The organism is Agrococcus sp. ProA11 (genome assembly GCF_039880525.1).
Taxonomy (GTDB): Bacteria; Actinomycetota; Actinomycetes; order Actinomycetales; family Microbacteriaceae; genus Agrococcus; species Agrococcus chionoecetis.
This window is the reverse complement of sequence record NZ_CP156989.1, coordinates 2598818-2653620: the sequence shown is the minus strand read 5'-3', so window position 1 is coordinate 2653620 and position 54803 is coordinate 2598818. Positions and strand designations below refer to the sequence as shown.

Here is a 54803-nt window from a genome sequence, read left to right as displayed (position 1 = left end):
GCCGACCCAAGATCAATGCCCGCAGGGATCAGTGAAACGGACACATCTAGAGCCGGTGACGCCTGCGAACGTGCAGCCGATGCCGCACCGAACAGCTCCGACTCAAGCATCGACGCCGTCGAAGCTGCGCCGGCTCGCAACTGCACCTCGAGTTCGAGTTGCGCGGTTGCCGGGTCAACGACGGCGACCGCATCCGTCACGTCGGCGCGCTGTAGAACCTCGGTGTAGAGCTCGGCCTGCTGTGCAACCGCTTCTCGCTGCGAGAGCAACGCATCTCCGCGGAGCTCCACAGAGAGGGCGGTCCCACTGACCAGGTCGATCGCCTGCTGCGGCACTGCACCGACGAAGCTGATCGAGCCGGCAGCGCCCTCGACGTCGCCCCATCTGGACGCGGCGTAGCTGCCCGGGAAGCGACTCTCGATCTCGGCGACGAGGGCCACGAAGTCGGCCTGGCCGACCATCGCGGCAGCAACCTCGTCGACGCCCCGTCCTGTCGATGCCGCCAGCTGGGCTGCATCCTCGCGCTCGGCCGCATCGAGGCCGCTGGCTCGGGCTGTCCCGTCGACCACGACCGCGCTCGGATCGTTGCTCGCGAGAGGCACGATCGCCGAGGCGGCGGCTAGGACGGAGGCGGAGAGTGCGATGACCTTCAGAACGGGACCCATAGTGTGCTCCTCAGTGCGAGGCCCCATTGGCCTTGATCCGGATGCTAAGCCCGTCTTCAGATTCGGTCAATGCTGCAGATTCGGCAAATCAACGGCATCATCGAACTCCACCGCCGCCTCGCCCGCGGCTTCCGAACCGCGACAACTACCGCCTCCGCATGCTCCTCGCCGCCGGCGGCCTCACCGCGTGACCCCCACCGAATGTCCGAAGAGCCGGTAGACGCGGTGGTTGTGCACGGACAGTGGGACGGTCGTGCGAGCGCCGCAGACGATCAGGAGTCGGTGGGCCCGTCGACGACGGCGGTGCCGCCCCCATTGCCACGGCCGCGGAACTTGCCGACCACGATGTCGACCGTGGAGCGGAAGTCGGGGTTGTGCGTCAGGTAGAGGATGCCGAAGTAGATGACGCCCATCACGGCACCGGCGGCGACCGACGTGGTGGCGGCTCCGATGATGTTCTGGGTGCCGAAGCCTCCCTCGCGGTAGCCGCCGAGCGCCCAGACCGTGGCGGCGCCCGCGGCCGCGGCGAGCAGCGCGTAGGCCAGGTACTGCACGTGCCGCAGCGCGATGAGCTTGAACCCGAAGGGACCGATCTTCCGGCGCACGAGCACGAGCCAGATCGAGGCCGAGATGAGGTTCGCGGCGGAGACGGCCAGCGCGGTGCCGACGATGATCCACTCGCCGGGCAGCGTCGACGCCGCCCAGAGCAGGCCGAAGGTCACGAACATGCCGAAGACGGCATAGAAGAAGGGCGTGCGGGTGTCACCGAGCGCGAAGAAGACGCGCTGGATGACGTACTCGGCGCTGAAGGCGACCAGGCAGATGAGGAACGCCCAGATCACCTGGGCCATCGCGAGCATGAGCTCGAACTCCGGATCCAGCAGGCGCGCGAACGGCACCGCGATGACCGCGATCACGAACGCGGAGATGGTCGTGAGCATGCCGACCCCGCGCAGCGCCGACGACAGGTCGGCGCGGATGCCCGCCATGTTCGATTCGCTCGCGTGATGCGACATCCGCGTGAAGTAGGCGATCGCGATCGACACGGCGATGATCGAGTGGGGGAGCGAGAAGACGTACCAGGAGTTCTGCATCGTGGCGATGTTCGCCACCTCGCCCATCGACGCCACGCGCGACTGCACGACACCCTTGATCTGCCCGATGATGACGATGCCGAACAGCCACAGAGCGGCCTTGCCGGTGGCGCGCAGCCCGACGCCGCGCCAGCCGAAGTCGAGCCGGAACCGCAGCCCCGTCTTGCGGAAGAAGAGCACCAGCACGAGTGCCTGCACGGCGACGCCGCCGGTGGTGACGAGCCCCAGGACGGTGATGCGGTCGGCATCCCACACATCGACCGCGCGGTTCACCTGCTCGCCGCCGAACAGCAGCATGAAGCCGGCCAGGCCGGCGATCGAGACGATGTTGTTGACCACGGGCGCCCAGGTGTAGGGGCCGAACTGGCTGCGCGCGTTGTAGATCTCGCCCAGCAGGGTGTAGATCGCGTAGAACAGGATCTGCGGCATGCACCAGTAGGCGAGTGCCACGGCGAGCGCCATCTGCTCTCCGGTGAAGCCGCGCCCGTCCGCGCCGGCGCTGACGGCATAGACGTCGACGAGCCACGGCGCGGCGACCGTCGCGATGGCGGCGAGCAGCAGGAAGACCGTGCCACCGAGGGTCAGGATCTTGGAGACGTAGGACTCCCCGCCGTCGGCGGCCTTCGACGCCTTCACGATCTGCGGCACCAGCACCGCGCTCATGACGCCGCCGGCGACGAGCGCGTAGACGTTGTTCGGCAGCTGATTGGCGAGCCCGAAGGTCTTGGCCGCGGCGGAGCCCGATTGGCCGATCGCTGCCGCGAGCATCATCATCTTCGCGAAGCCGAGGATGCGCGACACCATCGTTCCGGACGCGATGATCGCGCTCGCTCTGCCTGCGTTCACGCGGTGCCCTCCGTGGTGCCCGTGGCGCCCGTGGTGCCCGTGGTGCCCGTGGTGCTCTGGGTCTGGTCGTGGCTGCGGGCGGCGAGGTCGATGTCGCCTCGCGCGTCGCCGCGTCGCCGCTTCTGGATCGAGCGGAAGATGCCGAAGCCCAGCAGCAGCACGATCGCCGCGCCGATGGTCCACGCGACGGCGACCTCGATCGTCGGCTGCGCGGAGATGCGCAGCCGCTGCATCTCGCCGAGCGGCACGCCGTCGGGCGTGTGCAGCTGCACGATCATCCACAGGGTCCCGGTGCCGACCACATCGATGGGCACCTGCACGCGCTGCTGACTCTCCGGCGCCACCGTGACCTCGACGCGGGGCTGGTCGACACTGACGAGCGCGTTCGTGGGCCGCAGCGTCAGCACGACGTTGGCGGGCACCTCGAGGCGATTCGTGATGGTGATGGGCAGCCCCACGCTCTCACCGACGGCGTGGATGTCGCTGCCGCCGACGATCTGCACGGCGGTGCGCACCTCGTTCAGGCTGTCGGCGAGGCTAGCGGTCGCGAGCCGGTCGGCATCGGTGACGGGGCGGCCGGCGCTCGGGAGCGCCGCGAGCAGCGCGAGCCGCAGCTCGGCGAGCAGCGTGGTGGGCTCATCGACGATCGAGACGATGCTGGCGACTGCTGCCTCCTGCTCGAGCGCGGCACTGACGAGCTCGGCGCCCGCGCCTCGTTCCGGATCGTCGATCGTTGCGAGCGAGGCCTCGCGCTGCGGCACGAGCAATGCTGCGTCGAGGCCTGCCGTCTCCACGAACCTTGCCTCGGCGAGGTCGGCGAGCAGCGCGGCGGTGTCGCCGCTGCTCGTCGCCGGCAGCACGGCCGCGAGCGTACGAGGATCGCTCGGCCGCTCGCGGGTGATCGTCGCCAGCAGCGCGACGATCTGCGCGCGCACCGCGGAGGACTCCAGCGTGTCGGCCGCACCGGCGGCGTGGACGAGCTCCTGCAGCTCTGCATCGGCGGCGAGCACATCGACGCCGTCGACGCTCACGTGGGCGCTGGGCGTCGCGCCCTGCAGCGTGTCATCGAGCATCGCGGTCGAGAGCACGACCGTGCCGAAGTCAGCCAGTGTCGCGAGCTCCTCCTGCTGCACGATCGCCTTGGTGGCGTCGATCACGGGCTGCCGCTGACCGATGGAGCCGAAGCTCGCCGGGAGGGGGTCGCCATCCTCGCGCGGGATGCCCCTCGGCTCCAGCGGGAACGTGCCTGCGCGCACCTGCGCCAGCGGATCGGCATTGCCATAGAGGAGCGGGTAGGTCGCCGCGGTGTCGGCACGATCGAGCCAGTCGACCGCAGACTCGGGGGCATCGCTCTCGAGCGCCTCGATGCTGGTGCCGAAGGCGGGGTCGATGCCGACGGTCGCGCCGGCGCCCAGTGCCGCATCGAGCGCGCGGCGGGGGTCGCCGCCGAGCCCGGTCGCAGCCTCCAGCTGCTCGGCGCCCAGCAGCCCGGTCTCGTCGATGCCGGCATCGATCGGCGCGGCGAGCGCGACGGTGGTCGGCTGCGCTTCGCCCGGCGCATCGCGCACGATGATCGTGTTCGCATCGCCGAGATCCCCGGCCGACGCGGCGACGCCGTAGGCGCCCCACGTCCGCCCCTCCAGCCCGAGCTCCTCGGCGCCGACCGTCGCCTGCACGCGCAGTCGCTCGAGGCCCGGGATCGCCGGCACCTCGACAGAGGTGACGACCGAGCTCGCCAGGAACGCCTCACCGGCGAACCAGCGGCTGAGGCTGTATCGCGTGCCGATCGGTGCCGATGTCAGCAGCACCTCGATCGTGGTGGGCGCGGTCGCCTCGGTTGCCTGGTTCTCGATCTCGATCTCGAGCGCCAGGCCCTCGCCGTCCTGCAGCAGCGGATCGAGGGGCGCCACGCGCATGGTCGGTGCCACCGCCACCACCTCGTCGGGCTGACCGGTCGCCAGCGCCGCGTGCGGGGCCAGCAGCGGTGCTGCCACGACGGCGGTCGCGAGCGCGACGGCGGCGCAAGCGGTCGCGCGCCGCGGCGCAAGGCGACCTGCCGACAGCATGGTCGCAAGTCTAGGCGGTGGAGACGATCACCGACCCGGGCAGAGAACCTGCCAGAATGGTGGGTCGTGACCGACATGGCTGAGGCGACCGCGCGACTGCACGCGCTGGTCGCCGCCGCGCCCACGAAGCAGCTGGCCGCAGCCTTCACCGCGGCGGGTCACGAGCTCTCGCTCGTCGGAGGGCCGGTGCGCGACGCGTTCCTCGACCGGCCGGTGACCGATCTCGACTTCGCCTCCAGCGCCGCGCCCGACGAGATCCTCGCGATCATCGAGCCGCTCGCCGACGCCACCTGGGATGTGGGCCGCGAGTTCGGCACCATCGCGGCGCGCATCGGCGACGACACCGTGGAGATCACCACCTACCGAGCGGACACGTACGACGGTGTCTCGCGCAAGCCGCAGGTCGCATTCGGCGACACGCTCGAGGGCGACCTGTCGCGGCGCGACTTCACGGTGAACGCCATGGCGCTGCGGGTCACGCCGCTGCGCGCTGCCGACGCGCAGCAGGAGGCGATGGACGCCGCGCCGCAGCTGGTCGACGTCGGCGGCGGGCTGGAGCACCTGCTCCAGGGCGTGCTCGACACCCCGCAGGCGGCGGAGCGCTCGTTCGACGACGACCCGCTCCGGATGATGCGCGCCGCGCGCTTCGCCGCGCAGCTCGGCTTCGAGGTGGCGCCGCGCGTGGTGGAGGCCATGACGTCACTGGCCGACCGCATCCGCGACATCTCTGCCGAGCGCGTGCGCGACGAGCTCACGAAGCTGCTCCTCACGGGCGATCCCGTGCCAGGGATCAGGCTGCTGACCGACACGGGCATCCTGCAGATCGTGCTGCCGGAGGTGCCGGCGCTGCGGCTGGAGACCGACGAGCACGCACACCACAAGGACGTCTACGAGCACTCGCTCACCGTGCTGCAGCAGGGCATCGACCTTGAGCGGCGGCGGCACCCGAATGCGCGGCCCGACCTGGTCTCGCGGCTCGCGGGCCTGCTGCACGACATCGGCAAGCCCGCCACGCGGCAGATCGAGGGCCGCACCGTCACCTTCCACCAGCACGATCTCGTCGGCGCGCGGATGGCGAAGAAGCGGCTGAAGGAGCTGCGCTTCGACAACGACACGGTGAAGGCGGTCGCCCGGCTGATCGAGCTGCACCTGCGCTTCTACGGCTACGGCGAGCAGGCGTGGACCGACTCGGCCGTGCGCCGCTACGTGCGCGACGCCGGCCCTCAGCTGGAGCGCCTGCACATCCTGACGCGCTCGGATGTCACCACCCGCAACCGCCGCAAGGCCGAGCGGCTCGAGTTCGCCTATGACGACCTCGAGCAGCGCATCGCCGAGCTGCGCGAGCAGGAGGAGATGGACGCGGTGCGTCCCGACCTGGACGGCGAGCAGATCATGGCGATCCTCGGCATCCGCCCAGGCCGTGAGGTCGGCGAGGCCTATCGGATGCTGCTGGAGCAGCGCCTCGAGCACGGGCCGCTGGGCGCCGAGCATGCCGAGACGGTGCTGCGCGACTGGTGGGCGGCGCGCGCCTGAAGCGTGCCCGCTCGCACGCGCTGATCCACTCTGGCGCCGGGAGAGCGCAGTGCGCTACCATCGACAGGTTGCGCTGGGCTCTGCCCGCGCTCCATGCATACCCTCCTGCTGCAGACCGTCTGCAGCCGTTCTAGTCCGAAGGAGGTGGGTGAAGCATGCAGGAATACGAACTGATGGTGATTCTCGACCCCGAGATCGATGAGCGCACTGTCGCTCCGTCGCTCGACAAGTTCCTCAACGTCGTCCGCAATGATGGCGGCACGATCGACAAGGTCGACATCTGGGGCCGACGCCGTCTGGCATACGAGATCGACAAGAAGGTCGAGGGCATCTACGCCGTCGTCAACTTCTCTGCCGAGTCGAAGACCACGACCGAGCTCGAGCGTCAGCTGGGCCTGTCGGAGGCCGTCATGCGCACGAAGGTGCTCCGCACCGAGACCGCCGTCTCGCAGACGGGCGTCTCGAAGCGCGTTGCCGAGGCGAAGGCTGCGAAGGCCGCCGCCGCTCCGGCTGCGGACGCCCCGGCGCCGACCACCGACGCCAAGCCGGCGGACACGAAGCCCGCGGCTCCGGCCGAGGCATCGGAGACCACCGAGGCAGAGGCCAAGTAGCAATGGCTGGCGAGACGATCATCACGGTGGTCGGCAACCTGACTGCCGACCCGGAGCTGCGCTACACGCAGAACGGCCTCGCCGTCGCGAACTTCACGATCGCGTCGACCCCTCGCACGTTCGACCGCCAGGCCAACGAGTGGAAGGACGGCGAAGCGCTGTTCCTCCGCGCGTCGGTGTGGCGCGAGTTCGCTGAGCACGTCTCGCAGAGCCTGCAGAAGGGCAGCCGTGTCATCGCACAGGGCCGTCTGAAGCAGCGCTCGTTCGAGACGCAGCAGGGCGAGAAGCGCACGGTCATCGAGCTCGAGGTCGACGAGATCGGCCCCTCGCTCCGCTACGCGACCGCGCAGGTCACGCGCACGACGGGCGGCGGCGCAGGCCGCAGCTCCGGCGGCAACCAGGGCGGCGGCCAGGGCGGCGGCTTCGGTCAGTCGCAGCAGATCGCCGAGGAGCCCTGGGGTCAGTCGCAGCCGAAGTCGCAGCCGCAGCAGGGCGGCGGCGACGTCTGGGGCGCGCCCGGCACCTCGTACAACGACGAGACGCCCTTCTAAGGCTTCTCGCTCCCATCACAGTTTCCGGGACGGCAGTCCCGAGCAGGAAAGAAGGACACATGGCTGGCAAGCCGCAGAACCGCAAGCCGCGGGGCCCGAAGGGCGGCAAGAACGTCGCTCCGGCAAAGGCAATCAGGGTCGGCATCATCGACTGGAAGGATGTCGCGACGCTGAAGAGGTTCATCTCGGAGCGCGGCAAGATCCGCGCCCGTCGTATCACTGGCGTGTCGGTGCAGGAGCAGCGTCTGATCGCCAAGGCGATCAAGAACGCACGCGAGATGGCGCTCCTGCCCTACTCCGGCGCCGGACGCTGAAGGGGCTGAACAATGGCAAAGGTCATTCTCAAGAACGAGGTCTCCGGCCTCGGTTCCGCTGGTGACGTCGTCGAGGTCAAGAACGGCTTCGCACGCAACTACCTCGTGCCCCAGGGCCTGGCTGTCGCGTGGACGCGCGGCGGCGAGAAGCAGGTCGAGGCGATCAAGGCTGGCCGCGTCGCACGCGAGCACGCCACGATCGAAGAGGCGCAGGATCTGCGCGCTCGCCTCGAGGCGAACCCGGTGACGCTGACGGCCAAGGCCGGCGCAGAGGGCCGACTCTTCGGCTCGATCCAGACGAAGGACATCGCTGACGCCGTCGAGGCAGCCGGTCACGGCTCGCTCGACAAGCGCGTCATCGAGATCCCGTCGCCGATCCGCTCGGTGGGCGACCACCAGGCGACGGCGCGCCTGCGCGACGAGATCGTCGCCACGATCACCCTCAAGGTGGTCGCAGCGAAGTAGTTCGCAGCGCACGACGGAGGGCCCGCATCCAGCACGGATGCGGGCCCTCTGCGCATGCTGGGACGAGGGGCAGCAGCTGTCACATCGTTACGGCACGAGCCAACCTTCAACGTGTACTTCAGGCCCGCTCGCTCTCATCATCTGTGGAATTGAAAAGTACCGGTCAGAACCGGTATTCGGGAGTTTCACGATCCTGAGTGCACAGGTCTATGCACAGGCCATCGGCGCGTCGCAGGCACGCACGCGCGGCGTTGTCCACAGTTGTCCACAGCGTCCTCCACAGGGCGATTTCTTGGGCGCCTCTGTGGCTCCTAGCCTGTGCGAGGCTCCCTCTCCGGTTCGCGGTACCGCGCGGTCGATGTGGGCGGAGCACGGCATCGTCGAGGCGAAGGGAGCTGCGCAATGACGGATCTTGCAGAGGTCGGCCTCGACCAGGGTCGCTACAGCGAGCGCACGCCGCCGTTCGACATGCTGGCCGAGCAGTCGGCGATCGGCGGCATGCTGCTGTCGAAGGACGCCGTCGCCGACTGCCTGGAGACGGTGCGCGGCCCCGACTTCTATCAGCCGAAGCACGAGATCGTCTACGAGGCGATCCTCTCGCTCTACTCGCGCGGCGAGCCGACCGACGTCATCACCGTCTCTGACGAGCTGACCAAGACGGCGATGCTCTCGCGTGCCGGCGGCGTGGAGTACCTCCACTCGCTCACCTCGATGGTGCCGACGGCCGCGAACGCCGGCTTCTACGCGGAGATCGTCGCGGAGAAGGCCGTGCTCCGTCGCCTGGTCGAGGCCGGCACCCGCATCGTGCAGATGGGCTACGCCTCCGAGGGCGAGGTCACCGACCTCGTCAACCACGCGCAGGCCGAGATCTACGCGGTGATGGGCGAGGACCAGTCCGAGGATTACGTGCCGCTCAGCACCGCCGTCGAGATGGCCATCGAGGAGATCGAGGCCGCGAAGGGCCTCGACGGCGTCATGACGGGCGTGCCCACCGGCTTCCGCGAGCTCGACGAGCTGACCAACGGCCTGCATCCCGGCCAGCTGATCGTCATCGCCGCCCGTCCGGGTCTCGGCAAGTCGACGCTCGCGATGGACCTGGTGCGCTCCGCATCGATCAAGAACGACATGCCGTCGTGCTTCTTCTCGCTCGAGATGGGCCGCACCGAGATCGCGATGAAGCTGCTCTCGGCCGAGTCGAGCATCCTGCTGCAGAAGCTGCGCAAGGGCGCCATCGAGGGTCGCGACTGGACGACCCTCGCGCAGGTGCGCGGCCGCATCAACGACGCACCGCTCTACATCGACGACAGCCCCAACCTGACGCTCGTCGAGATCCGCGCGAAGTGCCGCAGGCTCAAGCAGCAGGCCGGGCTCAAGATGGTCGTGGTCGACTACCTGCAGCTCATGACGAGCGGCAAGAAGGTCGAGTCGCGTCAACAGGAGGTCTCCGAGTTCTCCCGCTCGCTGAAGCTGCTGGCGAAGGAGCTGCAGGTGCCGGTGATCGCGCTGTCGCAGCTGAACCGTGGCCCCGAGCAGCGCGGCGACAAGAAGCCGGCGATCAGCGACCTGCGCGAGTCGGGCTCGATCGAGCAGGACGCCGACATCGTGATGCTGCTGCACCGCGAGGATGCCTACGACCGCGACATCCGCCCGGGCGAGGCCGACATCATCGTCGCCAAGCACCGTGGTGGCCCCACCAAGACGATCCCGGTGGCGTTCCACGGCCATCTGGCGCGCTTCGCCGACATCGCGCCGGGCGCCGGTCCCGGCGACGGCATGCACGGGGCGCCCCCGCTGCCGCCGGGCGGCACGCCTTTCGGCGGCTCGCCTTACGGCGCGCCGTCGGAGCCGCCGCCCGACCACGACTGACGCGAGCGCGAGGGTCCCGGGCTGCCGCAGCCGTGCAAGAACGACAGAAGGCGGGCACCGGCATTGCCGGGCCCGCCTTCGTCGAGTGTGGTCAGTCCTGCTGACCGATGGCGAAGTCGACGCGGCCGTCTGGCTGCGCAGCGGCGTCGAGCACCTTGTCGTCCAGCGCGACCGCGGCCTGCGGGTCGAGGAAGACCTTCGCGCCTGCCGACTCGACCACCTGGTCCTCAGCCTCGGGCTGGTTGGCGACGGCGACGTTCAGGCCGGAGCCCTCGAGGTCCTGGGAGATGCGGATGCCGCCGGTCTGCGGCGCCTGCGCGCCGTCGACGATGCCGGTGATGACAGTCTGGGCGTTCTCGGTGAGGGTGAGCATGGCGCTCCTTCCGATCGGTGAGCCCGCCACGATGCCGTGTGCGGCCCCGGTGCGCAACCCGCGTTCGCCCTCAGCGAGCCGATCCGCGTGCGCGTGCCTAGCGGCCCGAGACCGCGTCTGCCAGGCGCGCGAACGTCGAGGTGCGCGTGCCGCCGCGCGATTCGAGCCGATCGGCGAGCCCGTAGGCACCGTAGATGCCCTGCACCGCGAGCCATCGCAGCGGCTCCGGCTCCCAGCGCTTGGCACGGTGGCCCACCCACGGCAGCCGCACGAGCTCGGTGTCGTTGCCGAGCACCAGGTCGGCGAGCGTGCGGCCGGCGAGGTTGGTGGCCGTCACGCCGGTGCCGACATAGCCGCCGGCCCAGCCGAGCCCGGTCGAGCGGTCGAGGCCGACGCTCGCCGACCAGTCGCGCGGCACGCCGAGCACGCCGGACCACGCGTGCGCGATCGGCACGCCGGCCGCACCGGGGAAGAGTCGGTGCAGCGCCGCCGTCAGGCTGCGCACGGTGCGCTCGTGCGTGCGACCCTCGTCGTCGATGCGCGAGCCGTAGCGGTAGGGCACGCCCCGACCGCCGAGTGCGATGCGGCCGTCGGCGGTGCGCTGCGCGTAGAGGTAGACGTGCGCGAGGTCGCCGAGCGTCGCGGCATCCTGCCAGCCGACCGCGTCCCAGAACGAGGCGGGCAGCGGCTCGGTGACGATCATCGACGAGTTCATCGGCAGCCAGGTGCGGTGCTCGCCCGCGAGGTCGGCGGTGAAGCCCTCGGTGGCGCGCAGCACGAACTCGGCCCGCACGGTGCCGCGGTCGGTCACCGCACGTCCCGGTCGGATCTCGCGCACGGTCGTGCCCTCGACGATGCGCACGCCGAGCCGCTCGACCTCGGCCGCGAGACCGCGCACGAGCTTCGCGGGGTGCACACGTGCGCAGTGCGGGTGCCAGAGGCCGCCGACCGCGCCGTCGATGCGGATGCGGTCCCGCAGCTGCGCGGCATCCAGCAGCTCGACGTCCGTGTGCGGCCAGGCCGCCTCTGCGGCGTGCGCAGCGCGCAACCGCGCCAGCTGCGCGGCACTTCGCGCGACGCCCAGCTCGCCACCGGCGACGATGTCGGCGTCCACCCCGGCGCTCGCGGCCCAGCGGATCACCTCGTCGACCGCGGCGTTCATGGCGCGCTGCTGCGCATTCGCCCCCGCGCGGCCATGAGTGCGCACGTACTGCTCGCGGCCGCCGGTGACGGAATTCGTCAGCCAGCCGCCGTTGCGCCCCGAGGCACCGAAGCCGGCGAATCGCCGCTCGAGCACCGTGATCCGCAGATCGGGCTGCTGGCTGGCGAGCGCGAGCGCTGTCCACAGCCCCGTGTAGCCGGCGCCGACGATCGCGACGTCGACATCCGCGTCGCCCTCCAGCGCCGGACGCTGCCGCGGCGCTCCGATCTGCTGCCACCAGAACGAGACATCGCCGTTGACGGTCATGCCAGGAAGACCTTGCGCAGGGTCTCGTGCACCGTCCATCGCGTGCGCATGCCCGCGCGCAGTCGCATGATCGAGCCCGGGCGCAGCTCGACATCGGGCAGCGCCGGCTCGTCGAAGGCGACGGTCGCGGAGCCCGCGAGCACGATGAGCACCTCGTCCTCCTCGACGTCGCGCATGCTGCCGGGCGTCATCTCCCACACCCCGACCCGCGCGTCGAGCATGGTCCAGCCGGTGCTCGGCGAGCCCGCCAGCACCTGCTCGTCGGGCACGGGCTCGAGCTCGACCGGCAGCGCGAGCGCGTCGGCCGCCGCGCCCGCGGACAGCGCCGTCACGAGTCGAACCCGAGGCCGAGCGCGTCGAGCCCGCGCAGCAGCAGGTTGCGCTTGCCCTCGCGGTGGTCGGCGCGGTCGAGCGACCAGCGGGTGGCGTTGATGCCGACCGCGGCGAGCGGCTCCGGCGGGAACGGCAGCGGGCGACGCCGCACCATCTCGAGCTGGGTGCGCTCGGTCTCCTCACCCGCCAGCAGGTCGAGCATGACCTGGGCCGCGAATCGTGTGGAGGCGACGCCGAGCCCCGTGAAGCCTGCCGCATACGCGACCCGCCGTGCCCGCGCGTGCCCGAAGAAGGCGGAGAACTGCGTCGACGTGTCGATGGCGCCGGCCCAGCGGTGCGAGAAGCGCACGCCCTCCAGCTGCGGAAAGGTCGTCAGCAGGTGGCCCGCAAGCCGCTCCCACGCCTCGGGGCGATGCTCGTACCGGCCGTCGACGCGCCTGCCGTAGTGGTAGATCGCGTCGTAGCCGCCGAACAGCAGCCGATTGTCGCGCGTGAGCCGGTAGTAGTGGAACTGGTTCGCCAGATCGCTCAGGCCCTGCCGGTCGCGCCACCCGATCGACGCGAGCTGCTCGGGCGTCAGCGGCTCGGTCATGAGCACGTAGTCGTAGACCGGCACCGTCATCAGTCGATTGCGACGCAGCAGTGAGGGGAAGACGTTCGTCGCCAGGGCGACGTGCTTCGCGCGGATGCTGCCGGTGTCGGTCGAGACCGTCACGTCGCCCGTCGGCGGGGTGTCGATGCCGGTCGCCTGCGTGCGCTCGAAGATCTCGACACCGCGCTCCTCGGCCGCCCGCGCGAGCTCGGCAGCGAACAGCGCCGGATGCAGCATGCCGCACGTGCGCTGCTCCCACAGCCCCGCGAGATAGGTCGGGGAGCCGATGGAGGCCTGCAGCTCGGCGCGGTCGAGCAGCACGGTGTCGGCGTCCGCCTCCGCCGCCGCCTCCTCGAGCCACGCCACCTGATGCGGCTCGACTGCGACCGAGAGCTGCCCGGTGCGCTCGAACTGGAAGTCGATGCCGTAGCGCGCCTGGGCCGCCTCGATCGCGTCGAGGTTCTCCATGCCGAGTCGGCGCAGCTGCGGCATCTCCGCCGGCCAGCGGCGCTCGCCGTTCTCGTCGCCGTGCGTGAGGCTCGCCTCGCAGAAGCCGCCGTTGCGGCTCGAGGCCGCCCAGCCCACGCGATGCGCCTCGACGAGCACCACCCGCCGGTCGGGATCGCGCTCCTTCGCCAGCAGCGCGGTCCAGAGCCCCGCGTAGCCGCCCCCGACGACGACGAGGTCGGCCGTCGTCTCGCCGCGCAGCGAGGGCCGCCGCGGGCGCAGCCGCTCGGGCACATCCTCGGTCCAGAACACCGCCGAGCGGGTGTGCTCGAGGCTGTGGGCGACCGTGCGGGGATCCGGCGCCTGCCGCTCGAAGATCGTGCTGCCCATGGGTCCCGTCGCTCTCGTCGTCATCATGCGTCGTCGGCTGCGAACACGCGCGCACCGTCGACGAAGGTCTGCAGGACGCGGGTCGACCCGATCTCGCCAGCGGGGCCCGCGAAGGGGTCGCGGTCGAGCACCGCGAGGTCGGCGAGCGCGCCGACGCGGATCGTGCCCGTGTCGCCGTCCAGGTGGTTGACCCACGCCGATCCTGCCGTGTAGGCGGCGAGCGAGGTCGCGAGGTCGATCGACTGCTCGGGCAGGAAGGGCTCGTAGTCGCCCTCCTCGAAGCCGGGGGCCGCCTGCCGGTTGACGGCGGTGTGGATGGCCGCCATCGGGTTGGGGGAGGAGACCGACCAGTCGCTGCCGGCGGCGAGCGTCGCCCCCGTGCGCAGCAGATCGCCGAAGGGGTACTGCCATGCCGACCGCTCCTCGCCGAGGAAGGGCAGCGTGAGGTCGACCATCTGCGGCTCCAACGTCGCCCAGAGCGACTGCATGTTGGCCGCTACCCCCAGCTCGCGGAACCGCGGCACGTCCTCGGGGTGGATCACCTGGATGTGCGCGATGTGGTGGCGGCCGTCGCCGTGGCCGTTGCGCCCGATCGCGTGCTCGACGGCATCGAGGCACTCCCGCACCGCCCGGTCGCCGATGGCGTGGAAGTGCACCTGGAACCCGTGCCCGTCGAGCTGCGCGACCGCCTCCCGCAGCAGCTCCGGCGGCACGAACGAGATCCCCGCGTTGTCGGTCGCGTGCCCGTGCCCGTCGCAGTAGGGCTCGAGCATCGCCGCGGTGAAGTTCTCGGCGACCCCGTCCTGCATCACCTTGATGGTGGTCGCCTGGAATCTGCCGGCGCTGAGCCGCTCGCGCCGCTCGAGCAGCGACGGGATCTGCTCGAGACCCGCCGTGCGATCCCACCAGAGCGCGCCGACCACGCGCGCGGTGAGCGATCCGTCCGCGGCGGCGCGCCGGTACGTCTCACCGGGATCGCCCAGGTCGCTGTAGTCGCCCACGATCGCGTCCTGCCACGCGGTGATGCCGAAGGAGTGCAGGTAGCGCTGGCCGGCCAGCAGCGCCTCGTGCAGCAGCTCGCCGCTCGCCGCCGGCACCAGCCGGTTGGCGAGCGACATCGCGCCCTCGTGCAGCGTGCCGGTGGGATTCCCATCGGCGTCGCGCTCGATGCGACCGTCGGCCGGATCAGGGGTGTGCCGGTCGATGCCGGCGAGGCGCATCGCGGCCGAGTTCACCCACGCGCCGTGCCCGTCGCGGTTCGGCAGGAATGCCGGCCGGTCGGGCAGCACCCGGTCGAGCGTCGCGGCGGTCGGCGTGCCGCCCGGGAACGCTGACATCGACCAGCCGCCGCCGAGGATCCATTCGGCATCCGGGTGCTCGGACGCGTAGCGAGCGATCGTGTCGAGGTACTCGGTCTCGGACGTGCCCTCGGCGAGGTCGCAGCGCAGCAGGTCGAGCCCGCCGGAGACCGGGTGCACGTGCGCGTCCTGGAAGCCGGGCACGAGCATCCGACCGCGCAGGTCGACGAGCTCGGTGCGCGGGCCGACGAGCTCGCGCACGGCGTCGCCGCCGACCGCGACGATGCGGCCGTCCGCGACGGCGACTGCGCTGGCGCGGCTGCGGGCGGCGTCGGCCGTGAACACGGGACCGCCGGCGAGGACCAGGTCGGCGTGGGGCATGGGGATTCCTTCTCTGGCGGCTCAGCCGCCGGTCATGGTGCGCGCGATCTGGGTCGCCGAGTCGCCCGCGCGGCGCAGCACCATGGCGACGATCCCGAGGGCGACGAGCGTGAGGAGGAGCATGATCGTCGACACGGCCGCGATCTCGGGCCGCAGGCCGGAGCGCACGGCCGAGAGCACGTACACAGGCCACGGCGTCGTGCCCGAGACCTGCACGAACGCGGCGATGATGGTGTTGTCGAGGCTGAGCGTGAAGGCGAGCAGGAAGCCGGCGAGCACGGCCGGCATCGCGCGCTTGAGGGTGACGCGGCGGAAGGTCGTGAACGGCGTCGCGTAGAGATCGCCGGATGCCTCCTCCAGGTTGCCCTCCTGGCCGACGAGGCGAGCGCGCACGATGTAGGAGACGATCGCCATCGCGAACAGCGACGAGCCGATCGACAGGCGCACGTAGCCGTTGTCGAACAGCGGCATCCCCGCATCCTGGCCGAGGAAGACGAACCACGGCAGCAGCGCGATCGCGTCGACGATCTCGGGCGTGACCGACACCAGCAGCAGCATGCCGAGGAACCACCACGCCCACCGACCGGGGTGCCGCGCCATCGCAATGCCGGCGAGCGTGCCGAGCGCCGTCGCGATGATGGCGGAGATCGCTGCGGTGATGACCGAGACGCGCACCGCATCCTGCACGATCGGGTTGTCGACGATCGCGCGGAAGGCGGTGAAGCCGAAGCTGTCGAACGACACCAGCAGTCGCCCGTCGTTGAACGAGTGCACGACGATGACGATGATCGGCGCGAACAGGAACAGCAGCACCAGCACGCCCCAGATCGTGAGCGCCAGGTCGCTCGCCGATCGGTGCGGGCGGCGTGCGCGCGGCGCGGTGCGGGGCGCGGGGGCGGTCATCGGGCACTCCTGTCGGCGGTCTCCGGCCCCAGCACGAGCCGCCCGCGCCAGCGCAGCGGCAGAGCGAGCAGCCAGAGCGCCAGACCGCAGACGGCGATCGTGAGGGTGATGACCAGCATGAGCACGACCGCCATCGCGGAGCCGAGCGCCCAGTTCTGCGCGCTCTGGAACTGGCTCGCGACCAGCTGACCGACCATGTTGCCCTGCGCGCCGCCGAGCACGGTCGCGGTGATGTAGTCGCCCATCAGGGGGATGAAGACCAGCAGCACGCCGGCGATGATGCCCGGCTTCGACAGCGGCAGCGTCACCCGCACGATGGTCGCGAGCGACCCGGCGCCCAGATCCCGTGACGCCTCCCGCACCTGCGGCCCGACCCGGTCGAAGGCGACGTAGAGCGGCAGGATCATGAGCGGCAGGTAGTTGTAGACGACGCCGAGCAGCACCGCGGCGCGCGTGTAGAGGATGTCGATCGGCCCGAGCCCCACGGCCTCCAGCGCCTGCGACGCCCATCCCTCGGGAGCCAGGATCACCTGCCAGCCGATCGTGCGGATGAGGAAGTTGGTCCAGAACGGGATGAGCACCAGCGCGAGCATGATGCCGCGCCGCTCCGGTCGCACCTTGAAGGCCAGCCAGTAGGCGACCGGAGCTCCGATGAGGAAGCACAGCAGGGTGCCGAGCATGCCCACCCACAGGGTGTTCTGGAACGTCATGGCGAACGTGGGCGAGAGCGCCTCGGCGTAGCGGTCGAAGGAGAGGATGTCGTTCGCGTGCGTGCCGAACACGCCGGGCTTGTAGCCGAAGCTGAACCAGATCACCATCGCCACGGGGGCGACGAAGAAGGTGGCCAGCCAGAACCACGCCGGCAGTGCCAGCAGCGCGCCGAACGACCTCCTACGCACCCGCGGCGGCCTTCATCTCGTTCCAGATCTCGACGCGACGACCCTGCGACTCGTTGAGCTCGCCCTCGTGCATGGTCGAGAGCTGCTCGTCGGTGAAGAAGAGCAGATCGGTCATCTCCAGGCCCGCGTCGGCGGCGACCTGCTCGAGGTCTTTGCCGCCCACGTGATAGCCGATGTAGTCGAGGTTGGAGAGCATGGCGTCGGGCGTCATCGACCAGTTGATGAACGCGTGGGCGGCCTCGGGGTGCGGCGCACCGGCGGCGATCGCCCAGTTGTCCATCCACAGCTCCGTGGCCGGCCCGGGGAGCACCCAGGTCCAGCGATCGGGATCCGGCGACTCCATGATGCCCAGGCGCGCGTCGCCGTTCCACGACTGCATGAGCACGTGCGTGCCCTGCGGGATCGCGCTGCCGCCGGGGTAGGAGTCGAACGCGACGATGTGCGAGGCCAGCTCGTTCACGAGGAAGTCGCGGCAGGCGCTGAGCTGCGCCTCGTCGGTGGTGTTCCAATCGATCTCGTCGCGCCAGAAGTACGGGCCGAGCACGCCGGCCGGGTCGTCGAGCAGCGTGGTCTTGCCGCTCGCCTCGGTCATCGCGGCGTCCAGGAAGTCGCCCCAGGTCGACAGCTCTCGCGTGATCACGGTGTTGTCGTAGACGAAGCCGGTCGTGCCCCACGCCTTGCACACGGAGTACTGGTTCTCGGGATCCCAGTCCCTGCCGAGGTACTGCGGGTCGAGATTGGTGAGGTTCGGCAGCAGCTCCTTGTTGAAGGGCAGCAGCAGCTCGTTCTCGATCATCTGCGGGATGAACGAGCCGGTCGGCACGATCACGTCGTAGCCCGAGGTGCCGCGGGCGGCGACGAGCTTGGCGATCATCTCCTCGTTGGAGCTGAACGAGTCGAGCCTGATCGTCGGGCCCAGCTCGTCGCTGAAGCCGGAGAGCACGTCCGGGGCGTCGTAGTCGCCCCAGGTGTACATCGACAGCTCCCGCTCGAGCGTGCCGCCGGTGGCGCCGGGGGATCCGGCGGGGCTGCCGCCCCCGCTGGGGGTGCAGGCCGCGAGCAGCGCAGACCCGCCCGTGATGGCGGCGATGCTCAGGAAGCGTCGCCGGGAGACCTCCCGCTCGATGAGCGGCACGGCCTCTGCGCTCGCGAGGATGCGGATCGGGTTCTTTCCAGCGGTCATCGGTGCCTCCTGCTTGGCGTGGGCGGGGATCAGTCCGTGGGGGGATCGATGCGGCCGCCTGCGGCAGCCGCATCCGTGGCGGGGAAGAGGTGCACATCGCTTGCGAGCCATGAGCAGCGCACCCTGTCGCCCGTGCTCATCTCGAGCGACTGGGCGGTCGGCTGGCGCACGACGATGCTCTGGTCGTCGCCGAGGCGCACGAGGAACTGCTTGGTCTCGCCGAGATGCGAGACCCCCAGCAGGGTGCCGCGCACCGCGTTCGCATCCGGGAGCGCTCCGCCGTCATCGGGCTCGACCCGCACATGCTCGGGGCGCACCGCAGCCATGCCAGGGCCGGCGGCCAGGCGGTCGTCGGTCGATCGCAGTCGCACGTGGTCGCCGTCGATCCCGCGACCGGCGTCGACGAGCTGGCCCTCGAAGAAGTTCTGCTGGCCGACGAAGGCGGCCACGTAGGCGGACGCGGGCCGGGCGTAGACGCTGTCGGGGTCGCCGAGCTGCTCGATCCGGCCATCGCGCATGATCGCGATCCGGTCGCTCATCGAGAGCGCCTCGGCCTGATCGTGCGTCACGAAGACGAAGGTGATGCCGAGGCGGGACTGCAGCAGCTTGAGCTCGAGCTGCATCTCTTCGCGCAGCTTGCGGTCGAGCGCGCCGAGCGGCTCGTCGAGCAGCAGCACCGCCGGGCGGTTGACGAGGGCGCGCGCGAGCGCGACGCGCTGCTGCTGGCCACCGGAGAGCATCGTCGGCCTGCGATCGGCGAAGCTGCGCATCTGCACCATCTCGAGCGCCTCGGTGACCTTGCTGCGGATCTCGGCGCGCGGCGTGCGCCGCTGCTGCAGCCCGTACGCCACGTTCTCGGCCACCGACATGTGTGGGAAGAGCGCGTAGGCCTGGAAGACGGTGTTGACGTCGCGGCGGTGCGGCGGGCGGCCGAGCACGCTGGCACCGGAGATGCGGATGTCGCCAGCGTCGGGGTGCTCGAACCCCGCGATCATCCGCAGCGTCGTCGTCTTCCCGCAGCCGGAGGGCCCCAGCAGCGACAGGAACTCGCCCGGCTGGATGTCGAGCACCAGGTCGTCGACCGCGACGTGGTCGCCGTAGCGCTTCGTGACGTGGGCGAGCTGGATGCTCCCGCGGGCCGTCTCGAGGTCGGCGGGGGCAGCGGTCGCGTCCGGTGCATTCGACAAAGGTCGGCCCTTCCCGTCAGGTGCGCCTCGTTGTGCACGTGGACAACACCATAGGCACAAGAGGGTGCTCCGCGCACGCGATCCGAGGAATCCACGGCGCGACTGTCACACTGGACCCATGCCAACAGACCTCGAGGCGCGTGTCGCCGTCTACATCGACTTCGACAACATCCTCATCTCCCGCTACGACCAGCTGCATGGCCGGGGCGCCTTCCACGCCGACAAGGTGCGCACGCTGCCGGCCGACGGCCGCGAGTCGAAGGCACGCACGCGCTTCCAGCAGGCAACCGTCGACCTCGGCGCGATCATCGACTACGCCTCCAGCTTCGGCTCGATCGTGCTGAGCCGTGCCTACGCCGACTGGTCGGTGCCGGCGCACGCCGCCTACCGCGACCAGCTGCTGGCGCGCGCGGTCGACCTGGTGCAGATGTTCCCCACCACCAGAGCGCTCAAGAACGGCGCCGACATCCGCCTCGCGGTCGACGTGGTCGAAGACCTCTTCCGGCTCGAGGACATCACGCACGTGGTGATCGTCGCCGGCGACAGCGACTACATCGCCCTCGCGCAGCGCGCGAAGCGGCTGGGCAGCTACGTGGTGGGCATCGGCGTCGCCGGCAGCACCTCGAAGTCGCTCGCCGCCGCCTGCGACGAGTTCGCCGACTACGACGCGCTGCCGGGCATCGAGCCGGTGCGCATCGAGGAACTCGAGCCCGAGCCCCAGCCGGAGCCCGAGGCGGCCCCGGCGCGCAGGCAGACGCGCGGCAAGGGTGCGAAGTCGCAGGAGGCCAAGGGCAAGGCCGAGGACGGTGCCGCCGACACCGCTGCAGCGGCCGAGCCCGAGGCAGAGGCAGAGCCCGAGGCGGAGCAGAAGCCGGCCCGCCGCCGCCGTCGCGCGACGAGCGAGTCGGTCGCGGCCGAGCAGGACGAGGTCGCGATGTCGCGCGACGAGCGCGGCGACGCCGCGACCGGCCTGCTGGAGCGCGCACTGCGCATCCTGCACCAGAAGTCGGATGACGAGTGGCTGCACGCCAACGTCGTCAAGGAGCAGATGAAGCGCATGGACCCGGTCTTCAACGAGAAGTCGCTGGGCCACAGGTCGTTCACCGACTTCGTGACCGCGCGCTCCGACCTGGCGGACATGCGCGAGGAGGGGCAGGCGCGCCTGCTGCAGCTCAAGACGCTCTAGTTGCGCTCGGCCGGCGGGTGCACACTGGCTTGCATGCCAGAGCTGCCGGAGGTCGAAGCGCTCGCGGTCGATCTGCGCGAACGGCTCACCGGGCGGGTGATCCGCAGGGTCGACGTGCTCGAGATCGCCGCGCTCAAGACGGTCGATCCGCCGGCCGACGCCCTGCACGGCGCTCCCGTGCGCACGGTCGACCGCCGCGGCAAGCACCTCGTGCTCTCCGTCGACGGCGGCCCGCACCTCGTCATGCACCTCGCCCGCTCGGGCTGGATCCGGTGGCGCGATGCCTCGCCCCGGCCCGCGGCCGGCCGAGGCAGGGGTCCGCTGGCGGCGCGCGTCGTGCTCGAGTCACCGGACGGCGATCCGCTCGCCGGCGACGGCTTCGACGTGACCGAGCAGGCGACGCGCAAGCGGCTCGCCATCCACGTCGTGGCGCATCCCGATCAGGTGCTCTCCATCGCGACGCTGGGGCCGGAGCCGCTCAGCGACGACTTCACGGAGCAGCGCTTCGCGGCGATCCTCGCGAATGCGGGCCGCGCGCAGATCAAGGGCGTGCTGCGCGACCAGCAGCGCATCGCCGGCATCGGCAACGCCTACTCGGACGAGATCCTGCACGCGGCGGGCATGTCGCCATTCCACCCGGCATCGATGCCGGCCGACGAGGTGCACCGGCTGTACGAGGCGCTGCGCCAGGTGCTCACCGAGGCGGTCGAGCATGCCGTCGGGGTGCCGGCGTCATCGCAGAAGGCTGAGAAGCGGCAGCACATGCGCGTGCACGGTCGCAAGGGCGAAGCGTGTCCCGTCTGCGGCGACACCGTGCGGCAGGTGATCTACGCCGACTCGACGCTCGAGTACTGCGCCACCTGCCAGACCGGCGGCAAGCCGCTCTCCGATCGCGTGCTGTCGCGGCTCGGCGTGCGCCGCTGAACCGCCGCGATCAGCCTGCGTGCGCGACGATGCCGCCGGAGACGACGGTCCAGGGCTGCACCGTGGCCACTCGCACTCCCGGGGCGGAGTAGTACGGGTCGTCGGCGAGCGCGGCTTCGACGGTGCCCATGTCGTCGGTCGCGAACAGCAGCAGTGCCCCCGACTGATCGGCGAAGGGGCCGCCGGCCGCGAGCGTGCCCTCGGCGACCAGCGCGGCGGCCTTCTCGCGATGCGCGGGCCGCAGCTCGAGGCGTGCGGGGTCGTCGGAGAAGGAGAGGATGACGGCGATCATGCGCTCAGCCTAGGCACTGGCGCAGCGGGCCGCCGCATCCGGGGCACAGCGGCGACTAGACCGAGACGAGCTCGTCGGCGGCCGCCGCGACCACCAGGTCGATGCTCGCCTGCAGCGCCTCACGAGAGCGCGCGACGAACGCGGTGGCGTCGACCATGCGCATCGACTCGTCGAAGTCGCTGCGCTCGAAGGGCAGCTGCACGCCGTCGCCCTGCAGCGCGACGCCGATGTAGCTGAGCACGGATGCGAGCTGCGCCGCGGCCGAGCGCCCGCCGGCCCAGCCGTAGGAGACGATCGTGGCGGGCTTGCCCTGCCACTCCGCCTTCAGGTAGTCGATGGCGTTCTTGAGGGCCGCCGGGTACCCCGAGTTGTAGTCCGGGGTCAGGAAGACGACGCCGTCGAGCGCGTCGATCCGCTCCGCCCAGGCGATGCTGTGGGCGTTGGTGCGCACACCGGATGCCGGCGGCAGCGCCTCGTCGAGCAGCGGCAGCCGCTGCTCTGCCAGGTCCAGCATCACGGCTTCGGCGCCTGCCGCCTCGATCATCGTGACGAGCTCGTCGGCGACGGGCCGGCCGACGCGGACGGGACGGGTGCTGCCGACGATGATGCCGATCTGGGGGCGCTGGGACATGACTCTCCTCGGTGATGGCTGGGGATGCGGCCGCTGACAACGCGGCGTCGCTATCAGAGAACGCTCCGAGCAGCGCCGTATTCCGAGCAGCGGGCGTATCCCGGTCAGACGAGGAACGCGCGCGCCGCCGCCACCATCGCGGTCGTCGCCGTGTCGAGGGTCGGCTGCAGCACCGGGATGAAGTCGGGGGAGTGGTTGGAGGGCACGTCCGCGTCGGCGGTGCCGCGCGCGGTCGCCTCGGCCACGAGCTCGGGATCGAACCCGCCGTAGAACCAGTAGACCGAGGGGGCGCCCCACGTGTCGGGCAGGTAGTTGAAGTCCTCCGAGCCGAGCAGCGGCGTCTGCGGCATGTGCCGGTCGCCGAACGCGGCGTCGAAGGCGGCACCCACGGCGGCGGCCGCAGCCGCGTCGTTGATCGTCAGCGGCGCCCGCTCACCCGTCTCGATCGTGGCGGGCGGCGCGCCCGCCACCGCGCACTCGCCCTGCACGATGCGCTCGATCGCCGCGATCATCCGGGTGCGCACGCGCTCGTCGAAGGTGCGGATGTTGATCTCGAAGCGCGCCGTCTCGGGGATGATGTTCTGCCTCGTGCCGGCGCGGAAGGTGCCGATCGTGAGCACCGCCTGATCGCTGGGCGCGACCTCGCGCGAGACGATCGTCTGCAGCCGCAGCACCATGCTCGCCGCGAGCACGATCGGATCGATCGTCTTCTCCGGCTGCGAGCCGTGGCCGCCGCGGCCGCGCACCGTGACGACGAAGTGGTCGCTCGCGGCCATGACGGGTCCGCTTGCCGTCAGCACCGTGCCCGCCGCTCCCGGCATGACGTGCTGCCCGAGCGCGACGTCGATGCCGTCCGGGAAGAGCTCGCGCAGCGCATCCTGCATACCGAGCGCGCCGTCCATGGTCTCCTCCGCCGGCTGGAACACCGCGATGACGGTGCCCGACCAGTCGTCCCGGTCCGCGAGGATGCGCAGCGCGCCCTGCAGCGCGGCCATGTGGGTGTCGTGCCCGCACGCATGCATGATGCCGACCGGGGAGCCGCCGAGCTCGTCGGTCGCGGTCGATCGATAGGGCACCTGCTCGACCTCGGTGACCGGCAGGCCGTCCATGTCGGCGCGCAGCAGCACCGTCTTCCCCTCGCCGCGGCGCAGCACGCCGACCACGCCGGTGGCGGCACCGACCTGCTCATGCACCTCGAACCCGGCCTCGCGCAGCAGCTCGGCCATCCGGGCTGCCGTGCGGTGCTCCCGGAGCGAGAGCTCGGGGTTCGCGTGCAGCTCGCGGTAGAGGTCCTCGATGAACGGGCGGTGCGTGTCGAGCGTCATGGGGCCAGGCTACGCGGCGCCCACCCGCCGATAGGATCGAGGCTGAACCGTGAGGAGCAGCCGTGACCGCCACGCCCGTCGCCTCGCAGGGGTCGCGCCACTGGCACCTCCCTGCGCTGCGAGCCGTCCCCGCGCTCGTCGTCGGCCTGCCGCTGCCGTTCGTCCAGCTGCATGCGCCGATCGTCGGGCTCATCGCGCTCGCGCTGCTGCTGGCCGGCACCGCCGCCACGCTGTGGATCGCGCGCGAGCAGGTGCCGCAGGGCGCGGGTCGCTGGCCGCTGCGGCTCGCCGCATGGACGGGCGCCGCCGCACTCGTCGCGGCCGTGCTCGCAGTCGCGGCTCCCACCCCGACGGCGCTCGGCCTCGCGGTCGCCCTCTGGGCCGTCCCCGCCGGGCTGCTCGAGCTGCAGGGCTGGTGGCGGATGCGGTCGGTCACCGAGCCGCGCGCGCGAGCGCTGAGCCGCGACTGGCTGGTCGTCGGGGCTCTCACCGTGGCGCTGGGCGTCATCTACGCGTTCCTGCGCGACCCCGTCACCCTCACCGGGCTCCTCGGCGCCTACGCCGTCATCGTCGGCGTCTTCCACGCGGTCGCGGCCCTCTCCGCTCGCCCGGCACGCACCCCTACAACCGAGCGGAGCAGCGCATGAGCACCCCCCACCGTCCCCACGAGCCCAGCCGTCGACAGAGGCTGAAGCCCTTCGAGTACGTCGTCTTCGCCGCAGTCGCGGGCCTGTTCATCGGGCTCGTCGTCATGCTCACCGTGCGCGACGTCACGCTCGCGATCGTGTTCGGCGGCATCGGCTTCATCGCCACGCTGCTGCTGACCGCGACGCTCATGCTGGCGGTGAAGCCGAAGGGCCGAGCATCCGCCGACCTCGACAAGCGCGAGGGCTTCGAGCGGTGAGCCGCCGGCTCCCGCTGCCGGCCGCCCTGCTCAGCCCCGCCCTGCTCATCCCCGCGCTGCTGCTCGCCGGCTGCACGACGGCGCCGGGCGCTGCCGACGACGGCGCCGCGCAGCCGTCCGCGAGCACCGCTGCCGACGGCGGCGATGCGAGGCCGGCTACCGTCGATGGCCCGCACCTGGTGGTGGCGGGCCTCGTCTTCGACCCGATCACCGACGACGTCGACCCCGACGGCGTATGCGACGGCATGGCGGGCCGCGAGACGCTGGAGGTCTTCGACCGGGCGCCCTGGCCGGAGCTCGACGTGCCGGCGGGCGGCGCCACCATGACCTGCGGCAACGCATCCGGCGCCGGCTGGCGCCACATCGCCGACGGCCACACGGGCGACTTCGGCGAGCTCGCCGACCTGGTCGGTGCCGAGTGGGAGGACGTCGCCTGGTTCGCGATCGACCGCGCGCTCGAGGAGCCGACCCGGGTCGAGGCGTACCGCGACGACATCGTCAACTACGACGTGCTGGTCGAGCTCGTCGACGACGAGCAGGTCGAGCGCTCCTGGATGGTCACCGTCGGCTTCGGACTCGGCTCCGAGCAGATCATCACGTCGTTCCCCGACGAGCAGCACTGACACTGCCCCGCGAGCCCGGCGCATCCGCTCGCCAGCAGCGGAGCCTCTGCCACGATGGCCGCATGGATGATCTCGTCAGCATCGAGTGGCTCGCGGCGCACCTGCACGATGACGGGCTCGTGATCGTCGATGCGAGCATGGCGCCGCCCGGCAGCAGCCAGCCGCTGCCCGACGAGGGCATCCCGGGCGCCGTGCGCTTCGACCTCGGGGGCGCGATGTCGCGGCAGGACGACGCCGACGGCCTGGGCCCCGTGGGCGTGCACGACATGCTCGCGCCCGCCGACTTCGAGCGCGAGCTGCGCGCGCTCGGCATCCGCGCCGGCGACCGCCTCGTCGCCTACGACGCCGCCGGCATCTTCTCGAGCGCCCGCGCGTGGTGGATGCTCCGCGCCGCAGGCATCGATGCGGCGGTGCTCGATGGCGGGCTGCCGGGCTGGATCGAGGCAGGGCAGCCGCTCGTACCGGTCGCGGGTTCCACCGGTCGCGAGGGCGACGTCGAGGTGCGCTGGGATGCCTCGGCACTCGTCGGCGCGGACGTCACGGCGGCGGCGCTCGACTCCGGCGACGTCGCGGTGCTCGATGCGCGCTCCGCGAGCCGCTTCTCGGGCGCCGAGCCCGACCCGCGCGAGACCGTGCGCGCCGGCCATATGCCCGGTGCGGTCTCGCTGCACTACGGCGCGCTCGCACCCGGAGGCCGCATGCTGCCGCCCGCGGCGCTGCGGGAGCGGATCCAGGCGGCAGCGGGCGATCGTGCGGTGATCGCCAGCTGCGGCTCCGGCGTCACCGCGGCGGTGATCGCGCTCGCGGCGACGCTCGTCGACCGGGATGTCTGCGTGTACGACGGGTCCTGGTCGCAGTGGGGCCATCGGGACTCCGGCCGACCCGTGGTCACCGAGGGCTAGCAGCTTCGGAGCGCCGTCGAGGGTCTTGTTTTGACTCGTTCACGATAATCGCTATCGTGGAGGGATGACGGAGACCGATATCGAGCTGCTGCGAGCGCGCGGGCTGCGCGTGACGCAGGGCCGCGTCGCGGTGCTCGAGGTGCTCGAGCAGCTGCCGCACGCCGACGCCGAGGGCGTGCATCGCACGCTCGCCGAGCGTGGGCACGACACGAGCGTGCAGTCGGTGCACAACGTGCTCGGCGACCTGACCGAGGCGGGCATCCTTCGCCGGTTCGAGCCCGCTCGATCCGCCGCGCGCTACGAGCGTCGGATCGGCGACAACCACCACCACGCGGTCTGCTCCCGCTGCGGCCGCGTCGACGACGTCGACTGCGTCGTGGGCGAGGCCCCGTGCCTGCACGCGGACGCCCCCGAGGGCTTCACAGTGCACGCCGCAGAGGTGACCTTCGTCGGCGTCTGCGCCGAGTGCGCGCAGACCCAGAACCCTGACATGAAACGGAGCACCACATGACGACACCCACCACGAACAGCGTCGGCACACCCATCGGCAGCGATGCCCACTCGCAGAGCGTCGGCGCCGACGGTGTGATCGCGCTCACCGACCACTACCTGGTGGAGAAGCTCGCGCACTTCAACCGCGAGCGGGTGCCGGAGCGCGTCGTGCACGCCAAGGGCGGCGGCGCCTACGGCCGCTTCGTCACGACCCACGACGTCTCGCAGTACACGCGTGCAGCGCTGTTCCAGCCGGGCGTCGAGACCGAGATGCTCGCGCGCTTCTCCACCGTCGCCGGTGAGCAGGGCAGCCCCGACACGTGGCGCGACCCGCGCGGCTTCTCGCTGAAGTTCTACACCTCCGAGGGCAACTACGACCTGGTCGGCAACAACACCCCGGTCTTCTTCATCCGCGACGGCATCAAGTTCCCCGACTTCATCCACTCGCAGAAGCGCCTGCCGGGCTCCAACCTGCGCGACAACGACATGCAGTGGGACTTCTGGACGCTCTCGCCCGAGTCGGCGCACCAGGTGACGTGGCTCATGGGCGACCGCGGGCTGCCCAAGACCTGGCGCAACATGGATGGCTTCGGCTCGCACACCTACCAGTGGATCAACGCGGCGGGCGAGCGGTTCTGGGTGAAGTACCACTTCCAGACCAACCAGGGCAACGACTTCCTCACGCAGGAGGAGGCCGACGAGCTCGCGGGCAGCGACGCCGACCACCACATCCGCGACCTGTACTCGGCGATCGAGGACGGCGACCACCCGTCCTGGACGCTGTCGGTGCAGATCATGCCGTACGAAGACGCGGCGACCTACCGCTTCAACCCGTTCGACCTGACGAAGGTGTGGCCGCACGGCGACTACCCGCTCATCGAGGTCGGTCAGATGACGCTCGACCGCAACCCCGAGAACTACTTCGCCGAGATCGAGCAGGCGGCGTTCAGCCCCGCGCACTTCGTGCCGGGCATCGCGGCCAGCCCCGACAAGATGCTGCAGGCGCGCATCTTCAGCTACGCCGACGCGCAACGCTACCGCGTGGGTGCGAACCACGCGGAGCTGCCCGTCAACCGCGCACGGGCGACGAGCGTCGACTCGTACGACAAGGACGGTCAGCTGCGCCACACGTTCCGCTCGCCGAGCGCACCCGTGTACGCACCGAACTCGTTCGGCGGGCCGGCGGCGGACGCGGCGGCGGCCGGTGATGACGGCGGCTGGCAGAGCGACGGCGAGCTCGTGCGCTCGGCGGTCACGCTGCACCCCGAGGACGACGACTTCGGTCAGGCGGGCACGCTCGTGCGCGAGGTGCTGAGCGACCCCGAGCGCGAGCGCCTGGTGGCGAACATCGTCGGTCACGTCGGCAAGACGCGCGTGCCGGAGATCCGCGAGCGCGCGATCGCGTACTGGAAGCAGGTCGACGCCGGGCTCGGTGCCCGCGTCGAGGCGGGCCTGGAGCCCATCGCCGAGCCGCGCACGTCGCTCGCGACGGAGCCGGTGCGGACGCCCGCCGTCTTCTGATCCGGAAGCCCACTCGGCCCGCGCTGGTCTCCACCGGCGCGGGCCGAGTCGCGTCGGGGCATCGTCGCGTCAGGGCATCGTCAGGGCATCGTCGTCGTCAGGGGCGCAGCAGCACCTTCACCGCGCGCCGCTCATCCATCGCCGCGTAGCCTTCCGGCGCCTGCTCGAGCGGCAGCTCGAGGTCGAAGATCGCGGATGCGTCGATCTCGCCCGCGAGCACGGCAGGTACCAGCTCGGGCAGGTAGCGCACCACCGGCGCCATGCCGCCGCGCAGCCCGACGTTGTTGCGGAACGCGGTTGACCATGGGATCTCCGTGCCGTGCGGCACGCCGACGAAGCCGACGGTCGCCCCCGGGCGGGCGACCCGGAACGCCGTGAGCATCGACTCGCCGGTGCCCACGCACTCGAGCACCGCATCCGCCCCCACACCGTCGGTGAGCTCGAGCACTGCCTCGACGGCGTCGTCGCCGCGGTCGGGCACCAGGTCGGTGGCGCCGAAGGCCGTCGCGATGCGCTGCCGCTCGGGATTGCGGCTGAGAGCGATGATGCGCGCGGCGCCCAGCCGCCGCGCCGACAGCACGCCGCACAGGCCCACGGCGCCGTCACCGACGACCACCGCGGTCGATCCGGGGGCGACGCCAGCGGAGACGGCCGCGTGGTAGCCGGTGGGCAGCACGTCGCTGAGCGCCAGCACCGCCGCGTGCTGCGCCGCGTCGGGCGCCGCGTCGAGCACGAAGCAGGTCGCGTCGGCGTTCGTGACGCGGGCCAGCTCTGCCTGCCCGCTCGCGGTCATGGCCAGCTCGACGCAGCCCTGCGTCTGCCCGGTGAGGCAGTGCACGCAGCGGCCGCAGCAATGGTTGAAGGGCACGATGACGAAGTCGCCCGTGCGCACACGCTCGACCTCGGCGCCGACGGCCTCCACGACGCCGATCGCCTCGTGGCCGATGGTGCGCGGCGGACTCGCGGGGTTCGCGCCGCGGTACGGCCACAGGTCGGAGCCGCAGACGCAGCCCGCGACCACGCGGACGATCGCGTCGGTGGGGCGCTCGATGGATGGGTCCGCCCAGGTCTCGACGCGGACGTCGCCGGGGGCGTGCAGGATGGTCGCTCGCATGGCTCCAGCGTGGCACTGATCGGGCGTCGTCAGTGCAGGATGGGCCCCTGCCGGTCGAGCAGCGCCTCGACGGCCGGCAGCGCCGGATGGAGCTGGAGCGCGTCGAGCGCTGGCGTCGGTTCGTCGGTTCGTCGAGGCAGGTGCGCCAGCACGTGGTCGTATGGGGGTATCCCGTGCCGCGCGATCGCCTCCGGGTAGGGCGCCCAGTCGAACGCGCGTGCCAGGTGCGCTGCGCCGTGCTTCGACGTCAGCTGCACCAAGGTGCGCGGCCGCGAGCCGAGGCCGACGGCGCGCCGGCGCCGCAGCAGCAGACCGGCGACACCCCGATCGGGCTCCCACAGCACCAGGTCGGCGAGCGCCGTGACCATGATCGGCACCGCGGGCCCCTCGCCGATCATCTTGCCGAGCAGATTGCCGATGCGGGCCTCGTACGCGTGCGGGTCGATCAGCCGCACGAACCCATCGCCGAACGAACCGTAGCCGTAGCGATGCCAGAGCTCCAGGATCTCCGCAGGCACCAGCCCGTCGTAGGCGTCGATCGTCGCCGCCTCCACCGGGGCGTGCGGCACGAAGTCGGGGATCTCGAGCACGCCTACGGCAGGCGGTCGACGAGCGCGCTCGCGACGCCCGTGTAGGTGCCGGGCGTGAGGCGGCGCAGGCGCTCCTTCGCGACATCCGAGATGTCGAGGCCGTCGACGAACGCGACCAGCTGCTCCTGGCCGACGCGCTGCCCGCGCGTGAGCTCCTTGAGCTGCGCGTAGGGGTCGGCGATCTGCGAGTTGCCGGTCAGCACCTCGGCGCGGATCACGGTCTGGATCGCCTCGGCCAGCACCTCCCAGTTGCTCTCCAGCGCCGCGTCGAGCGCGGTATCCGAGACCGCGATCTCGCCCAGGCCGCGCTGCAGGTTGTCGAGCGCGAGCAGCGAGTGCCCGAGCGCGACGCCGATGTTGCGCTGCGTCGACGAGTCGGTGAGGTCGCGCTGCAGGCGGCTGGTGACGAGCGTGGCCGAGAGCGACTCGAGCAGCGCCGAGGCGATCTCGAGGTTGGCCTCGGCGTTCTCGAAGCGGATCGGGTTGATCTTGTGCGGCATCGTCGACGACCCGGTGGCGCCCTCGACCGGGATCTGCGTGAAGGTGCCGACCATGATGTAGGTCCACACGTCGGTCGCGAGGTTGTGCAGGATGCGGCCGGCGTGCGAGATGGCGCCGAAGAGCTCTGCCTGCCAGTCGTGCGACTCGATCTGCGTGGTGAGGGGGTTCCAGGTGAGCCCCAGGTGCTCGACGAAGGCGGATGCGGTGGCGGGCCAGTCCGCATCCGGCTCGGCCACGACGTGGGCCGAGAAGGTGCCCGTGGCACCGGCGAACTTGCCCAGCACCTCGATCTGCTCGATGCGCGTCGCCTGCCGCTCCAGCCGCCACGCGACGACCGCGAGCTCCTTGCCGAGCGTGGTGGGGGTGGCGGGCTGGCCGTGCGTGAGCGACAGCATGGGGCGGTCGCGCTGCTCGAGCGCGAGCTCGCGCAGGCGATCGATCACCGCGCGGAACGCGGGCATCCAGGTCTCCTGCACCGCCGAGCGGATCGTGAGCGCGTAGGAGAGGTTGTTGATGTCCTCGCTCGTGCAGGCGATGTGCACGGCCTCGGACAGGCGCTCGAGGCCCAGCTGCTCGAGCCGATCGCGCACCAGGTACTCGACGGCCTTCACGTCGTGGCGCGTCACCGCTTCCTTCTCGGCCAGCCAGTCGATCTCCGTCTGGCCGAAGTCGGCCGCCCATTGCCGCAGCGCCGCCGCCGCGTCCGCGTGCACGGCTTCCGCGCCGAACAGCCGGTGCTCTGCCACCCACAGCAGCCACTCCACCTCGACGTGCACGCGGGCGCGGTTGAGGCCCGCTTCGGAGAGGTACTCGGCCAGCGCGGAGGTCTGCCGCTGGTAGCGGCCATCGAGAGGCGAGAGGGGCTGGATGGGCAGCGGCATGGTGGCTCCTTCAGGCGCGCATGGCGGGCTGGATCTGGCGGAAGAGTCGAGTGACGGCCGTCTCGATCTGGTGCAGCACGGTGCCGAAGAACTCGTCCTCCGAGTAGTACGGGTCGGGCACGTCCTGTGCTGTCGAGTCCGGGTCGAACGCGAGGAGCAGCCGGATCTTCGACTCCTGCTCGTCGCTGCGCGCGAGCGAGCGCAGCGCGCGCTCCTGGCCGCGGTCGAACGCGATCACGAGGTCGAAGGCGTCGAGCCATTCGGCGTTGAACTGCTTGGCGCGGTGGTAGCCGGCGTCGTAGCCGGCGCCGACGAGGGCCGCGAGCGTGCGCGGGTCGGCGGTCTCGCCCACGTGGTACTCGCTGATGCCGGCGCTCGCGACCAGCAGTCGGTCGGCCACGCCGTGCTGCTGCGCGAGGTGCTGGAAGACCGTGGCGGCCATGGGGGAGCGGCAGATGTTGCCGGTGCAGACGAAGCAGACGCGGAAGCGCGTCGCATCGGCGAACTCCCGGTCGATGGTCACGCCACCATTCTGACGCACCCGCCGCCCCCGCCACGCGGCAGCCGCCCCTCCGCCGCTCGCGCCCCTGCTCGCTGGTCGAGGATCGAGCGGCCGCAGGCCGCTCGCGTCACGAGACCACGCTCTCCACAGCCCGACGTCCCGGCGCGACGCACCTGCGCCCCTCGATGCCACAGTGCGCACCGACCCCGGCGATGGAGGCGCAACGATGTCGATGACCGAAGCCGCCGCCGCACAGGCCGCAGCCCGCGCCCATGCGGTCGCCGAGGCCCACGCGGCGATCTGGGCCGTGCATCGCGCGGCGCGCATGCTCGACGACGCCGCGGGCCTCGCGGTGCTGCGCGGCCAGGAGGCGTGGCTCGGCCCGGCGCGCGACGCCTTCGACGCCCGCGGCGAGGCGCTGCGGTCGCGGCTGATCGCCGAGACGAGCGAGCTGCACCTGCTGGCGCTCGCGATCGAAGGAGCGGTGTGAGCGGCAAGCACAGCGCCTGGGATCCCACGGTGACGGGCATCGCCTGTGCACGGCTGCGCGACGCGCAGCGGCGGGCGGAGGGGGCGGTGCATGCGCTGCGCGCCGCGCCCGACCTCGCGGCGGTCGCAGCCGGCATCGCGCACGGCGCGTCGCTGCGGCGATGCGCCGGCGAGCTCGACGCGCGGATCGGCGCCGCGCGGCAACTGGTCGACGAGCTCGAGCGCCTGCACGACGAGACCCAGCTCGCGGGCCGTGCCTACGCATGGGCGTCGGATGCCGTGCGGCACCGCATCGAGGAGGTCGCAGGCACCGTCGCCTTCTCGCTCGGCGCCGCCGTGCGCACCGCCGCGCTCGCCACAGCGCCGTGGGCGGTCGCGATCGGGCTGGTCGCCGTGCCGCTGGCGGCGAAGCTGCTGCTGGCCAGTCCCAGCGCGCTGGCGCGCGCGACCGCCCTGGCGCGGCAGGCGGGGATCGACCTCGACCGCTTCCTGCAGGACACCTCCGCCTTCTGGGAGCGCGCGGGGGAGGCACTCATGGCCAATCCGGCGTTCGCCGGTGCGCTGGCGCTCGCCATCGAGTCGACCGACGAGGCGATGGCGGGTCTGCTCGGCGTGCCGCTGCCGGTCGCCGCAGCGCTCGAGTCGGCGATCGGCGACGACGAGGTGCTCGGCGTGGTGGCGCTGACGGCAGCGACGGGCACGGGGCTGGCGACCGGCGGCGCCCGGGTGCGGGCGGTCTTCACGAGGCCGGTGCCGCCGCCCGCCGAGCCCATCACCGACCCGGTGGCAGCGATGCGCGTCATCATCGAGCAGGACGACCAGGTGACGATCCACGAGCACCGCATGCCCGACGGGTCCCGACGCTTCCAAGTCTTCGTGCGCGGCACGCAGACGGTCGCGCCAGATCCGTCGAGCGGCCTCGACATGCGCGCAAACCTCGAGAACACGGGCGCCGACGAACGCCTGCACGGCTCCGATGCGGCCGTGGCCGAGGCGATGCGGCAGGCGGGCATCAGGCCGGGTGACGCCGTCGATCTCTTCGGCTTCTCGCAGGGCGCCAGCGCGGTCGCGAACGTGGCGGCATCCGGCGAGTTCGACGTCGAGACGGCGCTGCTGGTCGGCGGGCCGGTCGCCGCCGCCGACATCCCGCCGGGGGTGACGGTCTTCAGCGTCGCCCACCACGGCGACCTGGTGCCGGCGCTGGACGGCTGGGGCGACGACCCCCGCGTGCACACGACCGCGGTCGCGAGCGCCGGCGGCCACGGCACCGGGCCCTTGGCCCGGCACTCCGGTCTCGAGTACGTCGAGACCCTCGAGCGCCTCGACGACTTCGTCTACGACGACTACCGCGCGCGGCTCACCGCCGCGAACGCGGGCGGTGTCGGGGTCGCCGCGGTCAGCGTGCGACTGCGGCGCAGGTGAAGGCGAGCGCTCAGCGCTCGCGCGGCCGCTCCTTGCCGAAGATCGGGCGGGTGACGATGGTGATGAACCAGGTGAGGAACGCGATGCAGACGGCGGCGAGCATGCCCCACCAGAAGCTGTCGACCTGAATGCCATACCCGACCAGACCAGAGATCCAGTGCACGATCATGAGCAGGAAAGCGTTGACGAACAGCGCGACGAGGCCGAGCGTGAGGATGTAGAGCGGGAACGCCACGATGCGGATCAGGTTGCCGAGCGTCGCGTTCACGAGCGCGAACACCAGCGCCACGCCGAGGGTGGTGAGTGCGATCTCCCACCACTGCTCGCCGAAGGAGACGATGCGGACGCCGTCCAGCAGCAGCGTGACGAGCCAGATCGCGACAGCGGTGAAGATGACGCGGAGCAGGAAGCGCATGCCACGATTCTGGCACCCATATCCCGCACGGGAGGCAAGGCTCGCAATAGCCTGAGGCTGTGACTGTGCGACTTCGACCCGAGATCGCGGCCGTGCCGCCCTACCAGCAGGGGCGGCCAGCGCCGCAGGGGAGCTTCAAGCTCTCCAGCAACGAGAACCCCTTCCCGCCGCTGCCGGCGGTGGTCGAGGCGGTGCGCCGGGAGGCGGAGCGCGTCAACCGCTACCCGCGGCCCGGTGCCCCAGAGCTCAAGTCGGCGCTCGCCGACGAGCTGAGCGTCGACACCGATCGCATCCTCATCGGCGACGGCTCCGCGACGCTGCTCCAGCAGCTCATCCACGCCGTCGCTGGCCCAGGGGACGAGGTCATCTACGCCTGGCGGTCGTTCGACGCGTACCCGCTGTTCGTCCGCACCGGCGGCGCGACGGCGATCGAGGTGCCGGTCGATGCCGACCATCGCCACGACCTCGACGCGATGGCCGCGGCCATCACCGATCGCACCCGCGCGATCATCGTCTGCAGCCCCAACAACCCCACCGGCACCATCGTCGACGTGGAGGCGCTGGACGCCTTCATCGCCCGTGTTCCCGCGGATGTGCTGATCATGCTCGATGAGGCATATATCGAGTTCGTGCGGGAGCCCACGGTCGACGGCATCGCCCTGCAACGCAAGCACGACAACCTCGTGGTGCTCCGCACCTTCTCGAAGGCGCACGGGCTCGCGGGCCTGCGCGTCGGCTACGCCGTGGGTGACCCGCAGGTGCTGCGCGCCGCCGACCTGTGCGGCGTGCCGCTGTCGCAGACGGCGCTGGCGTCGTCCGCGGCGATCGCCGCGCTCCACCACGTCGGCGACACCTTCAGCCGCATCGACGTGCTCGCCGATCAGCGCGACGCGCTCTGGCAGCGGCTCGTCGACGCCGGCGTGCCGGCGCCGAAGCCCTACGCCAACTTCTTCTGGATCCCGTCCCAGCCCGGGCAGGAGGCCGCCATCCAGGACATCCTCGATGCCAACCGCATCGTCGCGAAGGTGTTCTCCGACGGCACGCGCATCTCGGTCGGCGAGCCGGAGGCCGACGAGCACATCCTCGCGGCCGCCAAGGCCATCCAGGCGCTGCAGTGACCCCACCGCTCGCGACGACCACGACGGTGACCGAACCCGTCCGGCTGCTCGACGCAGACGGCTCGCCGGTCGAGACCGACGCGAACGAGGGCTGGCGCGCGCTGGCCGCGCAGCTGAGCACCGACGACCGCCTCGCCATGCATGCCGAGATGGTGCGCACGCGCCGCTTCGACATCGAGGCCGGGCACCTGCAGCGGCAGGGCAAGCTGGGCCTGTGGGTGCCGTCGATCGGTCAGGAGGGCGCCCAGGTCGGCGCCGCCTGGGCCGCCCGCGAGCAGGACACGATCTTCCCCTCCTACCGCGAGCACCTGCTGGCGCTGCACCGCGGGGTGACGATGCAGCAGATCATCGACATCTTCCGCGGCGCCCGCCACGGCGGTTGGAACCCGCTCGAGACGCGCGGCATGCGCATCTACTCGCTGGTGATCGCGACGCACGCCCTGCACTCGACGGGCTTCGCCATGGGCATCCGGCTCGATGGCGCATGCGGCACCGGTGACGCGACCACCGATGAAGCGGTCATGGCGTTCTACGGCGACGGCGCTGCCAGCCAGGGCGACGCCAGTGAGGGCCTCGTCTTCGCGGCGAGCTACAGCGCGCCGATCGTCTTCTTCGTGCAGAACAACAAGTGGGCGATCTCGGTGCCCTCCACCCGGCAGAGCCGGTTCCCGCTGCACGAGCGTGCGCGGGGCTTCGGTCTCGATGCCGCATGGGTCGACGGCAACGATCCGCTCGCATCCTTCGCGGTGACGCGCCGGATGCTCGATGCGGCGCGGCAGGGCGAGCCCGGCTACATCGAAGCCGACACCTACCGCATGGGTGCGCACACGACGAGCGACGACCCCACCCGCTACCGCACGAGCGACGAAGAGGAGTCGTGGCGCCGCCGCGATCCGATCGCGCGCATGGCGACGCACCTGCGCACGCTCGGCGTCGCCGACGCGGTGCTCGCAGAGCAGGAGCAGGAGGCGGCCGACCTCGCCGCCGACATGCGCCGCGAGGCGCTCGCCGCGGGCGAGGCCGCGAGCGATGACATCTTCGACTTCGTCTACGCCGACCCGCATCCGCTCATGACCGAGCAGAAGCGGCAGCTGGCCGAGTTCGAGGCCGGCTTCGGGAGCGACGCATGACCGGGGCCGCGGTTTCCACCACCATGCCGATCGCCAAGGCGTTGAACTCGGCGCTGCGCGAGGCGATGCGCGCCGACGAGAAGGTGCTGCTCATGGGCGAGGACATCGGCCCGCTGGGCGGCGTCTTCCGCGTCACCGACGGGCTGCACGCCGAGTTCGGCGAGTCGCGCGTGCTCGACACCCCGCTCGCCGAGTCGGGCATCATCGGCACCGCGATCGGTCTCGCGATGCGCGGCTACCGGCCGGTGATCGAGATCCAGTTCGATGGCTTCGTCTACCCGGGCTTCGACCAGATCGTGTCGCAGCTGGCGAAGATGACCGCTCGCCACCGCGGTGCGGTGCGCATGCCGATGGTCATCCGCATCCCCTATGGCGGCCACATCGGTGCCGTCGAGCACCACCAGGAGAGCCCCGAGGCGTACTTCGCGCACACCGCCGGCCTGCGGGTGGTCAGCCCATCGACCGCCAACGACGCGCACTGGATGCTGCGGCAGGCGATCGAGAGCGACGACCCGGTGATCTTCATGGAGCCGAAGTCGAAGTACTGGTCGAAGGGCGAGGTGCTGGACGCGCCCGCGGTCGACCTGCACCGCGCGGTCATCGCGCACCCCGGCACGGACGTCACGCTCATCGGCCACGGCGCGATGGTGCACGTGCTGCTGCAGGCGGCGCAGATCGCCGAGCGGGAGGGCACCTCGTGCGAGGTCGTCGACCTGCGATCGCTCTCGCCCGTCGACTGGGAGACGCTCATCGCCTCCGCTCGCCGCACCGGGCGCGTGGTCGTCGCGCAGGAGGCGCCGGGTCACGTCTCGGTCGGCAGCGAGCTCGCGGCGACGATCGCCGAGCGCGCCTTCTACTCGCTCGAGGCGCCGGTGCTGCGGGTGTCGGGCTTCGACACCCCTTTCCCGCCCGCGCAGCTCGAAGACATCTACCTGCCTGACGCCGACCGCGTGCTCGATGCGGTCGACCGCGCCATGGCCTACTGACGGAAGGACTGACATGCAGGAGTTCCGACTGCCCGATCCGGGCGAGGGCCTGACCGAGGCCGAGATCGTCACCTGGCGGGTGAAGCCCGGCGACACCGTGCACGTCAACGACGTGCTGCTGGAGGTCGAGACGGCCAAGTCGCTCGTCGAGCTCCCGAGCCCGTTCGAGGGCACCGTCGAGGCGCTGTTGGTCGAGGAGGGGCAGACTGTCGAGGTCGGCTCGCCCATCATCCGCGTCTCCGGCGGGGATGTGGATGCGGTGGAGTCGGCGCAGGACACCGCCGCCACCGTCACCGAGGATGAGGACGGCGGCGCCGTGCTGGTCGGCTACGGCGTGCGCGGCGGCGCGGAGACCCGCCGGCGGAAGCCGAGCACCGTGCGGTCGGTGCCCGCGCCCACGCAGCCGGTGCGGCCCGCCTCGGTGCCCGCGGCATCCGCATCACCCGTGATCGCGAAGCCGCCCACCCGCAAGCTCGCGAAGGATCTGGGCGTCGATCTCGCGACCGTCGAGGGCTCCGGTCTCGCCGGCGAGGTGACGCGCGACGACGTCGTGCAGGCGGCGAAGCAGGCGACCGTGTTCCGCAACCTCGACGCGCCCGAGTGGTCGGGCGGGCGCGAGGAGCGCATCCCCGTGAAGGGCGTGCGCAAGGTGATCGCGCAGGGCATGGTCGACTCGGCATTCACGGCGCCGCACGTGTCGGTGTTCACCGACGTCGATGCCAGCCGCACGATGGAGTTCGTCAAGCGGTTGAAGGCCTCGAGTGACTTCGCCGACGTGAAGGTGTCGCCGCTGCTGGTGATGGCGAAGGCGATCCTGTGGGCGATCCGGCGCTCGCCGCAGGTGAACTCGACGTTCACGGGCGACGAGCTGGTGGTGCACCACTACGTGAACCTCGGCATCGCCGCGGCGACGCCGCGCGGCCTGCTGGTGCCGAACGTGAAGGACGCGCAGGACATGTCGCTGCGGGAGCTCGCGGTGGCGCTGCAGGAGCTGACGACGACCGCGCGCGAGGGCCGCACGCAGCCGGCGCAGCTGCAGCACGGCACGTTCACGATCACGAACATCGGCGTCTTCGGCATGGACACCGGCACGCCCATCCTGAACGCCGGGGAGACGGGCATCATCGCGCTCGGCACGATCCGCCAGAAGCCGTGGGTGGTGGACGGCGAGGTGCGCCCGCGCTGGGTGACGACCGTCGGCGGCTCGTTCGACCACCGCGCGATCGACGGCGACGTCATCAGCCGCTTCGTGGCCGACGTCGCCTCGATCCTCGAGGAGCCCGCGCTCCTGCTCGACTGACGGGCCACCCCCACCCGACCCAGGCCGACCCCGTCCGACCCCGGCCGACCCCGGCCGACCCCGGCCGAGCTTCCCCGAACCGAGCGGTTCCGCGGCGAACCGCCCGCTTTCGGGAAGCTCGCCAACCCGCCCGAGCGCGAGCTTCCCCGGATCGGGCGGTTTCGAGCGCAACCGTTCGGTTTCGGGAAGCTCGACGGATGCCGTGGTCGGCGCGGGCGCGGAGGGCGCGGCTGCCCGCGGCCGGGGGCGCGGCTACTCGGCGCTCGGGTCGGTCGCCGGGCGCCACCACACGTCGGCGGGGCCGGGGGGCTGCTGGCGCTTGTGCTCGCTGCCGTCGAACCTCGCGATGATCTGCTGCGCGACCGCGTCGTCGACCGGCTCCCCGCGCAGGAACGCGTCGATCTGCTCGTACGAGATGCCGAGCTCGGCCTCGTCGGTCTGCCCCGGTCGGTCGTCCAGCAGGTCGGCGGTCGGCACCTTCTGCCACAGCCGCTCATCGGCCTCGAGCAGCCGCAGCAGCTCCTTGCCCTGGCCCTTGGTCAGCCCGGCGAGCGGCAGCAGGTCGGCCGCGCCGTCGCCGTGCTTCGTGAAGAAGCCGGTGACCGCCTCTGCCGCGTGGTCGGTGCCGATGACGAGCAGGCCGAGCTGGCCGCCGATCGTGTACTGGGCGACCATGCGCGCCCGCGCCTTCACGTTGCCCTTGTGATAGTCGGTGACCTCGCCGATCGCGGCCTCCACCGAGGCCTCCAGCGCATCCACGCCCGGCTTGATGTCGACCGTCACCTCGCGATCGGCGCGGATGAACTCGAGCGCGAGCTGCGCATCCGCCTCGTCGTGCTGCACGCCGTAGGGCAGGCGGGCCGCGATGAAGACGGCGTTGCCGCCCGCTTCCCGCACCCGCTCGACGGCGAGCTGCGCCATGCGGCCCGCGAGGGTGGAGTCCTGACCGCCGGAGACGCCGAGCACGAAGCCGCTCGCGCCGCTCGCCCGCAGATAGTCGGCGAGGAAGCGGATGCGGCGCTCGAGCTCTGCGGGAGGGTCGATCGCGGGTCGCGAGCCGAGCGCGGCGATGATCGCCGACTGCCGAGTGCCGATGGGAGTGGTCGCCATGCCGTCGAGCCTACGCCGGGCCGTTGCGGAGTCCCAGGCACCGCGCAGCGAGATTGACAATCGTTCTCAATAGCGTCTAGCGTTGTCCTGTACGGCAGGTCGCCGTGCCGGAAACGGAATGCTCATCATGCGGATGCTCCCCGCCCTCGGCGTCGTCGGCGCCATCTCGCTCGCGGTCGCCGGATGCGCGGGCCCGGTCACCCAGGACGGCGCCTCGGAAGCCACGGGCGACGGACTGCGGATCGTCACCACCACCACGCAGCTCGCCGATGTCACGCGCGAGCTGGTGGGTGATGCCGCGGAGGTCACGAGCCTGCTGCAGCCGGGCGGGTCCGCGCACACCTTCGATCCCGGACCCACGGCACTGGAAGCGCTCGCGGCTGCCGATCTGCTGGTCATCAACGGCGCGGGCCTCGAGACCTGGCTCGACAGCACGGTCGAGGCCTCGGGCTTCGACGGCACGACCGTCGACACCTCGGCAGACCTCGACCTCATCGCCGCGGAGGACGACCCGCACGAGGGCCACGACCACGACGACGACGCCCATGCCGACGACGAGGCCCACGCCGACGAGGCCACCGAGGATGCCGACCACGAGGGCCACGACCACGGCGAGTTCGACCCGCACGTGTGGACCGATCCGGCCAACGTGATCGTGCAGGCGGAGGCCATCCGCGATGCGGTCGTCGCTGCCGACCCCGAGGCCGACATCGCCGCATCCGCGGCCGCCTACCTCGAGCAGCTGGCAGCGCTGGACGAGTGGATGCGCGCCTCGATCGAGCAGGCGCCGGTCGACGAGCGCCGCATCGTCACGACGCACGACACCTTCGGCTACCTGGAGCGCGCGTTCGACGTGCAGGTGGTCGGCACGGTGCTGCCGAGCCTCGACGACAGCGCCGACGCCAGTGCCGCCCACATCGACGAGCTCGTGGCCGAGATCCGCGCCACGGGCACGCGCGTGGTCTTCAGCGAGAACGCGATCGACCCGCAGCTCGCCGCCACCATCGCCCGCGAGGCGGGGGTCGAGCTGCGGCAGGGTGAGGATGCGCTCGCCGCCGACGCGCTCGGTGCTGAGGGCAGCGAGACCGGCACCTACATCGGCGCGCAGATCCACAACACCACCGCGATGGTGACCGCGTGGGGCGCCGAGCCGCTGACGGTGCCAGAATCGCTGACATGAGTACGCAGCCGGAGGTGGTCGTCGAGATAGAGGACGCGTCCTTCGGCTACGGCGGCCCTCCCGTGCTGACCGACATCTCCTTCTCGGTGCGCGCGGGGGAGGCGGTCGCCCTGATCGGCCCCAACGGCGCCGGGAAGTCGACGCTGCTCGCGGGCATCCTCGGGCTCGCGCAGCACGACGCCCGACGCTTCCGCGTGCCGACCGGCCGCGGGGAGATCGGCACGCTGCCGCAGTCGCACGAGATCGACCCCGGATTCCCGGTCACGCTCGAGCAGGTCGTCGCGATGGGCCGCACCCCGCGACTCGGCCTGCGCTGGCCGCGCGGCGCGGACCGCCGCATCGTGGCGGACGCGATCGAGACGGTCGGGCTCGTGCATCGCCGCGGCGCCCGCTTCGGCGACCTCTCCGGGGGGCAGCGCCAGCGAGGACTGCTCGCCAGGGCGCTCGCGAGCGAGCCGCGGCTGCTGCTGCTCGACGAGCCGTTCAACGGCCTCGACCGCGCGGCGCGCGACGCGCTCATCGACACCATCGAGGCGCTCAAGGCGCGCGGCGTCGCGCTGCTCATCACCACGCACGACCTCGACCTGGCGCGCGCCGTCTGCGACCGCACCCTGCTCGTGAACCAGCGCCAGATCGCGTTCGACGACACCGACTGCGTGCTCACGCTCGAACAGGTCGAGGCGGCCTTCGCCAGCCACGTGATGGAGATCGACGGTCACACGCTCGCCACCATCGAGCACCACGCCAGCGAGCATGCCGTGCACCACCACCCGCTCGCCGACGAGCACCCGCTCGCCGACGATCCGCTCGCCGACGATCAGCCGGTCGAGCGCGCCGGCCGATGATGGCGCTCGCCGGCCTCGTCGACCCGTTCTCGCCCTTCTCGGCGCCGTACCTCGCGCGGCCGTTGGTGCTGCTGATCGCCCTCGGCATCGCCGCCGGCACCGTGGGCGTGCTCGTGCACCTGCGCCGATTCGAGTTCTCCACCGACGGGCTCACGCACGCGGTCTTCCCCGGTCTCGCCATCGGTGCCGCACTGGGCGGCACCGCGGGCCTGCTGCCCGGCGCGATCGGTGCCGCGCTCGCCGCCGCCGTCGTGCTCGCGCTCCTCTCCCGTCGCGGACAGCCGCGCGACAGCGCCGTCGCCATCGTGCTCACCACCTTCTTCTCCTTCGGCGTCGTGCTCGTGTCGCTCTCGCGCGACAGCGCCGGCAGCATCTCCGACTTCTTCTTCGGCCGGCTGCTGACGATCACCACTGCCGACCTCGCTGTCGCGCTGGGGCTCATCGCGCTCGCTGTCGGCCTGATCGTCGGCACCGGGCGGCAGCAGCTCTTCGCCGCGTTCGACGCCGCCGGCGCGCGCCGCGCGGGGCTGCCCGTGCTGGCGCTGGAGATCGTCGGCACCATCGCGATCGCACTGGTGGTGGTCGCGGCATCCGCCTCCGTCGGCACGCTGCTCGCGCTCGCCGTCGTCATCGTGCCGGCCGCCGCGGCTCGCGCCATGACCCGGTCGCTGCGTGCCGCGATCGCGATCGCCGTGCTGTTCGGCGCGGTCACCGGCTGGCTCGGGCTCTGGGTGGTGGTGCAGCTGGCCATGCTGGGACTGGATGCTGCCCCGGGCGCGACCGTCGCGCTCACCATGATCGCGGCATACCTGGTGGCGCTCGCCGTCGGAGCGCTGCGCGGGCGCGCGGCGCACAGCGACGCGCAGACCGCGGCGGATGTGCGCTGATGGCACCCGCGCCCCTCGACTTCTTCCAGCTCGCCATGCTCGAGGTGATCCTCGCCGGCGCGCTCGCGGGTGTCGTGGGCGTGCTGGTGGTGCTGCGCGAGCGCGCCTTCTTCACCATGTCGCTCACCCACGCGACCTTCCCGGGCGCCGTCACCGCCGCGATCCTCGGCGGCTCGATCCCGCTGGGCGCGGCGGTCGCGGCCCTCGGGCTCATCGGCATCGCGGTCGGCATCGGCCGCATCCGCTCCCAGGGACCGGCGGTGGCCTCCGGCGTCATGCTCACGGCGGGCTTCGCGCTGGGTGCGTTCCTGCAGTCGGTCGCGCCGGTCGCGATCGATGTCGAGTCGTTCCTGGTGGGCCAGGTGCTGGCCGTCACGCCCGCCGACCTCTGGCTCACCGGCGCGGTGCTCACTGCGGCGCTCGCGGTGTGGGCGGCATTCGGCGGGCACCTGCTCTTCTCGAGCGTCGACGAGGCCGGCTACCGACGGGCCGGCATGCGCCCGTGGGTGCCGGAGGTGCTGTCGCTCGCGGTCATCGCCGGCACCGTCGTCGCCATCATGCCGGTGGTCGGCGCGATCCTGGGCGTGGCGCTGATCGTGGCCCCCGCTGCCGCAGCGCGGCTGCTCGTCAAGGACTGGCGGTGGATGCTCCTGCTCGCCCCGGCGATCGCCATCGGCTCCGGCGTGCTGGGGCTGCTGGCGTCCCGTGCCCTCGACCTCGCCGCGGGCGGCGCCATCGCGCTCGTCGCCGCGGTCGCCTACGGTGCTGCATGGGCCGTGAGCGCACGGCGGGGTCGGCGGCCGGGCAGGCCGGCCCAAGCGCAGCCGCGCCCGCGCCCCCGCCCCGCCCCAGCGCCCGCCACCGTCGAAGCGAGGACCCCGTGACCGCACCCGATCCGTCGACCGCACCCGATGCGACGCCGCGCCGCGCCACCCGGCAGCGCGAGGCCGTGCGTGACGCGCTCGCGGCCAGCGACGAGTTCGTCTCGGCTCAGGCGCTGCACCAGGCGCTGCGCAGCGACGGCTCCAGCGTCGGTCTCGCCACCGTCTATCGCGCGCTCGCGGCGCTCGCGGAGGATGGCGAGGCGGATGCGCTGCAGTCCGGCGGCGAGGTGCTCTACCGCGCCTGCACACCCACCCACCACCATCACCTCATCTGTCGCAGCTGCGGGCGCACCGTCGAGCTCGAGGCCGCCACGGTCGAGCGATGGGCCGGTGAGGTCGCGGCGGCGCACGGCTTCGTCGAGCCGGAGCACGTGGTCGACATCTTCGGACTGTGCGCCGACTGCGCCGCGCGGCGCTGAGGCCTGCGCGCGCGACAGGAACTTGGTATTGCCGAACGCTCGTGCTGTGCCGTACGATAGACCCTTGGTGCGGCCTCGGCCGCGCAGCACACGCCCCCTCCAGCGCCCGCAAGGGCACGGCAGTGGCGTGGGCAGGCAAGTGATCTTGGGCAGGCCTGAAAAACCTGCGGTACCCATTTGGAGGCACCATGGCAGCCGTATGCCAGGTGACCGGAGCCATCCCCGGCTTCGGGCACAACATCTCGCACTCGCACAGGCGCACGAAGCGACGCTTCGACCCGAACGTGCAGCGCAAGACCTATTTCGTCCCGTCGCTCAAGCGCTCGATCAAGATCAACGTCTCGGTCAAGGGCATGAAGGTCATCGACGCCCGTGGCATCGAGGCTGTCGTCCGTGACATGCAGGCTCGGGGGGTGAAGCTCTGATGGCGAAGAAGTCGCAGGACGTCCGTCCGATCATCAAGCTCCGCTCGACTGCGGGCACCGGCTACACCTACGTGACGAAGAAGAACCGTCGCAACAACCCCGACCGACTTGTGCTGAAGAAGTACGACCCCATCGTGCGTCAGCACGTCGAGTTCCGAGAGGAGCGATAAATGGCCAAGAAGAGCATGATCGCGAAGAACGAGCAGCGAAAGGTCATCGTGGCCCGCTACGCCGAGAAGCGTGCGGCGCTGAAGAAGGCCCTCGTCGACCCCAAGAGCACGGACGAGGAGCGCGAGGCCGCTCGTCTCGGCCTGCAGAAGCTTCCCCGCAACGCATCGCCGGTCCGCGTGCGCAAGCGCGACGCCATCGATGGCCGCCCCCGCGGCCACGTCGGCGCGTACGGCATCTCGCGTGTGCGGTTCCGTGACATGGCACACGCGGGCCAGCTGCCCGGCGTGACCAAGTCGAGCTGGTAAGCACCTGATTCGCACGAAGCCCCCGACCGCGAGGTTGGGGGCTTCGTCGTGCGCGGGGCGCCCTGCGCCTACTGCCGCCGGATCGTCGCGTCGGCGGGCCTCATCTGCAGCCAGCGCCATCCGTAGGGGTCCAGCTCGAGCTCGAGCGTGCCGTCGATCGTCATCGACGAGTCGTCGAAGCGGTCGGTGAGCGTCACCGGACCGGATGCCGACCGCACCTCGAGGCGCACCCGCTCGCGCCCGTCACCGAGGTTGTGGAGCGCGAGCATCGCCCACTCGTCCGTGCGGCAGACGTGCGCGAGCACAGCCTTGCGCCGCACGCCGATCACCTCGATCGTCGACCAGGCGAGCTCCGGGGCGTCGCGGTACATCGCGGTGAGTCGCTGCATGTGCCGCCACAGCGACGACGGATCGCGCCGCTGGTCGGCGACGTTGACGCGGTCGGGCCCGAACTCGCCGTCGGGCAGCGGGCGCGTCCACCGGCCGCGCGGCGCCGACGAGAAGCCGGCCGAGCCGTCGGGCTCCCACTGCATGGGCGTGCGCACGGCGTAGCGACCCTCGATCTCCAGCTGCTCGCCCATGCCGATCTCCTCGCCGTAGAACAGCACCGGCACGCCCGGCAGCGAGAACAGCAGCGTGTAGACCATGCGCACCGCGCGCGCATCCCCGAGCATCGTCGGCAGCCGACGCCGGATGCCGCGGCCGTACAGCCGCATCCCCGGGTCGGGCGCGAATGCCTCGAAGACCTCCTCGAGCTCGTCGGGGGCGAGCTTGTCGAGCGTCAGCTCGTCGTGGTTGCGCACGAAGTTCGCCCACTGCGCCGACGGCGGCAGCACCGGCCGATCGCGCAGCGCCGATGCGACCGGATGCGCATCCTTGCGGGCGAGCGAGAGGAAGAGCCGCTGCATGGTCACGAAGTCGAACTGCACCTGCAGGCCCGCCGCCGCGCCGTCTGCCGCGAACCAGTCCAGCTGCTGCTCGTGCGGCAGGTTGACCTCGCCCAGCAGCATCGCCTCGCCGTTGCGGTGGGCGATGAACTGCTGCAGCCGGCGCAGGTGCTCGGAGCCGCCGTACTCCTGCCCGATCGCCTCGGTCGAGTGCGCGTCGGTGTCGCTGAAGAGGTAGGGCACGGCGTCGATGCGGAAGCCGGACACCCCCAGCTCCAGCCAGAGCCCGAGGTTGCGCTCGATCTGCTCCCGCACGCGCGGGTGCGCGATGTTCAGATCGGGCTGATGGGCGCGGAAGTGGTGCAGGTAGTACTGGCCCGTGCGCGCATCCCTCGTCCAGGTGGAGTCCTCCTGGCCGGGGAAGACGGGCGGGTCGGGGTTCGGCGGCGGCGCGTCGCGCCACACGTACCAATCGCGCCGCGTCGCGTCCCTCGACGAGCGCGAGTCCGTGAACCACGGGTGCTCGGCGGAGGTGTGGTTCATGACGAAGTCGACGATCACGCGCATGCCGTGCGCCCGGGCGACGCGCACGAGCTCCACCAGGTCGCCGAGCGTGCCCAGCCGCGGGTCGACGGCGAAGAAGTCGGTGATGTCGTAGCCGTCGTCGCGGTCGGCGGTCGGGAAGAAGGGCATGAGCCACAGGCACGTCACGCCCAGGTCGGCGAGCGAGCGGATGCGCGAGATCAGGCCCTGGATGTCGCCGCTGCCGTCGCCGTCGGAATCCTGGAAGACCTGGATGTCGAGGCAGTAGTAGACCGCGTTGCGCCACCAGAGGTCGGCGGACTCGATCGGCCGCGGGCTCATGCGGCGCTGCCGCTGCCTGCGGGGAAGGTCGGCAGCACGTGCTCGCCGAACGCCTCGATGAAGGCCGTCTGCTCCTGCCCGACGTGGTGCAGGTAGACGCGGTCGTAGCCGGCGTCGATGATCTCGGCGATCCGCGCCTCGTGCACGGACAGGTCGCGCGAGATCGTCACGGCGTCGCGGATCGCCTGCTCGTCGGCGCCCGCGCTGCGGCGATCGAACTCCTCCGGGGTGGCGAGCTCCCACGACTCGGGCGGGCCGAGCGTGCCGAACGCCCACTGGTCGAGGGCGATCGCCGTCGCCTCAGCCTCGTCCGGCGCCCACGACAGGTGCAGCTGCGCCGAGACCGGCCCGACGCCGCCCGCGTCGCGGTAGGCCGAGCGCACGTCGCGCAGCGTCGCGGCATCCGCCGCCACGGTGATGAGCCCCTCGGCCCACGCGGCATGCGACGCGGCCGCCTCGGGAGAGACCGCCGCGGCCATGAGCGGCGGCGTCTGCGCCGGCAGCGACCACACGCGCGCCCGGTCGAGGACGACCTCGCCGGCATGCGTCACCTCCTGCCCGTCGAGCAGCCGCCGCATCGCGACCACGCTCTCGACCAGGCGGCGCTCGCGCACCGCCTTCTCGGGCCACGGCTCGCCGGTGATGTGCTCGTTGACGTTCTCTCCGGAGCCGAGCGCCGCCCAGAACCGGCCGGGGAACATCTCGCCGAGCGAGGCGATCGCCTGCGCGACCACCGCCGGATGCGCGCGCTGACCGGGAGCGGTCACGACGCCGAACGAGAGCGAGGTGGATGCGAGCGCGGCGCCCAGCCAGGCCCAGCTGTGGCCGCTGTGGCCCTGCCGCAGGCTCCAGGGCGCGATGTGGTCGGAGCACATCGCCGCGTGGAAGCCGGCCCGCTCGGCGTGCTGCACGTGCTCGAGGAGCGCGCTCGGGGGGATCTGCTCGTGGGAGGCGTGGAAGCCGATGACAGCCATGCCGATCACGCAACCGTGGATGCGGGCGTCCGTCAAGGCTCAGACGACGGCGGCCGAGGCCAGTCTGGTCGTGTCGGGCAGCTCGCCGGCATGCAGCGCGCGCCACGCGTCGCCCAGCCGCGCCATCGCGGCGGCGGTGCGATCCGGCTCCCAGGTGATCGGGATGCGCGCGAAGCGGTCGAGCACGCCGGAGGGCGCGAAGCGGGGTCCGGGCGGCAGCAGCAGGCCGCGGTCGCGCGCGCCCAGCGAGAGCGCGGTCGACCACGGACCGCCCAGGTCGACCCAGGCGGCGAGCCCGCCCGGCACGCGCGGCATGGTGACGCCGGGCAGGTGCGCCGCGACGCCGTCGGCGACCGCGGTGCGCCCGGCGGCGAGGCGCTCGCGTGCCCGCGCGAGCAGCGGCTCCATGTCGTCGAGCAGCTCGATCGCGATGCACTGCTCCAGCACCGCGGTGCCGAGGTCGATCGAGGGACGCGCCGCGAGCAGCTGGGCTGTCTGCACCGCGCTCGCGGCACGGATCCAGCCGATCCGCATGCCGCCCCAGGCGATCTTCGACATCGAGCCGAGCAGGATGGCGGGCCCGTGCGCCGCGAACGGTCGCGGCGTCCAGCCGCGATCGATGTCGAGCTCGGCGCAGGTCTCATCGACGATCAGCAGCGTGTCGGTGGCGCGCGCGACCGCGGCGAGCCTGGCCCGCTCGAGCTCCGGCATCGTCGCCCCGGTCGGGTTGTGGAAGTCGGCGATCAGGTAGGCGAGCGCCGGCCGCTGCGTGCGCAGCGTCTCGATCAGGTGCGCCGCATCCCACCCGCCGTCGCCGTCGCGCCCCTCCGGCCCCACCGGGGTCGGCACCAGCCGATGGCCGGTGCGTCGCAGCGCCTCGAGCGCATGCGGGAACGACGGCTGCTCGACCAGCGCGGCGCGACCGCGCTCGCCGAATGCGGCGAGCACGAGCGTCAGCGCATGCATGGCGCCGCTCGTCACGACGATCTGCTCCGGATCGGTCGGCAGCCCACGCTCCGCGTAGCGCGCGGCGATGCGGGCGCGCAGCTCTGGCAGGCCGTCGAGCGAGTAGCCGGGCGTGCCCAGCAGCCCAGCGACCCGGTCGAGCGCCCGCACCGTGGCGGCATGCAGGCCGGGGGTGGAGCCGACCGAGGCGATGGTGAAGTCGATCGTGTCGTCATCGGCGGCGGCGGGTCGGTGGATGCGCTGGGCCGGCAGCGCGGCGCGGGTGCCGGAGCCGTGCGTGCGGGCGACGTAGCCCCTCGACTCGAGCAGCTCGTAGGCGCGCGCGATCGTCGCGCGCGAGCGACCCAGCTCGGCGGCGAGGGCGCGCTCGCTCGGCAGCCGCTCGCCGACGGTGATCCGCCCGTCGAGCAGCAGCATGCGGATGCGGTCGGCGAGCGACTGCGCGAGGTGCGTCGTCGCCTGCCATTCACCCAGGTGGGTGCCGAGCCGGGATGCCATGCACCCATGGTGCCCGAGAGTGGACCGGGATGCGCGAGCCACTTCTGCAGCAGTGGTCCGCCCGGCGGTTCGCCGGACGCGATGGAATGGAGCCGTGCACCGCATCCGCCACCTGCTCCTCCCGATCGACTCGCTCGGGCCCGCCGACACCGTCGCCCGGGTCGCGCAGCTGATGGTCGGCCTGTTCCTCTACGGCATCTCGCTCGCGCTGCTGGTGCGGGCGCTGCTCGGGGTGGGCCCCTGGGATGTGCTGTCGCTCGGCATCGCGAACCACCTGCCGATGAGCTACGGCGCCGCGACCGTCGTGGTGTCGGGCCTCGTGCTGCTGCTGTGGATCCCGCTGCGGCAGCGCCCGGGCATCGGCACGCTGCTGAACGCGGTGCTCGTCGGGCCGGCCGCCGACCTCGGGCTGTGGCTCATCCCCAGCCCGACGGAACTGTGGGGGCAGATCGCGATGCTCGCCGGCAGCATCCTGCTGCTGTCGATCGCCACCGGCATCTACATCGCGCCGCAGCTCGGACCCGGTCCGCGCGATGGCCTGATGACCGGCCTCGTGCGCATCACCGGGTGGCGCATCTGGATCGTGCGCACCCTCATCGAGGGCAGTGCACTGCTGGTCGGCTGGCTGCTGGGTGGCCCGGTGGGGCTCGGCACGCTCATCTTCGCCTTCGGCGTGGGGCCGCTCATCGGCATCTTCCTGCCGTACTTCGAGCGGCGCAGAGCCGCCACGGCGTCGCGTCTGCGCGCCCGCAGGCTGGCAGCCGGGGTCGCCATCTCGCGCCCCTGAGGGCCGATCTGTCCCCCAAAAGCGTTCGCAAACCGCGAAAAGACGCGGAAATCGCGGCGTGTCGCCGTGTTTCTCCGGAGGAATCAGGGCCTCGCGGCTACGTTCGGGGGTGGTCGGAGCCCCACCAGGGCCCGGCGAATGCCCGCCCCTAGGCGGGACGGACATGCCACCACCAGGAGGACACCATGGCTGAGACCATCAACAAGACCACCCTCGCATCGAAGATCGCTGCGTCCACCGACCTGTCGCAGGCAAAGGTCAGCGCCGTGCTCGACGCGCTCTTCGACGAGGTCTCGACGGCCGTCGCCGCCGGCGACAAGGTCTCGATCCCCGGCTTCTTCAGCGCCGAGCGCACCGAGACGTCGGCTCGCACGGGCCGCAACCCGCAGACGGGCGAAGAGATCCAGATCGCTGCTGGCCACCGCGTCAAGCTGACCGCTGGCTCGAAGCTCAAGGCAGCCGTCAAGTAAGCACTGCACCACACAGCACACGAGGGGCTCCGCCACGACGGCGGAGCCCCTCGTGCGTTCCGGCGCTTCTCTGAGTAGGGCGACGGTCAGCCACGCAAGGAGGCGGAATGCATGCACGCAACGAGAACGGTGCCCGTCGTTCGATGCCCGACCAGCTCGTCGCCGCCGAGGCGCTCGCCGCGCGGCTCGATCGCCCGATGGGCTACCTGGGCGTGCTGTTCCTCTTCGTCGTGCTCGGCCAGCTGCTCGTCGACGAGCCAGGCTGGGCGAGGCTGCTGAGCGTCGCGGGGTGGGTGCTCTGGGCATGCTTCGTCGCCGAGTTCGTGCTGCGCGCATGGGTCGCGCGGTTCCAGGCCGCGTTCTGGCGGCGCAACTGGTGGCAGCTGCTGTTCCTCGCGATCCCGTTCCTGCGCTTCTTCCGCGCGCTGCAGGCCGTGCGGATGCTGCGGATCGCGCGGTTCGCCCGCGTGGGCGGCATCCTCTCGGCAGGGGTGCGCGGCTCGCGCTCGGCGGGCCGCCTGCTCTCGAGCCGCATCGGCTGGCTGGCCGCCGTGACGCTCGTCGTCATCCTCGCCTCCGGCCAGCTGCTGTACGCGATGGAGTCGCACGACGACTTCACGACCGCCCTCTTCGAGGCGGCGATCGCCACCATCACGGGCTCCGGCATCACCGCCGGCGACCCGTTCGCCAAGTTCGTGCGGCTCGGCCTGGCCATCTACTCGGTGGTGGTGTTCGCGGGTCTCGCCGGCGCGCTGGGCGCGTACTTCCTGCGTGAGCAGACGGTGCCGGCAGCGGAGCCCCCGGCTGGGGAGCCAGCAGCGCGCGAGTGAGCCTGCGTCCTGCGCAGGCTGCCGCCCTCGGTCTCGTGAAGCGCGCGGCCTGCGGCCGGGCGCTCCTCGACCAGCGGGCGGCGGGCGCTCCTCGACCAGCCGGCGGCAACTGGCGGGCGGCGGGCGCTCCTCGACCAGCCGGCGGGCGGCGGTCATAGGGGCGGCGACTACCCTGAGTGGGTGCAGCGCCTCCGTCTCCTCGCCCCGGCACTCGCGATCCTCGCGGGGCTGGCTGCGCTCTGGGCGGCGCTCGAGTTCGGTGGCGGCGCGGCCGAGCTCGCGATCGAGGATCCCGGTCCCGCGGTGCGCTACGGCATCCCGATCGCCAGCATGCTGCGCAACATCGCGATCGCCGCCGCATTCGGCGGTCTCGTGCTGGCATGCTTCGCGCTCCGGCCCGGCAGCCGCGACTGGCACCGCACCCTCGACATCGCCGCGGCGACCACCGGCATCGCCGCCGTGGCGCAGGGGTTCATCGCATGGGGCAGCTTCCGCACCCTGGTGTCGAACCCGGTCACCGCCACCAACGAGTTCGGCGATCTGCTGCAGCTCTTCTTCACCGAGATCGAGACCGGTCGCCTGCTGCTGGCGACGCTGCTGTCGCTCGCCGTGCTCACGGTCGTGCTGCTCGTCGCGCGGGGCCCGGTGGCCGCCGCCTTCACCGCCGTCGCCTGGCTGGTGCCGTTCTGGTTCATCGCCTCCGGCGGTCACGCGGGCGGTACCGCCGGCCATGACGTCGCGGTCTCCGCGCTGCTGCTGCACCTGATCTTCGTCTCGATCTGGCTCGGCGGCGTCCTGCACCTCGGGCTGCTGCTCGCCGGCCGTGGCCGCGGCGCCGCGACCGACACTGCCGGTGCCACCGGCGCAGCATCCGCTCCGGACGTCGCCTACGGCGACGTGCTGCTGCGCTACTCGAGCCTCGCCATGGCGAGCTTCGGGGTGGTCGCCTTCACCGGCGTCGCCTCCGCGTGGGTGCGCATGGAGGGCGACTGGTTCAGCGACTACGGCATCCTCACGATCGCGAAGGCGGTGCTGCTGCTCGTGCTCGGCGGCTTCGGAGCCTGGCAGCGGATGCGGCTGCTCACCCCGGTGCAGACGCTCGGCGAGCGCGTGGGCGGCAGGGCGATCGCCGCGATCCTCGGGCTCGAGCTCGTGGTGATGGGCGTCACCGCCGGCGTCGCGGCCGGGCTCGCCCGCACCCCGACGCCGGTGCCGGAGACGCCGCCGGGCCTCGAGGCGACCCCTGCCGAGATCCTGACGGGCAAGCCGCTGCCGCCGCCGTTCGACGTCGGGCGACTGTTCACCGAGTGGGCGCTCGACCCGCTGTGGACGGTGATCGCCGCGCTGCTGCTGTTCTTCTACCTCGCGGCCGTGCGCCGCCTCACCAAGCGCGGCGATCGCTGGCCGGCGCTGCGCACGGTGTCGTGGACGGCAGGCGTGCTGCTGCTGTGGTGGTGCACGTCCGGCGCGCTGAACGTCTATCAGGAGTTCCAGTTCTCACTCCACATGCTCGTGCACATGCTGCTGGGCATGGCGGTGCCGGTGCTGCTCGTGCCCGGCGCGCCCATCACGCTCGCGCTGCGCACGATCGCCAAGCGTCGCGACGGCAGCCGCGGCGGCCGCGAGTGGCTGCTCGCGATCGTGCACTCGCGCTACATGCAGGTGGTGGGGCATCCGATCGTCGCCGCCGCGATCTTCGTGCTCAGCCTCTGGATCTTCTACTACACGCCCATCTTCGAGTGGGCGATGCACGACCACCTCGGGCACATCTGGATGGTGCTGCACTTCGTCGGCGCCGGCTACCTCTTCGTGCAGGCGATCATCGGCATCGACCCCGCCCCCGCCAGGCCTCCCTTCGCCCTGCGGCTGGTGCTGCTGATCGGCACCATGGTCTTCCACGCCTTCTTCGGGCTGACCCTCATGACCGGCGAGGCGCTGCTGCTCGCCGACTGGTTCGGCGCGATGGGCAACGGCATCGACGCGCTGCAGGATCAGCAGGAGGGCGGCGGCATCGCCTGGTCGATCGGCGAGGTCCCGACCGTGATCCTCGCGATCATCACCTCCGTGATGTGGGCGCGCAGCGACAAGCAGGAGCGCACGCGCATCGACCGCGCCGCCGATCGTGACGGCGGCGCGCAGCTGAGCGCCTACAACGACATGCTCGACAAGATGGGGAACCGATGACCGAGAAGCACCAGTACCTCCCGGCCGAGCTCGCGGCGCTCGCATCCGGCCGCGCGCTGCGGCTGCGCATCGTGCGCCACGCGGAGACGGAGTTCAACGTCGGGCACCTCATGCAGGGCTGGTCGGATTCGCCGATCACGGAGCTCGGCCACCGGCAGATCGCCGCGGTCGCGCGCAGGCTGGCGAGCGCGCGCTTCGACATCGTGCAGAGCTCCGACCTGCCGCGCACGCGCACCACCGCGGAGGGCATCGCGGCGGCGATGGACCCGCGCCCGACGATCGAGTACACCGAGCTGCTGCGCGAGTGGAACTTCGGCTCGCACGAGCAGCGACTGGCGTCGGACGTCTGGCAGGAGGTCATCGTCGAGCACGGCTACGAGGTCGACCGGGAGCTGAGCGCGCTGCGCACCATCGGCGAGCAGGTCGGCTGGCGCGGCCTGTTCGACACCATCGCCAAGCTCGACACGAGCGGCCAGGCCGAGCACGCCTACGCGACGGTGGTGCGCGCCGATGCCGCCCTCGAGCAGGTCATCCGCGCCGCCGCCGCCATTCCCGGGGAGGACCGCGCCGAGGTGCTCATCGTCTCGCACGGCGGCTTCATCACGTCGCTGCTGCGCCAGCTCGTGCCGGAGCTCGCGCCCGACGTGATCCTGCCGAACTGCTCGGTGACCACGGTCTCGCTGGAGTCCGGCTCGACGCGCTGGCAGCTCGACGCCGTCGGCGAGGTCGCCGAGCCGGAGTAACGCTGCCGCGCGCGTCAGTCGCGCGACGGCAGGTGCACCTCGATCTCGTACAGCTCGCGCGGGTCGGCCTCGTCGACGCGCTCGCCGGAGAGCCCGAGCTTCCGGTAGAAGTCGGCAGCCACCTCGAGCGACTGCCACTCGAGCACGCGGATGCGCGTCTGCTGCTCGGCCCACTGCTGCACCGCACGGAACAGCGCGGTGCCCGCGCCGCGGCCGCGCGCATCCGGTGACACCCACAGATCGTGCATGCGGGCGATCGACCAGTCCCGCTGGGGAGCGGGGCCGTAGTCCTGCGCCGCCGCGTAGCCGAGCACCTGCCCGTCGGCCTCCGCCACCACGATGTGGTGGGCGTCGTTCACGACCAGCGAGTCCAGGCGCTCGCGGTAGCGGTCGACCTTCTCGTCATCCTCGTCGGCGTGCCGGTGGGCGCTGATCAGCCGCTGCAGCACGGCCGCGTCATCGCGCGTCGCGCGTCGGATGTGGATGTCGCCGTCGGCCATGCGGCCAGCGTAGCCGTCGTCGGCCGGGAGTCCCGGACGCGCCGCGGCCGCGCGCTCGCGCCGCTCAGGCCGCCGCGACGTGCTCGGCGCACGCGGGCTCGCACGCGTCGCAGACGGGCACCTGCTTGCGGCACGACCAGAGGCGGCAGTTGCCCATGCCG

Annotated in this window: 57 protein-coding genes and 2 pseudogenes (2 of these 59 running past the window's edge); 33 read left to right on the top strand and 26 right to left on the bottom strand. The window is 71.6% G+C overall.

Going from position 1 to position 54803, the window contains the following annotated elements; translation table 11 throughout:
* From ABG090_RS12690 to ABG090_RS12680, 3 genes are all read right to left on the bottom strand, one after another.
* Positions 1-665, bottom strand: partial view of a hypothetical protein gene (locus ABG090_RS12690; RefSeq protein ID WP_347755124.1) — the 5' portion only. It extends 541 nt beyond the left edge of the window; 665 of the gene's 1206 nt are visible here — the first part of the coding sequence; it begins with the start codon at positions 663-665; its stop codon lies beyond the left edge, outside the window.
* A 272-nt stretch (positions 666-937) separates the two neighbouring features.
* Positions 938-2605: a murein biosynthesis integral membrane protein MurJ gene (gene murJ, locus ABG090_RS12685; protein ID WP_347755121.1), complete on the bottom strand. Its 1668-nt coding sequence runs from the start codon at positions 2603-2605 to the stop codon at positions 938-940.
* Positions 2602-4671 (bottom strand): DUF6049 family protein, encoded by a 2070-nt coding sequence (locus ABG090_RS12680; RefSeq protein WP_347755118.1) that lies wholly within the window; start codon positions 4669-4671, stop codon positions 2602-2604. Before ABG090_RS12680 ends, murJ begins: the two co-directional genes overlap by 4 nt.
* Positions 4672-4746: 75 nt before the next feature.
* Here ABG090_RS12680 and ABG090_RS12675 point away from each other — a divergent pair, with 75 nt between their 5' ends.
* From ABG090_RS12675 to dnaB, 6 genes and pseudogenes are all read left to right on the top strand, one after another.
* The gene (locus tag ABG090_RS12675; protein WP_347757618.1) at positions 4747-6204 is read left to right on the top strand and encodes a CCA tRNA nucleotidyltransferase; all 1458 of its coding nucleotides are present in this window, start codon (positions 4747-4749) and stop codon (positions 6202-6204) included.
* A 155-nt stretch (positions 6205-6359) separates the two neighbouring features.
* Positions 6360-6707: pseudogene (gene rpsF, locus ABG090_RS12670) on the top strand (30S ribosomal protein S6); the annotation flags it as partial.
* Between the two features lie 110 nt (positions 6708-6817).
* Positions 6818-7366 carry a single-stranded DNA-binding protein gene (locus ABG090_RS12665; RefSeq protein ID WP_347755117.1) on the top strand — a complete coding sequence of 183 codons (549 nt, stop codon included), beginning with the start codon at positions 6818-6820 and terminating at the stop codon, positions 7364-7366.
* A 59-nt stretch (positions 7367-7425) separates the two neighbouring features.
* Entirely contained in the window at positions 7426-7680 is a 255-nt protein-coding gene (gene rpsR / locus ABG090_RS12660; RefSeq protein ID WP_347755115.1) for a 30S ribosomal protein S18, read from the top strand.
* A 12-nt stretch (positions 7681-7692) separates the two neighbouring features.
* Positions 7693-8145, top strand: a complete 453-nt coding sequence (gene rplI / locus ABG090_RS12655; RefSeq protein WP_347755112.1) for a 50S ribosomal protein L9 — start codon at positions 7693-7695, stop codon at positions 8143-8145.
* Between the two features lie 402 nt (positions 8146-8547).
* Positions 8548-9897: pseudogene (dnaB, locus tag ABG090_RS12650) on the top strand (replicative DNA helicase); the annotation flags it as partial.
* A 205-nt stretch (positions 9898-10102) separates the two neighbouring features.
* On the opposite strand, the gene ABG090_RS12645 reads toward dnaB, so the two are convergent.
* From ABG090_RS12645 to ABG090_RS12605, 9 genes are all read right to left on the bottom strand, one after another.
* On the bottom strand, positions 10103-10384 hold the full coding sequence (locus ABG090_RS12645) for a Fe-S cluster assembly protein HesB (RefSeq protein ID WP_347755110.1): 282 nt from the start codon (positions 10382-10384) through the stop codon (positions 10103-10105).
* Between the two features lie 97 nt (positions 10385-10481).
* Entirely contained in the window at positions 10482-11852 is a 1371-nt protein-coding gene (locus tag ABG090_RS12640; RefSeq protein ID WP_347755107.1) for an FAD-binding oxidoreductase, read from the bottom strand.
* Positions 11849-12184, bottom strand: coding sequence for a cupin domain-containing protein (locus tag ABG090_RS12635; protein ID WP_347755104.1), 336 nt, complete (start codon positions 12182-12184; stop codon positions 11849-11851). Before ABG090_RS12635 ends, ABG090_RS12640 begins: the two co-directional genes overlap by 4 nt.
* Positions 12181-13614 carry an FAD-binding oxidoreductase gene (locus ABG090_RS12630; protein ID WP_347757617.1) on the bottom strand — a complete coding sequence of 478 codons (1434 nt, stop codon included), beginning with the start codon at positions 13612-13614 and terminating at the stop codon, positions 12181-12183. Before ABG090_RS12630 ends, ABG090_RS12635 begins: the two co-directional genes overlap by 4 nt.
* Before the next feature lie 23 nt (positions 13615-13637).
* Positions 13638-15293, bottom strand: a complete 1656-nt coding sequence (locus tag ABG090_RS12625) for an amidohydrolase (RefSeq protein WP_347755101.1) — start codon at positions 15291-15293, stop codon at positions 13638-13640.
* 21 nt (positions 15294-15314) lie between these two features.
* On the bottom strand, positions 15315-16196 hold the full coding sequence (locus ABG090_RS12620; RefSeq protein WP_347755100.1) for an ABC transporter permease: 882 nt from the start codon (positions 16194-16196) through the stop codon (positions 15315-15317).
* The gene (locus ABG090_RS12615) at positions 16193-17095 is read right to left on the bottom strand and encodes an ABC transporter permease (RefSeq protein WP_347755097.1); all 903 of its coding nucleotides are present in this window, start codon (positions 17093-17095) and stop codon (positions 16193-16195) included. Before ABG090_RS12615 ends, ABG090_RS12620 begins: the two co-directional genes overlap by 4 nt.
* Positions 17088-18278: a spermidine/putrescine ABC transporter substrate-binding protein gene (locus ABG090_RS12610; protein WP_347755095.1), complete on the bottom strand. Its 1191-nt coding sequence runs from the start codon at positions 18276-18278 to the stop codon at positions 17088-17090. The genes ABG090_RS12615 and ABG090_RS12610 overlap by 8 nt, the downstream gene beginning before the upstream one ends.
* Positions 18279-18307: 29 nt before the next feature.
* Positions 18308-19465: an ABC transporter ATP-binding protein gene (locus tag ABG090_RS12605; protein WP_347755092.1), complete on the bottom strand. Its 1158-nt coding sequence runs from the start codon at positions 19463-19465 to the stop codon at positions 18308-18310.
* Between the two features lie 118 nt (positions 19466-19583).
* Here ABG090_RS12605 and ABG090_RS12600 point away from each other — a divergent pair, with 118 nt between their 5' ends.
* Together ABG090_RS12600 and ABG090_RS12595 are read left to right on the top strand one after the other, a co-directional pair.
* Positions 19584-20651 carry an NYN domain-containing protein gene (locus tag ABG090_RS12600; protein ID WP_347755089.1) on the top strand — a complete coding sequence of 356 codons (1068 nt, stop codon included), beginning with the start codon at positions 19584-19586 and terminating at the stop codon, positions 20649-20651.
* Between the two features lie 33 nt (positions 20652-20684).
* Positions 20685-21575 carry a DNA-formamidopyrimidine glycosylase family protein gene (locus ABG090_RS12595; RefSeq protein WP_347755086.1) on the top strand — a complete coding sequence of 297 codons (891 nt, stop codon included), beginning with the start codon at positions 20685-20687 and terminating at the stop codon, positions 21573-21575.
* A gap of 10 nt (positions 21576-21585) precedes the next feature.
* Here the strand turns inward: ABG090_RS12595 and ABG090_RS12590 are convergent, their stop codons facing one another.
* The 3 genes from ABG090_RS12590 to ABG090_RS12580 all read right to left on the bottom strand — a co-directional run bounded on the left by ABG090_RS12590 (position 21586) and on the right by ABG090_RS12580 (position 23823).
* On the bottom strand, positions 21586-21867 hold the full coding sequence (locus ABG090_RS12590; RefSeq protein WP_347755083.1) for a YciI family protein: 282 nt from the start codon (positions 21865-21867) through the stop codon (positions 21586-21588).
* A gap of 55 nt (positions 21868-21922) precedes the next feature.
* Positions 21923-22498, bottom strand: coding sequence for an NADPH-dependent FMN reductase (locus ABG090_RS12585; protein ID WP_347755081.1), 576 nt, complete (start codon positions 22496-22498; stop codon positions 21923-21925).
* A 104-nt stretch (positions 22499-22602) separates the two neighbouring features.
* Complete coding sequence (locus tag ABG090_RS12580; RefSeq protein ID WP_347755078.1) at positions 22603-23823, bottom strand: amidohydrolase; 1221 nt, start codon at positions 23821-23823, stop codon at positions 22603-22605.
* Positions 23824-23885: 62 nt separating this feature from the next.
* Here ABG090_RS12580 and ABG090_RS12575 point away from each other — a divergent pair, with 62 nt between their 5' ends.
* From ABG090_RS12575 to ABG090_RS12550, 6 genes are all read left to right on the top strand, one after another.
* Positions 23886-24470 (top strand): hypothetical protein, encoded by a 585-nt coding sequence (locus ABG090_RS12575; protein WP_347755076.1) that lies wholly within the window; start codon positions 23886-23888, stop codon positions 24468-24470.
* Positions 24467-24727 (top strand): ABC transporter ATP-binding protein, encoded by a 261-nt coding sequence (locus ABG090_RS12570; RefSeq protein ID WP_347755074.1) that lies wholly within the window; start codon positions 24467-24469, stop codon positions 24725-24727. Before ABG090_RS12575 ends, ABG090_RS12570 begins: the two co-directional genes overlap by 4 nt.
* The gene (locus ABG090_RS12565; RefSeq protein WP_347755072.1) at positions 24724-25350 is read left to right on the top strand and encodes a hypothetical protein; all 627 of its coding nucleotides are present in this window, start codon (positions 24724-24726) and stop codon (positions 25348-25350) included. Before ABG090_RS12570 ends, ABG090_RS12565 begins: the two co-directional genes overlap by 4 nt.
* Before the next feature lie 62 nt (positions 25351-25412).
* Positions 25413-26252 (top strand): sulfurtransferase, encoded by an 840-nt coding sequence (locus ABG090_RS12560; RefSeq protein ID WP_347755070.1) that lies wholly within the window; start codon positions 25413-25415, stop codon positions 26250-26252.
* 64 nt (positions 26253-26316) lie between these two features.
* Positions 26317-26763 (top strand): Fur family transcriptional regulator, encoded by a 447-nt coding sequence (locus ABG090_RS12555; protein WP_347755067.1) that lies wholly within the window; start codon positions 26317-26319, stop codon positions 26761-26763.
* A complete protein-coding gene (locus tag ABG090_RS12550) occupies positions 26760-28265 on the top strand; it encodes a catalase (protein WP_347755064.1) in 1506 nt (501 codons plus the stop codon). The genes ABG090_RS12555 and ABG090_RS12550 overlap by 4 nt, the downstream gene beginning before the upstream one ends.
* A gap of 97 nt (positions 28266-28362) precedes the next feature.
* Here ABG090_RS12550 and ABG090_RS12545 read toward each other — a convergent pair whose 3' ends face one another.
* Genes ABG090_RS12545 through ABG090_RS12530 form a run of 4 tightly spaced genes read right to left on the bottom strand, consistent with a single transcriptional unit; the run spans position 28363 to position 31874 of the window.
* A complete protein-coding gene (locus tag ABG090_RS12545; RefSeq protein WP_347755063.1) occupies positions 28363-29379 on the bottom strand; it encodes a zinc-binding dehydrogenase in 1017 nt (338 codons plus the stop codon).
* 29 nt (positions 29380-29408) lie between these two features.
* The gene (locus tag ABG090_RS12540; protein WP_347755060.1) at positions 29409-29969 is read right to left on the bottom strand and encodes a GAD-like domain-containing protein; all 561 of its coding nucleotides are present in this window, start codon (positions 29967-29969) and stop codon (positions 29409-29411) included.
* A gap of 2 nt (positions 29970-29971) precedes the next feature.
* Entirely contained in the window at positions 29972-31351 is a 1380-nt protein-coding gene (gene purB, locus ABG090_RS12535; RefSeq protein ID WP_347755058.1) for an adenylosuccinate lyase, read from the bottom strand.
* A gap of 10 nt (positions 31352-31361) precedes the next feature.
* Positions 31362-31874, bottom strand: coding sequence for a low molecular weight protein-tyrosine-phosphatase (locus ABG090_RS12530; RefSeq protein WP_347755055.1), 513 nt, complete (start codon positions 31872-31874; stop codon positions 31362-31364).
* A gap of 205 nt (positions 31875-32079) precedes the next feature.
* Here ABG090_RS12530 and ABG090_RS12525 point away from each other — a divergent pair, with 205 nt between their 5' ends.
* The gene (locus ABG090_RS12525) at positions 32080-32343 is read left to right on the top strand and encodes a hypothetical protein (RefSeq protein WP_347755054.1); all 264 of its coding nucleotides are present in this window, start codon (positions 32080-32082) and stop codon (positions 32341-32343) included.
* Positions 32340-33764 (top strand): hypothetical protein, encoded by a 1425-nt coding sequence (locus ABG090_RS12520; protein ID WP_347755051.1) that lies wholly within the window; start codon positions 32340-32342, stop codon positions 33762-33764. The genes ABG090_RS12525 and ABG090_RS12520 overlap by 4 nt, the downstream gene beginning before the upstream one ends.
* Before the next feature lie 10 nt (positions 33765-33774).
* Here the strand turns inward: ABG090_RS12520 and ABG090_RS12515 are convergent, their stop codons facing one another.
* Positions 33775-34179 (bottom strand): phage holin family protein, encoded by a 405-nt coding sequence (locus ABG090_RS12515; RefSeq protein WP_347755049.1) that lies wholly within the window; start codon positions 34177-34179, stop codon positions 33775-33777.
* A gap of 59 nt (positions 34180-34238) precedes the next feature.
* On the opposite strand from ABG090_RS12515, the gene ABG090_RS12510 reads away from it, so the two are divergent.
* From ABG090_RS12510 to ABG090_RS12495, 4 genes are read left to right on the top strand one after another with little or no spacing between them, the layout of a single operon-like run.
* On the top strand, positions 34239-35297 hold the full coding sequence (locus ABG090_RS12510) for a histidinol-phosphate transaminase (RefSeq protein WP_347755046.1): 1059 nt from the start codon (positions 34239-34241) through the stop codon (positions 35295-35297).
* Between the two features lie 26 nt (positions 35298-35323).
* Positions 35324-36427 carry a thiamine pyrophosphate-dependent enzyme gene (locus ABG090_RS12505; RefSeq protein WP_347755043.1) on the top strand — a complete coding sequence of 368 codons (1104 nt, stop codon included), beginning with the start codon at positions 35324-35326 and terminating at the stop codon, positions 36425-36427.
* Positions 36424-37413, top strand: a complete 990-nt coding sequence (locus tag ABG090_RS12500) for an alpha-ketoacid dehydrogenase subunit beta (RefSeq protein WP_347755041.1) — start codon at positions 36424-36426, stop codon at positions 37411-37413. Before ABG090_RS12505 ends, ABG090_RS12500 begins: the two co-directional genes overlap by 4 nt.
* Before the next feature lie 13 nt (positions 37414-37426).
* Positions 37427-38713 carry a dihydrolipoamide acetyltransferase family protein gene (locus ABG090_RS12495; RefSeq protein ID WP_347755038.1) on the top strand — a complete coding sequence of 429 codons (1287 nt, stop codon included), beginning with the start codon at positions 37427-37429 and terminating at the stop codon, positions 38711-38713.
* Between the two features lie 252 nt (positions 38714-38965).
* Here ABG090_RS12495 and nadE read toward each other — a convergent pair whose 3' ends face one another.
* Positions 38966-39823: an ammonia-dependent NAD(+) synthetase gene (nadE, locus tag ABG090_RS12490; RefSeq protein ID WP_347755035.1), complete on the bottom strand. Its 858-nt coding sequence runs from the start codon at positions 39821-39823 to the stop codon at positions 38966-38968.
* Between the two features lie 127 nt (positions 39824-39950).
* Between nadE and ABG090_RS12485 the strand changes: the two genes are divergently transcribed.
* The 8 genes from ABG090_RS12485 (at position 39951) to rpsN (ending at position 44939) form a co-directional block, all read left to right on the top strand.
* Positions 39951-41003, top strand: coding sequence for a metal ABC transporter substrate-binding protein (locus tag ABG090_RS12485; protein ID WP_347755032.1), 1053 nt, complete (start codon positions 39951-39953; stop codon positions 41001-41003).
* On the top strand, positions 41000-41848 hold the full coding sequence (locus ABG090_RS12480; protein ID WP_347755030.1) for a metal ABC transporter ATP-binding protein: 849 nt from the start codon (positions 41000-41002) through the stop codon (positions 41846-41848). The genes ABG090_RS12485 and ABG090_RS12480 overlap by 4 nt, the downstream gene beginning before the upstream one ends.
* Positions 41845-42735: a metal ABC transporter permease gene (locus tag ABG090_RS12475; RefSeq protein ID WP_347755027.1), complete on the top strand. Its 891-nt coding sequence runs from the start codon at positions 41845-41847 to the stop codon at positions 42733-42735. The genes ABG090_RS12480 and ABG090_RS12475 overlap by 4 nt, the downstream gene beginning before the upstream one ends.
* Positions 42735-43619, top strand: a complete 885-nt coding sequence (locus tag ABG090_RS12470; protein ID WP_347755025.1) for a metal ABC transporter permease — start codon at positions 42735-42737, stop codon at positions 43617-43619. The genes ABG090_RS12475 and ABG090_RS12470 overlap by 1 nt, the downstream gene beginning before the upstream one ends.
* Positions 43616-44038: a transcriptional repressor gene (locus ABG090_RS12465; protein ID WP_347755022.1), complete on the top strand. Its 423-nt coding sequence runs from the start codon at positions 43616-43618 to the stop codon at positions 44036-44038. The genes ABG090_RS12470 and ABG090_RS12465 overlap by 4 nt, the downstream gene beginning before the upstream one ends.
* A 188-nt stretch (positions 44039-44226) precedes the next feature.
* Positions 44227-44463, top strand: coding sequence for a 50S ribosomal protein L28 (rpmB, locus tag ABG090_RS12460; RefSeq protein ID WP_347755020.1), 237 nt, complete (start codon positions 44227-44229; stop codon positions 44461-44463).
* Positions 44463-44633, top strand: a complete 171-nt coding sequence (gene rpmG / locus ABG090_RS12455) for a 50S ribosomal protein L33 (RefSeq protein ID WP_123696729.1) — start codon at positions 44463-44465, stop codon at positions 44631-44633. Before rpmB ends, rpmG begins: the two co-directional genes overlap by 1 nt.
* Positions 44634-44939, top strand: a complete 306-nt coding sequence (gene rpsN, locus ABG090_RS12450) for a 30S ribosomal protein S14 (RefSeq protein ID WP_347755015.1) — start codon at positions 44634-44636, stop codon at positions 44937-44939.
* A gap of 68 nt (positions 44940-45007) precedes the next feature.
* Here the strand turns inward: rpsN and ABG090_RS12445 are convergent, their stop codons facing one another.
* Genes ABG090_RS12445 through ABG090_RS12435 form a run of 3 tightly spaced genes read right to left on the bottom strand, consistent with a single transcriptional unit; the run spans position 45008 to position 49128 of the window.
* Entirely contained in the window at positions 45008-46690 is a 1683-nt protein-coding gene (locus tag ABG090_RS12445; protein WP_347755013.1) for an alpha-amylase family glycosyl hydrolase, read from the bottom strand.
* Positions 46687-47664: a TIGR03885 family FMN-dependent LLM class oxidoreductase gene (locus tag ABG090_RS12440; RefSeq protein WP_347755010.1), complete on the bottom strand. Its 978-nt coding sequence runs from the start codon at positions 47662-47664 to the stop codon at positions 46687-46689. The genes ABG090_RS12445 and ABG090_RS12440 overlap by 4 nt, the downstream gene beginning before the upstream one ends.
* 39 nt (positions 47665-47703) lie before the next feature.
* A complete protein-coding gene (locus ABG090_RS12435) occupies positions 47704-49128 on the bottom strand; it encodes a PLP-dependent aminotransferase family protein (protein ID WP_347755008.1) in 1425 nt (474 codons plus the stop codon).
* A 94-nt stretch (positions 49129-49222) separates the two neighbouring features.
* On the opposite strand from ABG090_RS12435, the gene ABG090_RS12430 reads away from it, so the two are divergent.
* The 5 genes from ABG090_RS12430 (at position 49223) to ABG090_RS12410 (ending at position 54142) form a co-directional block, all read left to right on the top strand.
* Entirely contained in the window at positions 49223-49915 is a 693-nt protein-coding gene (locus tag ABG090_RS12430) for a hypothetical protein (RefSeq protein ID WP_347755005.1), read from the top strand.
* 185 nt (positions 49916-50100) lie between these two features.
* Positions 50101-50385, top strand: a complete 285-nt coding sequence (locus ABG090_RS12425; protein WP_347755002.1) for an HU family DNA-binding protein — start codon at positions 50101-50103, stop codon at positions 50383-50385.
* 107 nt (positions 50386-50492) lie between these two features.
* Positions 50493-51215 carry a hypothetical protein gene (locus ABG090_RS12420; RefSeq protein WP_347754999.1) on the top strand — a complete coding sequence of 241 codons (723 nt, stop codon included), beginning with the start codon at positions 50493-50495 and terminating at the stop codon, positions 51213-51215.
* Between the two features lie 180 nt (positions 51216-51395).
* The gene (locus ABG090_RS12415) at positions 51396-53399 is read left to right on the top strand and encodes a bifunctional copper resistance protein CopD/cytochrome c oxidase assembly protein (RefSeq protein WP_347754996.1); all 2004 of its coding nucleotides are present in this window, start codon (positions 51396-51398) and stop codon (positions 53397-53399) included.
* On the top strand, positions 53396-54142 hold the full coding sequence (locus tag ABG090_RS12410; protein ID WP_347754994.1) for a histidine phosphatase family protein: 747 nt from the start codon (positions 53396-53398) through the stop codon (positions 54140-54142). Before ABG090_RS12415 ends, ABG090_RS12410 begins: the two co-directional genes overlap by 4 nt.
* 14 nt (positions 54143-54156) lie before the next feature.
* Here ABG090_RS12410 and ABG090_RS12405 read toward each other — a convergent pair whose 3' ends face one another.
* A complete protein-coding gene (locus ABG090_RS12405; RefSeq protein WP_347754992.1) occupies positions 54157-54642 on the bottom strand; it encodes a GNAT family N-acetyltransferase in 486 nt (161 codons plus the stop codon).
* 64 nt (positions 54643-54706) lie between these two features.
* A protein-coding gene (locus ABG090_RS12400; protein ID WP_347754989.1) for a rhodanese-related sulfurtransferase crosses the window boundary here: on the bottom strand, positions 54707-54803 show its final stretch. The gene runs 767 nt beyond the window's last position; the window shows 97 of its 864 coding nt (coding positions 768-864); the start codon falls outside the window, past its right edge; its stop codon occupies positions 54707-54709.

What these genes read in the sequence shown, in the direction of transcription:
- rpsR (WP_347755115.1), top strand. Translation starts at nt 7,426, where the DNA reads ATGGCTGGCAAGCCGCAGAACCGCAAGCCGCGGGGCCCGAAGGGCGGC.
- ABG090_RS12440 (WP_347755010.1), bottom strand. Translation starts at nt 47,664, where the DNA reads ATGGCTGTCATCGGCTTCCACGCCTCCCACGAGCAGATCCCCCCGAGC.
- ABG090_RS12420 (WP_347754999.1), top strand. Translation starts at nt 50,493, where the DNA reads ATGCATGCACGCAACGAGAACGGTGCCCGTCGTTCGATGCCCGACCAG.
- rplI (WP_347755112.1), top strand. Translation starts at nt 7,693, where the DNA reads ATGGCAAAGGTCATTCTCAAGAACGAGGTCTCCGGCCTCGGTTCCGCT.
- ABG090_RS12445 (WP_347755013.1), bottom strand. Translation starts at nt 46,690, where the DNA reads ATGAGCCCGCGGCCGATCGAGTCCGCCGACCTCTGGTGGCGCAACGCG.
- rpmG (WP_123696729.1), top strand. Translation starts at nt 44,463, where the DNA reads ATGGCGAAGAAGTCGCAGGACGTCCGTCCGATCATCAAGCTCCGCTCG.
- ABG090_RS12475 (WP_347755027.1), top strand. Translation starts at nt 41,845, where the DNA reads ATGATGGCGCTCGCCGGCCTCGTCGACCCGTTCTCGCCCTTCTCGGCG.
- ABG090_RS12625 (WP_347755101.1), bottom strand. Translation starts at nt 15,293, where the DNA reads ATGCCCCACGCCGACCTGGTCCTCGCCGGCGGTCCCGTGTTCACGGCC.
- ABG090_RS12620 (WP_347755100.1), bottom strand. Translation starts at nt 16,196, where the DNA reads ATGACCGCCCCCGCGCCCCGCACCGCGCCGCGCGCACGCCGCCCGCAC.
- ABG090_RS12500 (WP_347755041.1), top strand. Translation starts at nt 36,424, where the DNA reads ATGACCGGGGCCGCGGTTTCCACCACCATGCCGATCGCCAAGGCGTTG.
- ABG090_RS12570 (WP_347755074.1), top strand. Translation starts at nt 24,467, where the DNA reads ATGAGCACCCCCCACCGTCCCCACGAGCCCAGCCGTCGACAGAGGCTG.
- ABG090_RS12550 (WP_347755064.1), top strand. Translation starts at nt 26,760, where the DNA reads ATGACGACACCCACCACGAACAGCGTCGGCACACCCATCGGCAGCGAT.
- ABG090_RS12600 (WP_347755089.1), top strand. Translation starts at nt 19,584, where the DNA reads ATGCCAACAGACCTCGAGGCGCGTGTCGCCGTCTACATCGACTTCGAC.
- ABG090_RS12665 (WP_347755117.1), top strand. Translation starts at nt 6,818, where the DNA reads ATGGCTGGCGAGACGATCATCACGGTGGTCGGCAACCTGACTGCCGAC.
- ABG090_RS12480 (WP_347755030.1), top strand. Translation starts at nt 41,000, where the DNA reads ATGAGTACGCAGCCGGAGGTGGTCGTCGAGATAGAGGACGCGTCCTTC.
- ABG090_RS12675 (WP_347757618.1), top strand. Translation starts at nt 4,747, where the DNA reads ATGGCTGAGGCGACCGCGCGACTGCACGCGCTGGTCGCCGCCGCGCCC.
- ABG090_RS12410 (WP_347754994.1), top strand. Translation starts at nt 53,396, where the DNA reads ATGACCGAGAAGCACCAGTACCTCCCGGCCGAGCTCGCGGCGCTCGCA.
- ABG090_RS12580 (WP_347755078.1), bottom strand. Translation starts at nt 23,823, where the DNA reads ATGACGCTCGACACGCACCGCCCGTTCATCGAGGACCTCTACCGCGAG.
- ABG090_RS12425 (WP_347755002.1), top strand. Translation starts at nt 50,101, where the DNA reads ATGGCTGAGACCATCAACAAGACCACCCTCGCATCGAAGATCGCTGCG.
- ABG090_RS12585 (WP_347755081.1), bottom strand. Translation starts at nt 22,498, where the DNA reads ATGTCCCAGCGCCCCCAGATCGGCATCATCGTCGGCAGCACCCGTCCC.
- ABG090_RS12515 (WP_347755049.1), bottom strand. Translation starts at nt 34,179, where the DNA reads ATGCGCTTCCTGCTCCGCGTCATCTTCACCGCTGTCGCGATCTGGCTC.
- ABG090_RS12470 (WP_347755025.1), top strand. Translation starts at nt 42,735, where the DNA reads ATGGCACCCGCGCCCCTCGACTTCTTCCAGCTCGCCATGCTCGAGGTG.
- ABG090_RS12630 (WP_347757617.1), bottom strand. Translation starts at nt 13,614, where the DNA reads ATGGGCAGCACGATCTTCGAGCGGCAGGCGCCGGATCCCCGCACGGTC.
- ABG090_RS12525 (WP_347755054.1), top strand. Translation starts at nt 32,080, where the DNA reads ATGTCGATGACCGAAGCCGCCGCCGCACAGGCCGCAGCCCGCGCCCAT.
- rpmB (WP_347755020.1), top strand. Translation starts at nt 44,227, where the DNA reads ATGGCAGCCGTATGCCAGGTGACCGGAGCCATCCCCGGCTTCGGGCAC.
- rpsN (WP_347755015.1), top strand. Translation starts at nt 44,634, where the DNA reads ATGGCCAAGAAGAGCATGATCGCGAAGAACGAGCAGCGAAAGGTCATC.
- ABG090_RS12495 (WP_347755038.1), top strand. Translation starts at nt 37,427, where the DNA reads ATGCAGGAGTTCCGACTGCCCGATCCGGGCGAGGGCCTGACCGAGGCC.
- ABG090_RS12595 (WP_347755086.1), top strand. Translation starts at nt 20,685, where the DNA reads ATGCCAGAGCTGCCGGAGGTCGAAGCGCTCGCGGTCGATCTGCGCGAA.
- ABG090_RS12545 (WP_347755063.1), bottom strand. Translation starts at nt 29,379, where the DNA reads ATGCGAGCGACCATCCTGCACGCCCCCGGCGACGTCCGCGTCGAGACC.
- ABG090_RS12680 (WP_347755118.1), bottom strand. Translation starts at nt 4,671, where the DNA reads ATGCTGTCGGCAGGTCGCCTTGCGCCGCGGCGCGCGACCGCTTGCGCC.
- ABG090_RS12590 (WP_347755083.1), bottom strand. Translation starts at nt 21,867, where the DNA reads ATGATCGCCGTCATCCTCTCCTTCTCCGACGACCCCGCACGCCTCGAG.
- ABG090_RS12560 (WP_347755070.1), top strand. Translation starts at nt 25,413, where the DNA reads ATGGATGATCTCGTCAGCATCGAGTGGCTCGCGGCGCACCTGCACGAT.
- ABG090_RS12485 (WP_347755032.1), top strand. Translation starts at nt 39,951, where the DNA reads ATGCGGATGCTCCCCGCCCTCGGCGTCGTCGGCGCCATCTCGCTCGCG.
- ABG090_RS12405 (WP_347754992.1), bottom strand. Translation starts at nt 54,642, where the DNA reads ATGGCCGACGGCGACATCCACATCCGACGCGCGACGCGCGATGACGCG.
- ABG090_RS12610 (WP_347755095.1), bottom strand. Translation starts at nt 18,278, where the DNA reads ATGACCGCTGGAAAGAACCCGATCCGCATCCTCGCGAGCGCAGAGGCC.
- ABG090_RS12645 (WP_347755110.1), bottom strand. Translation starts at nt 10,384, where the DNA reads ATGCTCACCCTCACCGAGAACGCCCAGACTGTCATCACCGGCATCGTC.
- purB (WP_347755058.1), bottom strand. Translation starts at nt 31,351, where the DNA reads ATGCCGCTGCCCATCCAGCCCCTCTCGCCTCTCGATGGCCGCTACCAG.
- ABG090_RS12640 (WP_347755107.1), bottom strand. Translation starts at nt 11,852, where the DNA reads ATGACCGTCAACGGCGATGTCTCGTTCTGGTGGCAGCAGATCGGAGCG.
- ABG090_RS12435 (WP_347755008.1), bottom strand. Translation starts at nt 49,128, where the DNA reads ATGGCATCCCGGCTCGGCACCCACCTGGGTGAATGGCAGGCGACGACG.
- nadE (WP_347755035.1), bottom strand. Translation starts at nt 39,823, where the DNA reads ATGGCGACCACTCCCATCGGCACTCGGCAGTCGGCGATCATCGCCGCG.
- ABG090_RS12555 (WP_347755067.1), top strand. Translation starts at nt 26,317, where the DNA reads ATGACGGAGACCGATATCGAGCTGCTGCGAGCGCGCGGGCTGCGCGTG.